This window comes from Pseudoalteromonas sp. S2893 (assembly GCF_005887105.1).
Classification (GTDB): domain Bacteria; phylum Pseudomonadota; class Gammaproteobacteria; order Enterobacterales; family Alteromonadaceae; genus Pseudoalteromonas; species Pseudoalteromonas atlantica.
The window spans coordinates 173,015-223,517 of the sequence record NZ_PNCY01000010.1 but is presented as its reverse complement, the minus strand read 5'-3'; the positions used below and the strand labels follow the sequence as shown (position 1 = coordinate 223,517).

Below are 50,503 nucleotides of genomic sequence, written 5' to 3'. Positions count from 1 at the left end.
TTTTATGTGTAGCATTTTTTATGGACTTGCGTAGTCGCGATTTTACATCGCGCAATGTGTATCTCTCTTAGGGTGAGTATCGCGGCAGGATAATTGGTCGCGGGGTAAACCCGCTGCTACGGTTTTGTGTAGTCGCGATTTTACATCGCGCAATGTGTACCTCGTTTAGGATGAGTATCGGGGGAGGGTGTTAGTCGCGGGGTAAGCCCGCAGCAAAGGCCTTCTCTAATTCAAAAATTAATTTCTTCAATAAATTCAACTAGAGTGAATATTCTAATCCACTCTGGTCAGACCATTTGTTTTCATCTTGTTAACGTTTGAATAAAACAACCTCAATTGTGCATTGTTTGAACTTCGTTCAAAATGCGTTACGCTACTCTAATTGCTCAAATAACCCGTAAATTGACAGTTATTTGCCTTTTTGATACCTTATTGAAAATTTTTGGTATGACCAATTTACCTTTTGGGTAAATCGTCAAGCTCTAGGCCTTCAAAATTAGGCTTTTTAGTATTTATGCAACGTGGACGTTGATTAATGTCTTTAAAGATTAAAGCAGCAAAGTTATCTGATGTTATTTTACAGCAACTTGAGAATATGATTCTTGAGGGCTCATTAGCGCCAGGTGAAAAACTGCCGCCAGAGCGCGAACTAGCAAAACAGTTTGAGGTGTCTCGCCCCTCACTGCGTGAAGCTATCCAAAAGCTAGAAGCAAAAGGCTTGGTCACTCGCAGGCAAGGCGGTGGCACGTTTGTAAAAAATCAGCTTGAAGAGGGACTCACTGATCCGCTGTTTGATTTGATCAGTAAGCATCCTGAATCACAGTTCGATTTACTTGAATTTCGTCATGCACTTGAAGGGATTGCTGCATATTATGCGGCGCTTCGTGGTACCAGCACCGATTTTACCAAGGTTAAACAAAGCTTTGATAAAATTGCTCAAGTTAATAACGATTTACAATTAAAAGCCAAAGCAATTAATGCGTTTCACTTTAGTGTAGCCGAAGCCTCACACAACGTGGTTTTACTTCACTTAGTGCGAGGCATGCAAGCGCTACTGGAGCAAAATGTATTGCAAAACTTAACGGTTTTATTAAAAAAACCAGATATTAGCAATCAATTAGCCCAGCACCGGCGCTTATTAATGGATGCCGTAATTGAGGGCAATCCAGAACAAGCCCGACTAGCAAGTAATGCCCATTTAGCCTTTATTGAAGAAGCATTACTTGAAGCGGGTAAAGAGCATTCGCGAATTGAACGTAGTTTAAGACGCACAAAACAAAATTAAGCTAATACGCTGTACTTAGAACACACTAAATTAGGTATACGTGGTATTAAATTAACAACATTCGTATTTTAAACATAAGGAAACCTCCATATGTCTGAAGTCAATAAAATTGACGTAGACGCGCTAGAAACACAAGAGTGGTTACAAGCTCTTGAATCAGTTGTGCGCGAAGAAGGTGTTGAACGAGCTCAGTATTTACTTGAGCAAGTGTTAGAGCAAGCCCGTTTAGACGGCGTTGATATGCCAACTGGCACAACAACTAACTACGTTAATACTATTCCAGTAGATCAAGAACCGGCGTACCCAGGGGATGTAAACCTTGAGCGTCGTATTCGTTCGATTATTCGTTGGAATGCAATCATGATTGTATTACGTGCATCGAAAAAAGATCTCGACTTAGGCGGCCATATGGCGTCTTACCAATCATCAGCTGCGTTTTATGAAGTGTGTTTTAACCACTTTTTCAAAGCGCCAAATGAGGTAGACGGCGGTGACTTAGTTTACTACCAAGGTCATATTTCTCCGGGTATTTATGCGCGTGCATTTGTTGAAGGTCGTCTTACGGCTGAGCAGCTTGATAACTTCCGTCAAGAAGTAGATGGTAAAGGTTTACCGTCATACCCGCATCCTAAATTAATGCCTGAATTTTGGCAGTTCCCAACGGTATCTATGGGCTTAGGTCCAATTGCGTCTATTTACCAAGCACGCTTTTTAAAATACCTAGACGGCCGTGGCTTAAAAGACACTAAAAACCAACGTGTATACGCGTTTTTAGGTGACGGTGAAATGGATGAGCCAGAATCACGCGGCGCAATCTCTTTTGCTGCACGTGAAAAGCTAGACAACCTATGTTACTTAATTAACTGTAACTTACAGCGTTTAGATGGCCCAGTAATGGGTAATGGTAAAATTATTCAAGAACTAGAAGGCCTATTTAAAGGCGCTGGTTGGAACGTAATTAAAGTTGTATGGGGTAGCGGATGGGATATTCTGCTAGCTAAAGATACATCAGGTAAATTACTACAATTGATGAACGAAACAATTGATGGTGATTACCAAACATATAAAGCGAAAGATGGCGCGTACGTACGTGAGCATTTCTTTGGCCGTTATCCAGAAACAGCTGCACTTGTTGCAGATATGACTGATGACGAAATTTTTGCGCTTAAGCGTGGTGGTCATGAGCCATCAAAACTTTATGCTGCATTTAAAAAAGCTGAGCAAACCAACGACCGTCCTACCGTGATTCTTGCTAAAACTGTAAAAGGTTACGGCATGGGTGAAGCGGCCGAAGGTAAAAACATTGCGCACCAAGTGAAAAAAATGGACATGAGCCATGTTGAACACTTACGTGACCGTTTAGGCCTACAAGATTTAGTATCAGAAGAGCAAATTAAAGATCTTCCATACTTAACGCTTGAAGAAGGTTCAGAAGAATACAAGTACTTACACGCTCGCCGTGATGCACTTAAAGGTTACACACCTACACGTATTCCTAAATTTACTGAAGAGCTAAAACTGCCAGAAGTAGACGCATTTAAGCCGCTACTTGAAGAGCAAAAACGTGATATTTCTACCACAATGGGCTTTGTACGTGCACTTAACGTGTTACTAAAAGACAAAGGCATTGGCAAAAACATTGTGCCAATTATTGCTGATGAAGCACGTACATTTGGTATGGAAGGTTTATTCCGTCAAATCGGTATTTACAATCCACATGGCCAAAACTACACCCCTCAAGACCGCGATATTGTTTCTTACTACAAAGAAGCTACATCAGGCCAAGTACTTCAAGAGGGTATTAACGAGCTAGGTGCAATGTCGTCATGGGTAGCTGCTGCAACATCTTACAGCACTAACGATTTACCTATGATCCCATTCTACATTTACTACTCTATGTTTGGTTTCCAACGTGTTGGCGACATGGCATGGATGGCGGGTGACCAGCAAGCACGTGGTTTCTTATTAGGTGCAACAGCAGGACGTACTACACTAAATGGTGAAGGTCTACAGCACGAAGATGGTCACAGCCATATTCTTGCAAATACGGTTCCTAACTGTATTTCTTACGACCCAACGTACGCATTTGAAGTAGCGGTAATTATTCAAGATGGTATTCGTCGTATGTACGGTGAAAACCAAGAGAACATTTACTACTACCTAACGCTTATGAACGAAAACTACCATCAACCAGCAATGCCAGAAGGCGCTGAAGAAGGTATTCGTAAAGGTATTTACAAGCTTGAAAGCTACGAAGGTAAAAAAGCCAACGTACAGCTATTAAGCTCAGGTACTATCATGACTGAAGTGCGCAAAGCTGCAGCCATTTTAAGCGAAGAGTACGGTATTGCTTCTGATGTTTACTCAGTAACATCATTCAATGAGCTTACCCGTGACGGTCAAGACGTTGAGCGTTTCAACATGCTTAACCCAGAAAGCGAGCAAAAAACGCCATACATCACTAGCGTATTAAACGACTCAGTGACTGTTGCTGCGACCGACTACATGAAAAACTACGCAGAGCAAGCGCGTTCATTTATTCCAAGCAGCAACTATAAAGTGCTTGGTACAGATGGTTACGGACGCTCTGATAGCCGTGAAAACTTACGTCGTCACTTTGAAGTTAATGCAAGCTACGTGGTTGTTGCTACGTTATCTGAACTTGCTAAACGTGGTGATGTTGAAAAGTCAGTGGTTGTTGAAGCAATTAAAAAGTTCGACATTGACACAAATAAACTAAATCCACTGTACGCATAAGAGGTTTGCAATGAGTATTGAAATTAATGTACCAGATATCGGTGGCGATGACGTAGAAGTAACCGAAATCTTAGTAAGCGTTGGCGACAAAGTAGATGTTGATCAATCGCTACTAACCGTTGAAGGCGATAAAGCATCAATGGAAGTACCTGCTGCGCAAGCAGGTACAGTCAAAGAAATTAAAGTAAGCGAAGGCGACACGGTCACAACAGGGTCGTTAATCATGATTTTTGAAGGCGAAGAGTCAGGTTCACAAAGTGAGCCAGAAGCGCCAGCTAAAACTGAGGCATCTGCACCTGCAGAAGCTTCAGGTTCTTCAACTAAAGAAGTAACCGTACCAGATATTGGTGACGACGAAGTTGAAGTAACAGAAATCATGGTCGCTGTTGGTGACAGCGTAGGTGAAGAGCAGTCAATTTTAAGTGTTGAAGGCGATAAAGCATCTATGGAAGTACCAGCTCCTTTTGCCGGTACTGTAAAAGAAATTAAAGTAGCCGAAGGCGACAAAGTAAAAACAGGCTCTTTAGTGTTTGTTTTTGAAGTTGCTGGCTCAAGTGCACCTGCATCAGATGCGCCAAAGCAAGAATCTGCGCCAGCAGAGTCTGCTCAAAGCGCCGAGCCAAGCACAAAAGAAGTAAACGTGCCTGATATTGGCGATGATGAAGTTGAAGTAACTGAAATCATGGTTGCTGTTGGTGATACGGTTGAAGAAGAGCAATCTATCTTAAACGTTGAAGGCGACAAAGCGGCAATGGAAGTACCAGCCCCGTTTGCTGGTACCGTTAAAGAAATTAAAGTGGCCGCTGGCGATAAAGTCAAAACTGGCTCACTTGTGTTTGTTTTTGAAGTTGCAGGCAGTGCGCCAGCAAAAGCAGCAGCCCCGGCTGAGCAAAAGCCAGCGGCTGCACCTGCAAAAACCGAGTCTGCGCCAGCTCAAGCAGCACCTGCAGCTAAAGCAAGCGATGAAGGTTTTGAAAACAACAGCGCGTATGCCCATGCATCGCCAGTTGTTCGCCGTTTAGCGCGTGAGTTTGGTATTAACTTAGCAAACGTTAAAGGCTCAGGGCGTAAAAGCCGTGTAGTTAAAGAAGACGTGCAAAACTATGTTAAAAACCTAGTTAAGCAAGTTGAATCAGGCCAATTACCTGCTGGTAAAGGCAATGCAGGCGGTGGTGAGCTTGGCTTAATTCCGTGGCCGAAAGTAGATTTTGCTAAATTTGGCGAAATTGAAGAGAAAAAACTATCGCGTATTCAAAAGCTGTCGGGTAAAAACCTACACCGTAACTGGGTGCAAATCCCACATGTTACACAGTTTGACGAAGCTGATATCACCAGCCTTGAAGTGTTCCGTAAAGAACAAAACGTGTTAAGCGAGAAGAAAAAGCTTGGCGTTAAAATCACACCACTTGTGTTTGTGATGAAAGCGGTAGCTAAAGTACTTGCTGAGTTCCCAACGTTTAACTCGTCATTGTCTGAAGACGGTGAAAGCCTTATCCTTAAAAAGTACATCAATATTGGTGTTGCAGTAGATACGCCAAATGGCTTAGTTGTTCCAGTATTTAAAGATGTGGACAAAAAAGGCATTATTGAACTATCTCGCGAGCTGATGGATATTTCTAAAAAGGCGCGTGAAGGTAAGTTAACGTCATCTGATATGCAAGGCGGCTGTTTTACTATTTCAAGCTTAGGCGGTATTGGCGGTACGGCATTTACGCCGATTGTTAATGCACCAGAGGTGGCTATTTTAGGTGTATCTAAATCTGAAATGAAACCTAAGTGGAATGGTAAAGACTTTGAACCAAAATTAATGGTTCCGCTTTCTATGTCGTACGATCACCGTGTGATTGACGGTGCTCTAGCTGCACGCTTTACCGCAACGCTTGCTAGCTACATGAGCGACATACGTCAGTTAGTGATGTAATCGCTACAATATGAACAAAATCAAATCCCAGCCAGTTGTTTTTAGCTGGGATTTTTACTATATGCAATGATACAATCTTTGCACTATCTGTGAATTGCTCTGATTTTCTGCCCATGCAGAAACATGGCAGTTAAATTTTAGGGCTGTGTCCCGTTCAAACAATTAAGGTAATAGCATGAGCAACGAATTAAAAACTCAAGTTGTTGTACTAGGCGGTGGTCCTGGTGGTTACTCTGCGGCTTTCCGTGCTGCTGACTTGGGCTTAGAAGTTACATTAGTAGAATCGCGTGAAACATTAGGCGGCGTATGTCTTAATGTTGGTTGTATTCCTTCAAAAGCACTTTTACACGTAGCTAAAGTGATTGATGACGCGGCTGAAATGTCATCTCACGGTGTTTCGTTTGGCGCGCCACAAATTGATTTAGATAAAATCCGTTCTTGGAAAGATTCTGTAGTAAGCAAGCTTACTGGCGGTATCGACGGTATGGCTAAAATGCGTAAAGTAAAAGTAGTAAATGGCTACGGTAAATTTACTGGCAGCAACACTTTAGCTGTTGAAGGTGCTGACGGTACAACAACTATCACTTTCGAAAATGCAATTATTGCTGCAGGTTCTCAACCAGTTAACTTACCTTTCATCCCAGAAGATGACCGTGTAATTGATTCAACTGGCGCACTAGAGCTTAAAGATGTACCAGAAAAACTACTTGTATTAGGTGGTGGTATTATCGGCCTTGAAATGGGCACAGTTTACCGTTCATTAGGTTCTACAGTTGATGTTGTAGAATTTGCAGACCAACTAGTACCAGCTGCTGATAAAGACGTAATTAAAATTTACTCTCGCTACGTTAAAGACAAGTTCAACGTTATGCTTTCAACTAAAGTTGTTGGCGTTGAAGCGAAAGATGATGGCTTATACGTATCATTTGAAGGCAAAAACGCTCCAGCTGATGCCGTACGTTATGACAAAGTACTTGTAGCTGTTGGCCGTACGCCAAATGGTAAGCTTTTAGATGCAGATAAAGCAGGCGTAAACGTTGATGAGCGTGGCTTTATTAATGTTGATAAGCAATTACGTACTAACGTAAACCACATCTTCGCAATTGGTGACTTAGTTGGCCAACCTATGCTTGCGCATAAAGCGGTACACGAAGGCCATGTTGCTGCAGAAGTTATCTCTGGTCAGAAGCACTTCTTCGACCCTAAATGTATTCCTTCAATTGCGTACACTGACCCAGAAATCGCATGGGTAGGTGTTACTGAGAAAGAAGCAAAAGAGCAAGGCTTAAGCATTGAAACTGCGGTATTCCCGTGGGCTGCTTCAGGTCGTGCAATTGCATCTGCTCGTACAGAAGGTCAAACTAAACTAATCTTTGATAAAGACAGTGGTCGTATCATTGGTGGTGCTATGGTTGGTATTAACGCAGGCGAAATGCTTGGCGAAATCGGCCTAGGTATTGAAATGGGTGCTGATGGCGAAGATATCGCATTAACAATTCATGCTCACCCTACATTGAACGAATCTATCGGCCTTGCAGCTGAAGTATTTGAAGGTTCAATCACTGATTTACCAAACAAAAAAGCAGTTAAAAAGAAGAAGTAATTTAACTTTTTAATTTAGTTTTTAAAAACCCAGCTTTTGCTGGGTTTTTGTTTTTATAGCCGCCAATTAAAAAATAGTTAAAACAAAACTAGCTTTTGTTGGTATCGTTTTTTATTTTGAGCTGATAGCTGATAGCTGATATCTATTCCCTTTTATTTTAGCTACAATACGCGCCGAACAAATTTTAGGTAATAGCCCTCTTGAAAAATCCCCAACATAACTCAGTATTAGTTTTACGTGCTCAGCAAATTAGCGAATCGCGCCGCGAATTTAATGCCCGTGGCGGCAAAATGGATCGCTGTGAGCAGTGTTTAATTGCTAAGCATTACTGTATATGTGAGGGTGTAGAACAAGCGCAGTGCGATGCTGGCGTGTGTTTATTAATGTATCATAATGAAAGCTTTAAACCGTCAAACACAGGGCGTTTAATTGCTGAAATAGTCCCTGACAACTATGCATTTAGATGGGACAGAACAGAACCAAGCGCTGAGCTATTAGCCTTATTAAACAACGCTGATTATCAACCTATGGTGATATTTCCAGCTGAAGATGTAGAGCCGGGCAGGGCAACCAACGAAGTAAACATTGAACCTGGCAAAAAGCCATTATTTATATTTTTAGATGGCACCTGGCGCGAAGCTAAAAAAATGATCCGCAAAAGCCCGTACCTAGATAACCTACCGGTGTTGTCGATCACCGCTGATAAACTATCAGATTACCGTTTACGCGTTGCACCTCACGCATACCAGTTAGGCACTGCTGAGGTAGGCATTATGGTGTTAGCGCTCGCAGGTGAGCAAGATGCCGCCTTAAAACTTGAACAGCACTTTATAAAATTTCGTGATGCGTACTTACTTGGTAAGCGAAATAAGGGCAGGCCACAGTAACTTAATTTTAGGCAAAGAAAAGCGCGCTCTATCTCTAGGCGCGCTTGCGGAATCTTCTAATTTTGCATCCTGCAATTGAACTTAATCAACTCCAATTTTTACTTATCCATGTGATTACGATATTACTTTTTAGTTCTATGTAATTTAGGCTATCCGGGCCTATCTCCTTAAAATCCCTGTACATCCTGTAGTGGTAAAAACTATTACCTATTCCTTTTGGCACATCCTAGTGCAGTCCATTAATTTACAATTCCATTGTGTTGCCTCAAGGGCCTGTCCATTCAATTCCTATCACATCCTGTTAAACAACTATCCGCTGTTGTTATCCTTGCTGTATCGTCCTGATACGTTCCTTTGTGCAACAATCCATTGCGATACTCATCCTGAGCCTGTCCTAATTTCCGTGTTATCCGTAGTAACCTAATCATTGGTTGTTCGAGTAAGCAGTCCATTTCCTTTTACTCGATAAGCATCACTGCTTGGTTGATGTAGTAATTGTAGCGTGCTGGTGCAACTAAAATAGGTTAAAACGGCTATAGATTTACTTATAAAAAATGAGTGTTTGTAATAAATCGAATTAAAACAATGGTTTATGTTGATTTCGCTGGGTTGTTATAGGTTTTTTTACTCATTAGCTGTCATCTCTGTAAGAGATGTCTTACGCGGTATTTCCTTTTTGGTCATTAATTACTTATTTACATTTATGTAAAGAGTGTATATTTTCACTTATCACGATAAAATCCCCTGTAAATAATTACTATTTAGGTAAATTGATATGAGAACTGCACTGGCTATACTTACTTGTATTATTAGCGCTTCGCCTGCGTTTGCGAGCGATGTTGTTAATATTTACTCTTTTCGTCAACCGTTTTTAATTCAACCTATTTTAACCGACTTCACTAAGCAAACAGGCATTAAAACGAATGTGGTTTTTGCAAAAAAAGGGTTAATAGAGCGTGTTAAGCGTGAAGGAAAACACAGTAAAGCCGATTTAGTATTAACATCTAATTTTAGTGCACTTATTCAGCTAGAAGATCTAAATTTAACGCAAAGTATTAAAAGTGATCGCATTAAAAACAATATTCCTGCGTCGTATAGAGATAGCGACGAGCAGTGGGTGGCATTAACTAAGCGGGTTCGCAATGTGTATTCATCAAAAGAGCGCCTAGGTGCATTACCTGAACTCACCTACGAAGATTTGGCTAACCCACAGTACAAAGGACAAATTTGTACACGCTCTGGCAAGCATCCTTATAACCTTGGCTTAGTTGCTTCGATGATTGCTCATCACGGTGAGGAAAAAACTAAAACATGGTTAGAAGGTGTTAAAGCTAATTTAGCACGTAAGCCACAAGGGAACGATCGCGCGCAGGTAAAAGCGGTAAAAGAAGGTTTGTGTAATCTTGCTTTAGGTAATAGTTACTACCTTGGCAAAATGCTTCAAGACGACGAGCAAAAAGCGTGGGCTGAGTCTGTTTATATTAATTTTCCTAATCAGCAAAATCGCGGCTCACACATAAATGTTTCGGGTGCTGTCATTACTAAATATGCAAAAAATCCTGATAATGCCCTTAAGCTTATTGAGTTTATGAGCGAAACCCAAGCACAAAATATGTATGCCTCAGTAAATATGGAGTACCCGGTTAAGCAAGGCGTTGAGCTATCAAGTTTAGTGGCCTCTTGGGGAAGCTTTAAAGAAGACGGCCTAGCACTTGATGAGATCAGTAAATATCGTCCGTTAGCCCTTAAGCTAATAGATGAGGTGAAGTTCGACCTTTAATGAATTTTATATTTAAGCTGTCTAAATGGCAGCTCTTTGCTTGGTCGACAGGGCTTTTATTGTCGGCCCCGCTGTTTTTTCTGATATATGAATCTTTACAAGGCGACTCAAAGGTATTTTCTCATCTGTGGGATACCGTGCTGTGGGATTATATTACTAACACCGTACTGCTTATTTTTGGCGTATGCCTGCTTAGCTGTGCAATTGCGCTACCGCTTGGCTGGCTCAGTGCGTATTGCTCCTTCCCCGGAAAAAAGCAATTTGAATGGGCGCTTATGCTGCCCCTTGCAATGCCTACCTATTTAATAGCTTATGTGTATACCGATTTGCTAGATTACGCAGGCCCTGTGCAAATAGCCCTAAGAGACTGGTTTGATTGGCACTCGCCAACGGATTATTGGTTTTTTGATATTCGCACTTTGCCCGGCGCTATTGTAATGATTGCACTTGTGCTGTATCCGTATTTATTTTTAATTTTTAAAACCGCACTGCGAGAGCAGTCATTTAAGCTAGTGCAAGCTAGTCAATTAATGGGTTTATCGCCTTGGCAAAGCTTTTTTAAGGTAAGTATAGTGCTTTCTCGTGGCTCAATTGTGGCAGCCCTTGCGCTCATAAGCATGGAAACCATGGCCGACTATGCAACGGTAAGTTACTTTGCAGTGAGCACTTTAACCACCGCAGTGTACGATACATGGTTTGGTTATTACTCACTCACGGCTGCAGCGAAAATATCGGGCGTTATGCTGTTACTGCTGTTTTTAGCTTTAATGGCGGAGCGCTTTAGTCGGCGTAACCAAGCCGTGTTTGAGCGTCAATCAGGTGTTAATAGCGAGTCGTTGTATAAACTTAAAGGTAAACATGCATGGCTGGCTACGTCATTTTGCAGTGTTATTTTGCTCATTGCTTTTATTATACCTATGTTGGTATTGCTAAATTATGCATTAACTTACTTTGATAAAGCGTGGAACACGGCATTTTTTAGTTACGCGTGGCAAAGTTTAAAAGTAGCTATTACTGTAAGCGTAATCAGCATAGTACTCGCTACACTCATCGTTTTTTATCAGCGTGTGGCAAAGCAAGGCTATTCTTTAATACCTGGTCGCTTAGCGAGCACCGGCTATGCACTGCCAGGTACGGTACTGGCTATTGCTGTGTTATTACCGCTTAGCGCATTAGAAAACTCAATAAATACAGCCCTTGAGAGCTACAACCTAGATATAGGTTTATTACTAACCGGCAGCATTGTCACTATTATACTGGCTTACTTAGTGCGCTTTTATGCCATTGCGCACGGTGCTATAGAATCGAGCTTTGTACGTATTAGTCCATCACTGGATATGGCTAGCCAATCTATGGGTAAAAGCCAAGGGCAAACACTGCGCTTAGTGCACCTTCCTTTATTACGTAGAGGTCTTTTAACAGCTGCATTGCTTGTATTTATTGAGTGTATGAAAGAGCTGCCAGCCGCATTACTATTAAGGCCTTTTGACTTTGAAAGTTTAGCCACACATGTATTTCAATATGTGAGCGATGAGCAGCTTGAGCTTGCTTCTATTTCCGCTTTATTTATTGTTTTGGTTGGGTTGATCCCCTTGTATTTTATTAATCGTTCTATGGAGCAACGCAGTTAAATGAGCCGTTTAAATTTACAAGGTGTGGGTTATCACTACAGTGGCACGCACGTGCTACACAATTTAGATTTAACGGTGGGTCAAGACGAAATTGTGTGTTTGCTCGGGGCCAGCGGCTGCGGTAAAACAACCACCTTAAAAGCAATTGCTGGCCTTATTGAAATAAATGAAGGTAGCGTATTTATAGATGGCAAATGTGTAAGCGATAAGCATACATTTGTATCACCAGAGCATCGTAATATAGGGATGATGTTTCAAGATTATGCCTTGTTTCCGCACCTCAGTGTGGCCGATAATATTGCGTTTGGGCTGGGTAAAATAAGCAAAGTTCAAAAACAGCAACGGGTAGAGGAAATGCTAGAGCTAGTGCATTTAACAGGGTGTGCAAAACGCTACCCTCATCAGCTCTCGGGCGGCCAGCAGCAACGCGTGGCTATTGCGCGGGCTTTGGCTTATAAGCCTAGTTTATTGCTTCTTGATGAGCCTTTTTCGAACATAGATACACAAGTACGTTTTGAGTTAATTGCTGATATTAGGCGCATTATTAAAGCGCAGCAGGTTTCTGCGGTATTTGTTAGCCACTCAAAAGAAGAAGCCTTTGCGTTTTCAGACACGCTAGCCATTATGCACCAAGGAAAAATAGCCCAACAAGGTACACCAGAGCAGCTTTTTGCCGTGCCAAAGACAAAGGAGGTTGCAGAGTTTCTGGGTCAGGGCATATACTTAGTCGCAGAAGTGTTAACGGCAACTGAATACGCAACGCCTTTTGGTGTCGTGCAATCGCAGCATGAGCATACGCACAGTGCAATAAAAGGGCAGGTGTATATTCGTCCACACCATATTGAGCTTGCGCAAAATACGCAGGCCGATAACCCTCAATGTGTGAGCATTTTAAGCCGTCGGTTTATAGGCTCGGCTTATGTTTTCACTGTTGTAATTGCAGAGCAAGAGATTGAAGTTGCCGCACAATATGGCCAGTCATTTGAAATAAATGAGCAGGTTATAATAAAAATAAAACCTCACACGGTGAATTTTTTCGAATCATAACAAATGTGTTATTCGCTGTGTTTTATAAAGCTAAGGAATAACAATGGCGCAAGCGCAATCTGGGATTTGTGCTGAAGCAAACTTACACGGTTTGCATTTATTTTTTAATGTATTTGATGGTCAAGACGAGTCATTGCGTGCAAAGCTTAAGCGCGTAAGCGCAATTGAAGAAGAGTTTAGTGATCAGTTCTCCGAAGCCATGCTTTCGTGCATGGTGGCTATAGGCGCGCAATATTGGCCGCATATACTACCTGAATATATCCCAAGCGAGCTGCAAAGCTTTCCTAATATAAATCACAGTGATTTTGTTATGCGCGTACAGCCATGTGATTTATTCATACAAATTCGCTCAGACCGAGAAGATGTTAATCACCTTTTTGCATTGCAAATATTAAAGTTGTTTTCGCCCGATGTAGAGCTGGTTGAACAAATTCGCAATTTTAGGTTTTTAGATGGGCGAGACTTTAACGGCTTTATTTATGCAGGCGACACCCCACATGGACGCCAAAAACGAATCACGGCACTGGTTAATAACCCCGAGAGCTTTGAACACCAAGGCAGCTATATTCATGTACAGCGTTATAAGCATGACCTGAGTGTATGGCAGCATTTATCACTAAGCGAGCAAGAGCACATTATGGGGCGCACACGTTTAGATAACACCTTAATTGAGCCTAAGGTAGATACGAGCCACGCGACTAGAAGTGAGCTCAAAGATGAGAGCGGCCAAGCAATACTGCTTAACCAAAGCATGCCGTATGGCGATGTTTACGAGCAAGGCATGCTAAGTATTACATGCTCAGCATCGGGGAATGCGTTTGAAAAGGTACTTAACAGCCGCATAGGAAAAGGGGAGTGTTACGACCACTGGCTTGATTTTACTCAAGCCGATATGGGCTCAGCGTTTTTTGCGCCGTCAGTTAGTTTTTTAAAACAGCTTTAAACCGTATCAAATAAAATACGTACGCGCTCTAGTGTAATGTCTATTTCAGATATTTTTGCTGGCGCAATAAAAATAGTGTCATCTCCGGCAATTGTGCCCAATACACCATCAGCTTTGCCTAGTGAGTCTAATAAGCGGGCAATTAACTGCGCAGCGCCTGGGCTGGTGGTTATAATAATCATCATTTCGTTATGCATAATATCAATAACAAGCTGGCGTAGTGGGCTTTTAGCAGTCGGTACGCCCATTTCTGCGGGTAGGCAATAAACCATTTCTTGTTTAGCATTACGGGTACGCACAGCGCCAAACTTGCTAAGCATGCGCGACACCTTACTTTGGCTTATATTGTCAAAGCCTTGCTCTTTTAATGCTTCGACTATTTCGCCTTGCGAGCCAAAGTTCTCTTCTTTTAAAAGTGCTTTAAACGCTTTTACCAGCGCTTCTTGTTTGTCTTGTGGTTGCATAGTCTTTATTCATTTTTGTTATTTATAATGCAAATTCTACACAAAAATGAATAATTATGCAGCAGTTGTTTAGTTAACTTGCCAGTTTGCTGCGATAAACCAACAAAGTTTACAACTATGGTCGAAAATATACCTGAAATAAGCAGGATAAATTTGTTTTTAGTCGCTAATTTCATTATCTTAAGAGCCACAAATATTTCCTACCTCAAATTACGGAGAATTCCAATGAAAGTTGCTGTATTAGGTGCTGCAGGCGGTATCGGTCAAGCGTTGTCTTTATTATTAAAAACAGGCTTACCAGCTGGTTCTGAATTATCACTTTACGATGTTGCACCAGTTGTACCAGGTGTTGCGGTTGACCTATCTCACATCCCTACAGATGTTAAAGTGGCAGGTTTTGGCGCAGACGATTTAAATAAAGCGCTTGAAGGGTGTGATATCGTACTTATCCCAGCGGGTATGCCACGTAAACCAGGTATGGATCGTGCGGATTTATTTAACGTAAACGCAGGTATCATCAAAACATTAGCAGAAGGCATTGTAGCTAGCTGTCCTAAGGCGTTAGTGGGTGTTATCACTAACCCAGTAAACGGCACTGTACCAATTGTTGCTGAAGTATTCAAAAAAGCAGGTACTTACGATGCTAAGCGCGTATTTGGTATCACTACGCTTGACGTAATTCGTTCAGAAGCATTTGTTGCTGAGCTTAAAGGCGTAGACGTAGCAACCGTTAAAGTACCAGTAATTGGTGGCCACTCTGGCACAACCATTCTGCCTCTACTTTCTCAAGTTGAAGGCGTAAGCTTCACTGAAGAAGAAGTAGCTTCACTTACTCCACGTATCCAAAATGCAGGTACTGAAGTAGTAAATGCTAAAGCGGGCGGTGGTTCAGCTACATTATCTATGGGTGCTGCTGCAGCACGTTTTTGTATGTCTTTAGTTAAAGGCCTACAAGGTGAAGACGTAGTAGATTACGCATACGTTGCTGTTGAAAATGGCGATGCAGAGTACTTTGCTCACCCAGTACGTTTAGGCACAAACGGCGTAGAAGAAATTCTTTCTTACGGCGAGCTAAGCGCATTTGAAGAAAAAGCTAAAAACGACATGCTTGAAACTCTGAAAAAAGACATCAAAGAAGGTGTTGATTTCATGGCGTAATAGCCAAGTTATGCACAAAAAAGCCTGCTTATGCAGGCTTTTTTATTGCTCGAAAATTATGGCCCTTAAATACTAATTAAGGGAGGCTGCAAAGTTAGTGATCTCGCTCTACAGCTATACGCGCTAAGCTTATTAACGCTTGCTTGTACTGCGACTCTGCTAAAAAGTCTAAACAGGCAATGGCCTTGTCTGCTTCTTGCTGCGCCTTTTGCATTGTAAATTCAAGTGCGTTGGTTTGTTTAAGTGCCGTTAAAATAGCCTCAAGGTTATCCATACCATTGCAATGCTCAATGGCATCACGAATAAGGGCTCTTTGCTGATCACTGCCGTGCTTCATCGCATATATTAGCGGTAAGGTTGGCTTACCTTCTGCTAAATCATCACCAATATTTTTACCTAATTGGTCAGCGTCTGCGTTGTAATCAAGCACGTCATCAACTAACTGAAAAGCAGTACCTAAGTGCATACCATATAAATTAAGCGCATCTAACACACTGTTATCTTGCTCGGTAATAATAGCCGCAAGCCCTGTAGCGGCTTCAAATAATTTAGCCGTTTTAGAGTAAATAACCTGCATGTAACTTGCTTCGGTGGTATTAGGGTCGTTGCAATTCATAAGTTGCAATACTTCGCCCTCAGCAATCACGTTGGTGGCATCAGCAAGCACTTGCATAATTTGCATTTTGCCCAGCCCCACCATAAGTTGAAACGAGCGGGTGTAAATAAAATCCCCAACCAGCACGCTGGCAGCATTACCAAACTCGGCATTTGCAGTTGGTGTACCACGGCGCAGGTTAGATTCATCAACAACATCATCATGTAATAGTGTTGCAGTATGAATAAATTCAACAATCGTTGCCAAAGTAATGTGATCTTTACCTTGGTAACCCAAAGCTCTTGCTGCCAATATTGCCAGCATCGGGCGTACGCGTTTGCCGCCGCTGTTAACGATGTACAAACCAAGTTGATTGACTAACGCCACATCTGAGCGCATTTGCGCGTGTATAAGTTGATTGACGTCATTCATATCGCTTTCGATTAACGCCTGGATAGCTTTTATATCCATTGATCTCCGAGCCAATTTTTATGTGTGAACGGCGCCGATTGTACAACAAAAAAAGCACTAGCTCGATATTTTGTGACGATTCATTAAAAAAACCGAGTTAAAAACCTTAATTAGCGCTTAATTAGGGTATTTAATTGTATATTTCACACTCAAAGCGCGACTATTTATTGCGCAGTCAATGGGTTCTGGAGTAGGCATAGCGACACGTAAATTTATTTTGTCTTTGCACTAAAAAGCGCTTGGCAACAGGGCAATTTAATATAAAATGGGGGAAATATTGAATTGCTCTCAATGCAGCTACTTTTTATTCATTTTAATTACAAAATAGGCTTGCTAGTTTTTATGCATTAGCGTAAACTTCGCGCCCTATCGAAGAATATTTTAGTTGCGTCGATTTGAGGGCGCACAGACGGAGTTAATTATGTACGCGGTTTTCCAAAGTGGTGGTAAACAGCATCGTGTGACTGAAGGTCAAACGATTCGTCTTGAAAAATTAGACGTTGAAACTGGTGCAGCAGTTGAATTTGATTCAGTACTTTTAGTTGCTGATGGTGAGAAAATCGAGATCGGTGTACCGTTCGTAAACGGTGGTAAAGTAACAGCTGAGGTTGTTTCACATGGTCGCGGTGAGAAGATTAAGGTTGTTAAATTTAGACGCCGTAAGCATTCTCGTAAGCAAATGGGCCATCGTCAATGGTTCACTGAAGTTAAAATCACTGGCATTAGCGCTTAATTAGAGGTACTTAGAAATGGCACATAAAAAAGCAGCTGGTAGTACTCGTAACGGTCGCGATTCAGAAAGCAAACGCCTAGGTGTTAAGCGTTTTGGTGGCGAATCAGTTCTAGCGGGTAGCATCATTGTTCGTCAACGTGGTACTCGTTTCCACGCTGGCGCAAACGTAGGTATCGGTAAAGACCACACTATCTTCGCAAAAGCAGATGGTAAAGTTCAATTTGAACAAAAAGGTCCTTTAAACCGTAAATACGTAACTATCGTAGCTGAGTAATCAGTAAGGTAGTAAAAAACCCCGCCTTTGCGGGGTTTTTTGTTTTCAGAAACGTCAAATATATACCCAAGCCTGCATTTACGTTGGCTTGGGTATATAATAGTTAAATTAAAGCCAATCCCTAAAGTGAGTAATCATGAAGTTTGTAGATGAAGTAGAAATTCGCGCAGAAGCTGGTGACGGCGGCAGCGGTGTCGTGTCTTTCCGTCGAGAAAAATATGTACCAGACGGTGGCCCGGACGGCGGTGACGGTGGAGACGGTGGTAGTGTTTATCTACAAGCTGATGAAAACTTAAATACCCTAATTGATTACCAGTTTGAGCGTTTTCACCGTGCAGAGCGTGGTACGAATGGTCAAAGCCGTAACTGTACAGGTAAAAAGGGCGAAGACTTGGTAGTAAAAGTACCTGTGGGTACACGTATTACCGACGTTGACACTCAAGAGGCGTTAGGCGATTTAACGCAGCATGGTCAAAAAATTGTGGTTGCAAAAGGTGGTTTCCATGGCTTGGGGAATGCACGTTTTAAATCAAGTACTAACCGTGCTCCACGTCAAAAAACGTTAGGTACTCCAGGCGAAGTTCGTAACCTTAAATTAGAGCTTATGCTACTTGCCGATGTAGGCCTATTAGGGTTGCCAAATGCAGGTAAATCAACGTTTATTCGCAGTGTATCGGCAGCAAAGCCAAAAGTCGCTGATTACCCGTTTACCACGCTAATTCCTAATTTAGGGGTGGTGCGCCCAGAGGCTAACAAATCGTTTGTAATAGCCGATATTCCGGGCTTAATTGAAGGTGCCTCAGACGGTGCTGGCCTAGGTATTCGCTTTTTGAAGCATTTAGAGCGTTGTCGTGTATTGTTACACGTGATTGATGTTATGCCTGTTGATGGTTCAAACCCTGTTGATAATGCATTTGCCATTATTAACGAGTTACACCAATACAGCCCTAAGCTTGCTGAAAAGCCACGCTGGTTAGTGTTTAATAAAATAGACTTATTACCAGAAGATGAAGCGCAAGCTTTGTGTGAGCAAATTGCGCAAGAGCTAGGTGAAGAAGAAAACGTTTACCGTATTTCAGCAGTCAATAAGCTTAATACTCAGCCATTAATTCACGATATTATGGCATTACTTGATAGCATGCCTAAAGAGAAGTTCGTTGAGATTGAAGACGAAGAAGTTGAGTTCAAGTGGGATACCTACCATCAAAAAGCAACCAAAGGCGATGATGATGATTGGGACGACTGGGATGAAGACGACTACGATGTAGAAGTGGTCTACGAGCGTTAATGAAAAACATATTTTAAAAAGGAGCATAAGCTCCTTTTTTATTTTTTAAGAATAAAGTACTAGGTATTTGATGTGATAATTTCAATGATCGCCGCAATGGCAAACAACCGTGTAATTGGTCTTGATAATAAAATGCCGTGGCATTTACCCGCCGATCTACAGCATTTTAAAAAGGTAACAACAGGCAAACCTGTCGTTATGGGGCGTAAAACATTTGAATCGATAGGTCGTCCTTTACCTGGGCGTCGCAACATAATTATTACCCGTAATAGCCAGTATAGCGCTCAAGGTATTGAGACGGTCACCACCCCAGAGGCTGCGCTAGAGCTGGTAAAAGCCGAAGAAGAGGTGATGATAATTGGCGGTGGTAATATTTATCAGCAGTTTTTACCAAGTGCCGATCGTTTATATTTAACCTTTATAGATTTAGAGGTTGAAGGGGATACGCAGTTTCCAGATTACCAAGCGGTAGCAACGTGGGAAAACGTCGACGAACAGGCAAATAAACCCGATGAAAAGAATCAATATAGTTATAAATTCGTAACTTTATATAAAAAAGATTAACATTATTGCGAAACTTACAGCAGGTTGGTACAATATTAGACAATCAACATAGGTAAAAAGTACCATAAAGGGTGTTTCATGTTTAAATTGTCAAAGCTAATTGTTATTACAGCCGTTGCTGCTGGTTCGTTAATGTATACCGTGCCTGCTAAAGCCAATGATCAATTAGCAGTATCTATTTGTGAATATATCACAGCTGATGATAAAAACCGTTTACGTAGTAAACTAAAAAGCTCACGTGTAAAAATTCGCAATATTTACGATGCTATTCAATGTAATGGTAATAATTTACTTCGCCATGCTGTAGTTAGTAACGCTGTTGACTCGGGCGAGTACATAGTTAAAAACTTATCAAAAAGCGCACTGTCTGATGGCGCTGATATAGCATGGGCCGAAGGCAATGGCCACGGTGGCTCACCGTTAATTGCTGTAATTAAAGACCGTGCTGGCCTTTAATTAACACAATAAAATAAAAACCGCGCGGGTCGCGGTTTTTTTGTGCCTGGCGTTAGCTAATACGCAGCGCTTTAGTAATGGTGATAGCTGTATTAAGCCTATTTTAATTTGAACCTTAAGTGATGAAACTCTCACCTTGTAATTAACCTGCGTTTCTTATCTTTAATAGCATATAAATTTAAGTCGGTTGGTTTAATAAAGGCGCTGTATTCGCTAAGCCTTTACTCGTATATTTGCCGCAAATATACGTGTTTTCCCTGAGTTACATAAAATTGTCATAAATAGTTAATAGTCTACGCGCTTAAACAATAGGGGTTGTTATTTATGCGCGTATCATCTTTTACTCGGCTGTTAGCCATACTGTTAACATTGGCAAGTATTTTATTAGCCATCACACTATTTTGGGCAAGCCAAACTTTACTTAAGCTTGAGCAACAAGACAGCGCATACAGTAAATTAAAAAACACTATTTTAGTGGATTTAGCCGGTGACTTAGGCAGTTATCTAGAACAAGGTGATAGCCAATACTTAAATCAATCATCAGCCCTAATTGAGCAAGTAAAAACACAGCAACTCACAGTACTCCCCTCGGTACTTGCCGAGCAATTAAATGAGCAGCTCAGCACGTTAGATACCGATATTAAAGGTAAGTACAGAGCGCTGGGTAAATTGTCGGGCAACGAAACGGCGTTACTTGATAATGCAATTCGCCAAATGGCCGGCTCAGCCTCGTCACTGATTGGTTATGCAAAAAAATCCCCTAATCAAAATAGCGATGCGCAAGCTTATTACACACTGGGCGCTGATTACTATAACGAGGTGACCAACCTTGCCTTATTTACTTATCAACTAATCGTAAGTTACGACAGCAATACTGAACAAAGTTTGCAGCAAAGTATTGCTAATTTAAATGCGTTAGCAGGCAAAATAGAGCAACTCCCTAATTTAGGTGTTATGAGCGAGGTTGACGAAGATGCTTTATTTTTTGACGAAGAAGCTGAAGATTTGGCCGATGAAATAAAATCTGAAATTACCAGCTGGCCTAACCGCTACCCCCGCGATTTAGCCAGTACTTTAGCGCAAGCTCAGCAACGTGAAGCGGGCACCAATGAATTGCGTGAGCAAATTAGCTTGCTCTCTAAAACCGTTATTAATGCAGAGCAGCAACTAAAACACGCACAAGGGGCGCTTAAAGAAAACGTATTTTGGGTATTTTGCTTTGCTATTGGCGCTTTGGTGATGCTAGCCGCAGGGGTTTATATTGTGCAGCGTAACCAAGTGCTCAACCCATTAAGACAACTCAGAGACGGGTTTGCCTTTTTAATTGAAAGTAACGAGCTTAAAAACATTGAAAGTAAGAACCCAAAAACAGAGGTTGGCGAAATAGCCAGTTACTTTAATTTATTAATTGAACGACAGCGCAAAGAGGCGCAAGAGCGTGCCCAAATGCTAAAAGTGGTAAATGATTTTATGCAGCAAATGAGTGAGCATTTGCAAACTATTAGTCAAAAAGCGTCTACAAGTCATGGGCAAGTGGAGCAAAACCAACATTTGCTTGCTGATATTCAACAAATTGGCGAGCAGGTAAATAATATTAATGCCCAAGTGGCTGATAACGCCCAACACACTTTTAGTGCAATGGAGCAAAGTTTAGGCTTTGCACAAAGCATGCTAAGTGCCAGTTCAGACACGCAAACACGGGTTGAGCAAAGTATGCAAAACCTACAAGAGCTGCTTGCGGGGGTTGAAGGCGTTGGGCAAATTATTGAAGTGATCCGCAATATTGCCGATCAAACAAACCTACTAGCGTTAAATGCAGCAATTGAGTCAGCACGTGCTGGCGAGCATGGCCGAGGCTTTGCTGTTGTAGCTGATGAAGTACGCCAGCTTGCCCGTCAAACTCAAGGCTCATTGAGCGATATTAATGAGCAGCTCACACTACTGAGCGAAAAGTCGGGCACAGTATCTACACAAATTGCGGCCTTAGCAGATGGCGCGCAGTCGCAAACACAAAATGCGCAAGAGCTAAAAGTAAACTCAGAGGGCGTGGCCGATAACGCTCAGCAAGCCAACAAAGTGGCATTTGAGGCCATGGAGCTGGCTAAACAGCAAAGTAATTTGCTAGATAACTTTAGCCAGTCAATGCAAAGTATGAAAGGCCAAGTAAGCGAATCAAGCTTACTTGTTGACGATATTCATAGCCAGTTACAACAGCAAATGCAAACCATAAAAGTAAACCTTGGCTTGTAAATACCTGCTAACACAAAGGTAATTAGCGTTATACTGTAGGCTCATTAATCAAATGCTTTAAGGATTTATCATGATTGAACAAGGTCAAACGTTACCCGCAGTTACATTAACGCAGCTAACTGACGAAGGCATGCAAACTCATACTAACGCTGAGCTTTTTAATGGTAAAAAGGTTGTGCTTTTTGCTGTACCGGGTGCATTTACGCCTACCTGTTCAAATGCGCATTTACCTGAATTTATAACCCTTAGTGATAAAATTAAAGCAAAAGGTATTGCGGCAATTTACTGTGTATCGGTTAACGATGCTTTTGTAATGAAAGCGTGGGGAGAATCTCAAAATGCCCAACAAATCGATATGTTAGCAGATGGCGATGGCAGTTTTACTAAAGCGTTAGGGCTTGATAAAGACACCGGCAGTTTTGGTGGAACACGCTCTACGCGCTATGCAATGATAGTCGACGATAATGTAGTAACAGGACTGTTTGTTGAAAAAGACAAAGAGTTTTCAGTAAGCCGTGCTGAGTCTGTGTTAGAAAAACTATAATCGCTTTATTAAAGCCCTAAGTGCATGCACTTAGGGCCTTTTTAATTATGGCTGGTATTGGCCACTTAATGTTAAACCCGAAAAGGTTCTGTAAGCGTTAACGCTTAAATGCCACGTACCCGCTTGCGGATTGCTAAACGTACATGTTTCTGCGTTGCCGTTTTTATAAGGACGACAATCGTAGCTAGATGCGGTAGGTTGGCTGCCAAACTTAACAAATAAGTCAGCATCACCTGTACCACCTGAGGTGGTGACTGTAAATGTGCTCATTCCTGCTGGCACATCTAAAGTGTAGTGCTTCCAGTTACCTGTTGTAGCCGTTACATCGCTCACCGTGCCGCCACCGGCTTCTGGTGTAGTTGAACCGCCACCTGTAGAACCACCTGTAATATTACCCACTAAACTAACGCCAGAATAAGCCGAGTAGCCACGAAGCATTACATGGTATGTACCAGCGGTTGGGTTATCAATAGAACACTCTTCGCTATTACCGCCTTTGTACGGACGACAATCGTAGCTTGAGGTAGTTGGTTGGCTGCCTGCGCGTACGTATAAATCTGCATCGCCGCTACCGCCACTCATTGTGAATGTAACATTCGTTGCACCACTTGGCACAGTCATCGTGTAATACGCTTGTGAACTTGCAGCGCCGCTTAAGCCTGTTTTAGCTTCGCCATCTGTCAGTTCGCTATCGCCACCGGTAGGAGGTGTTGTACCGCCACTTGCTGCGGCTACAGCGGCTGCTGCATCAACAATACCTGTACCACAACTTGTACACGTTGCTGGGAATGAGCGGGTGGTCGATTTTAAAATGCTTTCTATTTCATCTGGGGTAGCATTTGGTTTAGCTTGCTTTATCAGGGCTGCAACACCAGCAACATGAGGCGCCGCCATTGATGTACCTTGAGAGAACGCATAGTTATCGCTTGAAGGTGTAGACGAGCCTGAGTTATAAGTTGATAAAACGCCTTCAGAGTCGTTTGCAAAGCTTTGTGCGCCGCCCGGCGCTGCAACATCAATATTGCTACCGTAGTTTGAATAATATGCTCGTCCGCCGTTACGTCCAACAGAGGCAACATTGACAACGCCACTACAGTTACCTGGATTATAGTTTGCTGAGTTATCGTTATCATTACCGGCAGCAATAACCACGACTGCACCGTTGCTGCGTGCTGTGTTAATTGCGTTTTGTGTGGTAGAGCTACACGAGCCGCTGCCACCTAAGCTCATGTTAATTACATCAGCAGGGTTTGAGTTGGCAGGAATGCCCGATACACTTCCGCCAGATGCCCAGATAATGCCATCAGCAATGTCTGACGTTAAACCACCACACTTACCAAGTACACGTACAGGCACAACTTTAGCGCCATAAGCCACACCGGCAACACCTTCACCGTTATTAGTAACAGCCGCAACCGTACCTGCTACGTGCGTACCGTGCCAGCTTGAGCCTTGTGCGCCGTTATTTCCACATTCGCCAGCAGCTACAGCATCGCCCGGATCGCGTGCGTCACTGTCGCGACCGCCGCCATCGTTTGCTACCGATAGGTTAGAGATCATATCGTAACCCGGTAAAATGTTAGCATTTAAATCAACATGTGGGCGGTAGCCAGTATCAAGTACCGCAACCACTACGCCACTGCCTGTTGCAGTATCCCATGCGGTTGGTAAGTTTAGGCCGCCAGCTTGCTCGTAGTAGTGCCATTGGTCGCCGTAACGAGGGTCGTTAGGCGTTGCAAATGGTTTTAACATTTGATCCACTTCAATGTATTCAACATTGCCAGAATCAACCATTTCTTGCATAAATTCTTGTGCTTCTGCAGCGCTTAGTTTTTTATCTGCGCGCATAACGTGGTGGTTATTAAGGGCCATTGCACGGATGTACTTCGCTTTTACTTTACCTTTTTTAGAAGCGAAATTTTTTACAAAGCGTTGAGCACGCTTTTTCATATTTGCAGGGCTTGCGTCAGCAGACGAAATGCTTAGCATATCGTTCGCGCTATTTTTGTACTTAATAATAAACTGAGTTTCAAAACCCGATTGGCTTTGTAGTTTGGCTGTTGTCTCTGCCATAGAGGTAGACACATCTTGAGCAACACTTGCAGATGCTGCAAATACCGTACTAATAGTGAGCGCGATAGCGCAACGCTTAAATGATTTACTTGTTGTCATAATTATCCCTAGTTGTTATTAGTTAGTTCGTAATATTAAATTACGAAACAGAAACAAAGGTAAATGATCTGTTAATTTCTTTAAAATAATAATTGCTTATGTACCTATTTCTTTTAGTTATAACCTAGGTGTACGGTGCCTTTGTCGTTGTTTAGTATTTATCATATAAAACAAAAATAAGCATAAAGGATTGTTATTTTTAAGCTGTTTAGAAAAGCCATAACTAGCCTTGGTTACATTTGTTGCTATAAATTTAATAATAAATTCTATTCAGAGTGTTTAAACAAACTTTGCTATAATCGGGCAAATTTTTGAGTAGGGCGAAGTAATGAATCAAGTAGATGTAATTGTGATTGGCGCAGGTGCAGCCGGATTAATGAGTGCAGCACAAGCAGGCTATCGCGGGCGTAGTGTTACAGTGCTTGATATGGGCAAAAAGCCTGGTCGAAAAATTTTAATAAGTGGTGGTGGGCGTTGTAATTTTACCAATGAAAATGCCAGTCCAGAAAACTACTTATGCAGTAACCCTCACTTTGTTAAATCGTGCTTAAGCCGCTATACCCAACACGATTTTATTGAGCTGGTGGGCCGCCACGGTTTGGCATACCATCATAAAACCTTAGGCCAATTGTTTTGCGATAACAGCGCGCAAGATATAGTCGATATACTACTTACCGAATGCGAGTGGGCTGGTGTTAATATTAAATTGCGCAGCGAAGTGTTAAATGTGGCTAAAACCGACATTGGCTACCGTGTTACCACTGAGCAAGAAACACTGACTTGTGAATCGCTAGTTATCGCATCGGGCGGTTTAACAATGCCCAAGCTTGGCGCCACTCCTATAGGCTATAAAATTGCAGAGCAGTTTGGCTTAAACGTACTACCTACCATGGCGGCGCTTGTGCCATTTACTTTGCATCAACACGATAAAGAACGCTTTGAAGGGCTTTCAGGAATTAGTATACCGTGCGAAGTGTCTAGCGAAGACGGCACCGTATTTAAAGAGAATATTTTGTTTACTCACCGAGGTTTATCGGGGCCTGCCATATTGCAAATAAGCTCATTTTGGCGAGCGGGGCAGGCAGTAAGCATAAACCTGCTCCCTGATCTCGATTTAAAACAGCAACTGGCTGATTGGCGAGAAACACAAGCCCAAAAATCATTAAAAAACAGCCTTGCGACTATTTTACCCAAACGCTTTATCGACATACTGCACGACAGCAAAGCAATTCCAGATTGTAATATTAATCAGCTTACCCATGCTCAAATAGATGAGTTAGCAAGCTATATTCACGCATGGCAAATAAAACCTAATGGCACAGAGGGCTATCGTACCGCCGAGGTAACTTTGGGCGGCGTTGATACCGATGAGCTGAGCTCTAAAACCTTTGAAGCTAAAAAAGCCAAAGGCTTATATTTTATAGGCGAAGTAACCGATGTAACGGGCTGGCTTGGGGGCTACAACTTCCAGTATGCGTGGAGCTGTGGGTTTGCATGTGGGCAATATACATAAGTATTTCAGCGTATTGTGATAGATGAGATAAAAATATTACACTCTTAATTAAGGTGATTTTAAAGAGTGTAATATTGGTGCGTATATTTTTGCTGTTAAGTATTGTCGCTACAAGTTTTAATGCATTAGCATCAGAAAACTACAGCGATCATGAAGCGTTTTGCTTGCAACAGCCCAAAACGCACTGTTTAACTTATATTGAAACGCGCCTTAATGAAGTCAAAGATAACCCTGCACAGTGGTACAAAATAACAACCTACCAATTTGATTACTACTACGACTACCAACAGTTCGAAAACTTGCTCAACGCTATTACTCCTTTTTTAGAGCAAGATAAGCTGCCCGATGTATTTAAGCTACAAATGTATTTTTATTACGCGAAAGCACTTAACTATATTGGCAAAAAAGCAGAAGCTAAAACGTATGCCGCTAAAGCGTTTACCCAGTTAGACGGGATATATAGTGCTTTTGGTGACCCTTTAAGATTAGTGGAGTTGGCTAACCTACACTATGTGTTTGGTAGTAAAAAAGCAGCGATGCGATTACTAAGAGATGCCGAGCAGCGCTTTGCAAAAAATAACGATCCTATTTTTCATTTAGAGCTGCACATTAACAAAGCGCATATTTACTTAAAGTGGCAGCAATACGAGCACGCAGTAAAAAGTAATTTAATGGCCTATAACGCCATAAAAAACACCAACCACGCTGCTAAAATAGTGATTGCTAGCGGTAACTTAGCGTACAGTTATCAGCAAAATAAAGAGTATTTAGAAGCTATAAATTATTATAAAACCGCATTCAAATTTACTGAGCCCTCAAGCATTTACCATGCTATTTATAGCTTACGTTTAGCGCAGGTATATTTACAAATAGGTAAAAAGGTACAAGCGAAAGAATGGCTTAGTCGCATTGATAGAAACGCCACCGAGTTTGGTAAAGGCCATGCTGCATTGTATAGCAAGCTGCAGCACGCCCTTAGCAATAATTAATTTGCAATCGCTGCTTTATATGGGGTGTTAACGCCTGCGTAACGCGGGCCAAATATTTCTAAACCTTTAGGGCCTGTAAATTCCTTTGGCGCAGGTAAAATTACAACGGCTACTTTCATGCCTACCTCGTAATTAGGGTTAGTAATGGGTGTGCCTGTTTGGCTGTTAATACAGCATATTAAATCAGGAATGGTTACGTGTACTTCGTCATTTAAAAACGCGGCCATGTTTTCGTTTTTAACCGTTATTTTGTAACTGTTATTTACAAACTCGCTTAACCCTTTAATTGTTACTTCGCCTAAGGTAAAGCCTTCTACGGTGTTAAATTCAAATGTGCTTACCTCGCCTTCAAAGGCAACAAAGCCGCCGCCGTGCTTGGCAATTATGTGTGCGGTGTTAGCGTGCTGCTCGTTGGCTTCACGCATTGCTTTACCGAGTTTAAGGGCTTTACTAATGGTGCCATGAATAACCGCGTTTTTCATTTGCTCAATAGGTAAAATATGATCAATGGCTGCAATGTCGTTACGGCTAATTTTAGCCAGTGCTCGCACGACTGTTTCGGCGCGTAAGTCATCCATTACATTTTCGCAAATAAAGCACTCACCAAATTCATTCGCGGTAATAATGGGCGCTGCGGGTAAGTTATTTAAATAATAGGTTGAATGGGTGATCTCCGGTACTGCGCGCCCAGCGGGGTCGGCATCAATAATGTAGCCGTCAAACATTGCAGCTAAGTAAAACGATACCGCGGTGTTTGAGCCACCAAGCTCACAACAAATAGTGCCATAAATAGCATCGTTACCTGTGTATTCAAGGGTGCGCTGGTAAGCGGCTAAAATAGCGTGCTTAGTGCTGCGGGGCAAGTTTTCATAAGCGCGTTCTTCTTGTTCACTTAAAGCAGAAATAGCGCCTAACATGTAAGGCGTACAAACAAGCTCACCCGCGGGGACTTCATCGGCACTAATTAGTTTAAAGCTTTTACCCTGTGCGAGTGCTTCGTCAATATAGGCAATGCCTTCACTTAACTCACCGCCGCCGCCAGTGCCTAAAATGGCGCAGCCGTATAAAATATCAATAAGTTGGTCACGATTAAGAATTTGCATGTGTGTATCGCTATTGGTTAACTCATACCCATCCCCAAAATAGATCACTTAATTAAGCGGATTGGTATAAAAACAGCAGGTATTAAAAAAATACCTGCTGTAAAGGTGAAAAAATTAAAATTGGTAACTGAGCTCTATACCGTAACTACGAGGCTTATTAGGTTGGCGCACTAAGTCTGTAACCCCATCTGCCAGTAGAAAAATATCTTCAATAGCGCGCTCATCCGTCAGGTTGTCTACGTAAACTTGAACGCTCCACTGCTCTGATTTGAGCCCTACACCGGCATTTAGGTAGGTATAACGCGACGACTCAACATCAGGAATATCAATACTGAATGTTTTAGGGCCTTCAATTAATAGCTCAGCGCGCGAGAACAGTGACCATTCTCCGTTGAGTGCTAAGTTATGATTTGCCGACAGCCCGTAGTTATACTCAGGCACCCAAAATTGTGGCCTGCCAGCCAGTTCTGGGCGCAGTGCAAAGCGTTTAATTTCTGAATCAACAATACCTGCACTGAGGTTAATACTTAAATTGCTGGTGGCAGCAAAGGCGGCTTCAAGCTCTAAGCCTTTGGTTTGTACTTCGTCAATAGAGAGGTTTTCAAGGGTGAAGGTATCTATATTAAATTGGGTAAATTGCGCATCGTCTTGCTCAATAATAAACGCGGCGCCATTAAGGGTAACTTTGTTATTAAACAAAGCGGTTTTAAAGCCTATTTCGTAGCTGTCAGAAATTTCTTTATCAAAGGTGCGGCTAATACCGTCGGCCGGCTCGTTAAAGCCCCCACTTCTAAAACCACGCGAGTAGCCGGTGTAAAGCAGTAGGTCGTCATTCATTTGGTACGCTAAGGTAACTTTAGGCTGTAATTGGCTAAACGATTTTTTAGCGTAAGTGGCGTCTTTATTGGTTGGGTCGAACGACTCGCGAGTATCGTGATCGTAACGCATCGCACCGGTGAGCTCTAACTGCTCGTTTATATCGTAGTTAAACTGCCCAGCAAGTGCCCATGCATCGCTGCTGTTATTATCGATAATTGAAAGGTAGGGCTCGTCGTTGGCAAAATCTGCACGCGTTAAAATTTCGGCATCGGTAAAATCATCGTAAAATAATACCGCAGTATCGCGGTCGCGCTGTTGATAAAACGCCGACACTGACCATCTAAACTCTTGATCCGACTGGGATATAAACCGCGACTCTACCGTTAACGATTCAATATCGTATAACCCTTCAGTACCAAATGGGGCTCTAAAAAAGCCATCTTCGTCAATAAAGGTGGCATCGGCAGAGTAGTCGCCATCGTAAAAGTGCTCGTTTTCTGAATTGCTGTACGCGGTTACAAACTCAAATTTACCTAAATCGTAATGTTGGGTTAGCTTGGCGCTTAGCTCATATACATCACGCTCATCTTGGTTAATAATATTTTGTGAGGTATTAATTGAAAAGTCTTCAATGGTGTCATCGCTCACCCCTTGGTAGTAAGCAAACCCAGCTTCGCTTGAGGTGTATTTACCTTTAAGATTTATTGAGGTGTCTTCGCTTAGCTCAAACTCTAACTGTGAAAAAACCGATTGCTCTTTTAACGGGTCGGCGTAATCGCCTGTGTAGGTATTTTTAATCAGTCCGTCGGTATCTTTAATGTAACCACCGGCTCTAAAATAAGCGGTGTTTTCATCGTTAAGCGAACCCGATACAACCGCATTCAAATTATACGTGTTGCCATTACCTATTGAGCCTTTAATTTTACCTTCAAAGTCTTCAATGGGTTTTTTAGTTGTCACAATAACCGCACCACCAATGGCGCCGCGGCCATACAGTGCGCCTTGTGCACCACGCATAACTTCAATACGTTCAATATCAACTAGATCTTGGTTTATAAACTCTAAATCGGGGGCGGTAACACCATCAACTACAAACGCTAATGGCGGATCGCCCACCTGCGGTGTAATTAAGCCACGAATAGTAATACGGGCAAGGCCGGGCCTAAAATTATCGAGCTGCGATAAGTTGGGAGTTAAATTAGCAACATCACGAAAGTTAGTAATACGTGATTTTTCGATTGTCTCGGCGCTAAATGCGGTAACAGAGTCGGGCACGTTTTGTATCGACTCAACACGCCCGCGCGATATCACCGAAATTTTCTCTATAGTGTCAGTTACTGTTTGTTGTTGTTCTTGCGCATGCACATAGTTTATGCACGACAGGGTAGCTGCCGATGCTAATAGTGTTTTACGAAAGCGTATTTTGTTGTATCTGCTCATGTTCTATGTCCTAATGTGACTATCATGGTGATGTTACTTAGTGATAAACATTGTCGCTTTTTCAGACAAAATAATATTTTGTAAACCCTTAATACAGCACACACAAATTACTGAAAATAACGCTTAAGCGCGTAATTTTATGTATTTGTTGACCTTAAATTTACAAAATTAATTATTATTAAATGTGAAACCGGTTATGAAAAAAACGATAAAAATAGACAGGTATAATCAAAAAATACTGGCAATTCTGCACCTAACTGCCGATTTAACAAACGTTGAATTGGCCGAGCAAGTTAACTTGTCGCCCAGTGCATGTTTTCAGCGAGTAAAAGCATTAAAAGAGGCGGGATATTTTAGAACCTTTCATGCTGATATAAATTTAGAGCAAATTTGTGAGCACGTGTTTGCCTATATGGAATTTACACTAGAGGACAATAACCTAGCAGCACGGCGTAAGTTTTTAGCTGACATACACAACATTCCAGAAATAATGGATTGCATGCAATTAAGTGGCGATATTGATTATATTTCTTTTTGTTGCTTTGCCGATATTCAAGCGCTTAATGCAATGTGCGACAGGCTAACCGGCAGCTCACAGTATGCAATTAAAAAGCTGACTACACGCATAGTGCTTGAGCGCGCTAAGTTCTTTTTAGGCTACCCGCTGGAAAAACTTAAATGGCGAGACGAAATGAAAGTAGACGACGAAGAGTAGCCCCCTAATTTAGATTAATAAAAAGGCGCTTTATGCGCCTTTTTATTGTTTAAAGTTATTGCTGAATAACCGGTTTGGGCGCAATGGCTTTTGCAAACAGGGTATAAATAACGGCCGTTAATATAATGGCGTCAATCACGGTAATACCGCTCATTGATACGTTAAATAAAGTGCCATTACACACCGCATATGCCGCGCCTACAAACCATGCGCTAAATGCGGGAAGTGAAAAGTTAGCGTTATTTGCCAAAGCCGCTGCGTTATAAGCATGGGGTTTAATAAACAGTGCATCAACAATAATTACGCCCGCTACCGGTACAAAAATATCAGACAAAAACGCTAAAAAGCTTATAAACATATCTAAAATATTTATAAAGGCTGCGCCAATTCCCACCAAACCTAATAACACAATAACCCACTTTTTATGCCAATGCGGGAAGGTAGCCTCCACGCTAAGTGCGGTACTGTAAAGGTTTAACGAATTTAAAATCCAGCTGCCTGCTATCACAATAAAAAACGCTGAAAACCCTAAATTAAGCGCAAGCATTAAGCTTAATATTTCGGTTTCTTGCATGGCGGCTGCGGCAAACACAGCCACAAAAATAACCAAAAGTTCAATAATCATATACGCAATAAACGAGGTGTACACGCCGCCACGTTTTTGCTTAGAAAAACGGGTAATGTCGGGCAATATTATTGCGCCAATAATAACGCCGCCAACAATGGCAGCTACACCATCTTCAAGAGAAAGCGCTGCTGATTTTTCTAAATTAATAAAATCAACCAGTGGCATACTATCGAGTGCGCCAAAAAGCATCATAGCGGTGACCGCAGCCAAAATAGGGATCATGATAGAGGCCAGCACATTAATGGCTTTAAACCCATACAGCGTGGTTATGAGCATGGCGCAACCTGCGACTATATCGATGGGCCATTCGGGCATAATAATATTAAATTCTGCACTGAGTAAGCGCACCACGGCATTAGAAAACAAATCAATATTTACGCCAAACCAGCCAATTAATGATAAAGCAAAGGCAATATTAACAATGCCCGCGCCAGCATTACCAAACGCTATTTTTACCAATAAATAAGAGCTTAATCGGCTTTTTACACCTATGGTGCCCATAGCCCCACCAATAAGGGTTAATATAAGTGAGCCAATAGCTAACGCCCACAGTGTATTACTCACACTTGAACTTTGATGTATTTCTAGGCCGGTGATAAAAGTGGGCAGCGAAAAGCTGAGCATAGCGGCTATGGCTGCAATGCGCGGCCAGGCAACAAGTTCGTTGCTATTAATAGTGTGGGGGTCGTTCCCGTTTGGCATTGCCTGTTTCTCTTTTTTATTATCTTTTATATTACTATACGCCGCTGGCGTGCAAAATTTTTTATTATTAGGTGTTTATTCAAAATATGAGGTTTAAAAAGTAGGGCGCGCACAAAATTATATTTTGTGGTGATTATTTTTAGGGTATTAAAGGCGTAACTATTTAGGCAAAAAAAACCGCCAAAAGGCGGTTTAAAGGTCTACACAACACAATTAAATGTTTTACCTTATTGGGTTATTTTAATAACGCCAACACATCAAAGCAGGCACCCATAGTATGGTAATCCGTTTTACCAATTGGGCTTTTCATGGTATCTATTTTTTTGTTATCTACGGTTAAAATTCTAAACCACGCCCCGTATTGATGATCAACTAAGTGCTGCCACGAGTACTGCCAAATTTTGTCATACCACTGCTGGTATTTTTCATCCCCTGTGGTTTCATAAAGGTAAGCCGCACAGCACAGTGTTTCGGCTTGCACCCAAAAGTACTTGTCGTCATCACATATGCTTTTATCTGGCGCAAATCCGTAACAAATACCGCCGTGTTGTTTATCCCACGCAACGTCTATTGAATTATCAAATAACGCTTGAGCGCGCTCTACAAGCCAAGTTTGTGGCTTATGCTTATTTAAAAACATTAGTAGCTTTGACCACTCAGTTTGGTGACCTGGCTGAAAACCCCACGGGCGAAACAAATTTTTAGGGTCGTCTTTGTTGTACTCTAAATCAACCTGCCAATTTATATCGTAGTGCTCCCAAATAAGCCCACCCATTAAATTAGCTTGGCGATTCACCATGTTATCAGCCAGTGTGAGCGCACGATTTAAAAATAGCTCATCTTGAGTTGCTTCATAAGCGGCAATAAGAGCTTCGCACGTATGCATATTGGCGTTTTGCCCGCGATACGGATCGCACTTAGTAAAGTCACTGTTGTGCTGATCTTTATATAAACCCGCTTTTGCATCCCAAAAATGCGTTTCCATTGTTTGAAATGTATCGTTTAGGTATTCGCGTGCCTCTGTAACACCTACACGGTATGCCCAACTGTAGGCTAAAATCACGAACGCAAAGCCATAGCAGTGGTTGGTATCATCAAGTACAGTGGCGTTACCTTGCTCAACACTCAATAACCAATTGTAACCGCCTGTTTGCTCAACAAAGTGGTGCTTACGAATAAACTCAATACCCGATTTAACGCGGTTTAGGTACTTTTCGTCATTAAAGGTTTGGTACGCACGTGCATAGTTAAATACAAACCGAGTAGAGCTTACTAAGTGGCGAGTTTGCTTATCAAATACCTCACCATTATCCGAAAAGTTTTGGTAAAAACCGCCGTGTTCGTCGTCTATTTTTGGCTCATAAAACGCCAGCGTATCGGCAATATGTTGTGTTAAAAATTCGCGGCTTTTAAAGTTATCAGGTGTGTGGCTCATAGTGCGCTCCTAAAATCGTTAAGCGATTTTTCGTTAGGAAGAGACGTAAATGCCCCTTTGTAAGATGCTGCATGAGCACCACATAACGAAGCAAATTCAAAAATAGTTGTTAGTGTTTCGGGGTTATTGCAAAGCTTACTAAAAGAGCTAGGTGTGAGGTTTTGTAAGCCTAGTTGATACAGCAATCCACCTACAAACGCATCTCCTGCGGCGGTGGCATCAACCATAGTAACCTTTTTAGGGTGAAGCGTTTGCTTGGCATTTTTGGTATACCAATGCATGGGGTTGCCTGCATCGGTAACCACAAATAACTCACAGCCATTATTGAGAGTGTCGGCTATAAATTCTTCACCCGTTTGCTCACCCGCTAAGTATTCAAGCTCTTCTTTAGAGGCTTTAATAATAGAGCAGTGTTTTAACAGGGGTAAAATGTGTTCACGCGGGTTAGCATTACTAGGCCATAAGTTGAGGCGTAAGTTAATATCAAAACTGACAATTGAGTTATTTTGCTTGGCAAATTCAACCCCATACGCGGTGGTTTTACGTATGCGCTCGTCGGTTAAGGTATTTGAGCAAATATGAAAGATATCGCATTGCTCAAACCATTCACTGCTAAAGTCACTATTAGTAAAGTGCAGATCGGCGGTGTTATCACGGTAAAACTCAAACGTACGGTCGCCGTCCTTATCAAGTGATACAAACGCAAGGGCGGTTTTTGCTTGGTCGGTAAAGCGCATAAAGTCGGTTTTTACGCCTTGCTCTTTTAAGGCGTTATGTAAAAAATCACCAAAGCTGTCGGTGCTTAGCATGCCAGCAAAGTAGGCGTTACCACCTAGCTTTGCAATGGCTACGCTTACGTTTGCAGGCGCACCGCCTGCAAACTTAGTAAACGCTTCGTGCTCGCTGTTGTTTTGGCTTAATTTATCAGAGAGTAAATCAACCAATACTTCACCAAAACATATTGTGTGTTTCATAATGCTGCCTTAGTTATTAATCAAGTAGCCAATGCAGCGCAATAGCGGCTGTCCATGAGAAATCTTTACCACCACAGCCAGCGCCTGTTTCTGGGTTAAAATATTCGTAGTAACCCGATTTAAGCACTAAATCGCGCGTGTCGTCCTGAATTTTATCAGCCGTGGTCACAAACCCTGCTTCTTTAAGGCCGATGGCTATCATCCAGTTAATGTGTAACCAAATAGGGCCGCGCCAGTAACGCTGTGGCTCGTATTTTTCTTCTTTAGGGTGGGTAGATGCCACACTAAATTGACTCGACTCAATAAAATCTTCTGTCGCGGTATTAATAATACGTGTTTGCTCGTCAGTTGTTAAACCAGCATAAACGGTTAGTAGTGCCGCCGACGTTTTAACTTTAGCTAGGCTGTTGGTTAACACATTTTTACAGTAAAAGTATTCGCTTTGCTCACACCATAACGTGTTAATTGCTGTTTGAGTTAGTTCTAGACGCTGTGCTAAATAATCGGTACGTGCATCGTTTAAACCGAGTTGCTCACCCATTTTGAGTAAATCTTTTGTCGCACGGTGCAAAATAGCAATAATACCTAGGTCGTTCATTTTGTACGGGCAGGTTTCGTAAATTACTTTGCTATCAAAATTGTTACGTTTAAAAAAGTCTACTAGGTATAAGAAACGGTCGTACTCGCTTTTATGCGGGCGCTGCGACGAATCAACATGGCTGGTGTCGCGGCGGGTGTATTCCCAATCAACACCAGGTACAGCTTCAAGGGCATCATCCCACGATGGGCTGTTATCCATACCCGATTCCCACGGGTGATAAGTGACCACTAAGCCTGTGTTTTCAGGATCGCGGTCGTTGTACCACCATAAATGGTAATCAACAACTTGAGAAAATAATGCTTTAACTTTTTGCTCTGCAAGGGCTTTATCTTGTGCGCTGGCAAGCATTTCTTTCATTACTGTTGCCACAACCGGTGGCTGCGAAATAGACGTACTTTTAATTTTTTTATCAGAGCCCCACACATCTGGACCAGGGAAGTAGGTAGTTGAATCTTTATGAAATAAGATATGTGGCACCATGCCGTCATCCCACTGGCCTGAAAATAACACATCAATTTCTTGCCACGCACGGCTCTCGTCAGACTTCATCCACCCTAGGGCTGTAATCGCTGAATCCCAGTTCCACTGAAACGGGTAAAGGCCATGCGTAGGGACGGTATAGCCACCTAAATCGTTTGCTATAAGTGTTTTAGTAGCAAGTTCTGTAAGCGATGCCGCTGTGGCTGCATCAAGTTTACCGTTGATTGTAGTAGTCATATTGGGTGCTCTTTGTGTGTTATTTTCAATTTGGATAATATTAAAGCACTCATTATGGGTTGTAAATGTTTTTTTTCTGTGCTTAAATCCTGTTCGAAGTAACAAAAAACTAACATGTATACTTGATTATTTCGCACTTACTTAGCCACACTCTAAGTAATTACACACAGACAACTAGCACAATTGGAGAATACCCGTGAATAAAACTACGATCGCCTCTATTGTATCTTTATGCCTCACACAAGGCGCGTTTGCCGCAGAAGAGACTGCGCCAGATACAGCAAAAAAAGAAAATAACGTTGAACGTATTATCGTCTCTGGTACCAGCAAAGGACGCGTTATTTCAGATACCCCACAGTCAGTAACCTCTATTAGCGAAGATGAATTAATAAAGCTTTCATCAAGCAGCCAAGCTGATGTATTACGTTATATCCCAGGTATTAAAGTAGAAGGGGGCGGTGGTGAGGTTGGAACAAACCTACAAGTAAGAGGCTTACCTTCATCGGGTCAGTTTCAGTTTACGCCACTGTCGTACGACGGTTCACCTAGTTTGAGTGTTTTTGGCTTAAACTCATCGGCGTTTGATGTGTACTACCGAAACGACTTAGGTATTGAGCGTGTAGAGTTTGTGCGTGGCGGTGTGTCTAACTTATTTGGCCAAGGTTCTGTAGCGGGTATTATTAACTATATTTCTAAAACAGGCAGCGATGATCCGCAAAGTACTGTGCAAATGGAGCTTTCTGATCAGGGCCGTACCCGTTTAGATTTTGCCACAAGCGGGCCGCTTAACGAAGATGGCCTTTATTATGCGTTGTCGGGCTTTTACCGTTACGATGAAGGCCCGTTAGATACAGGGCTTGAAACGAAAGGCACTCAGCTGCGCGGTAATATTCGTAAAGAATTTGATGACGGCTCTGGCTCATTTACGGTGTATGGCCAATACATTGACGACCAAGCGCAGTTTTACCTGCCTATTCCGCTTGATGGCGATAGCCGCGAACGCTTAACTGGTAACGATGGACGCGAAGTGGAGTCATTACAAACTGCTAATGTGTCTAACCTGTCTTACGATACTGCCAATGGTCGTTATGAATCGCCAATTAGTGATGGTGTGGTAACTAAAGGTGGCTCTATCTCGGTCGTATTTGAAAAAGAGCTCGCCAACGATTTTGCTATTAACATGCGCAGTAAATACGCAAAGTACCAACACGAATTTAATTTATTTTTAGATGGCGACGGTATTATTAATGTACCTGAGAGCCAAGAAGAGTTTTTAGCTAACCGTGGCTTAGGTGATGTAAGCGATGCAGCGTTTACTTACACTGCATCGGGGCAGGCACTGGCAAGTGATGACTTATTATTTGCTAATCGTATTTTAGATAGAGACCGCCCAGCAGAGGATTTCTCTGCCGAATTTAATATTGTTAAAAGTATTTTTTTTGGCGATTTTAGCCACGATATTACCGTAGGTACGTTTTTCTCTCACAGTGAACCCGATGACGATAACGTTATTACGACCTACTTGGGGGAATTTAACAATAACCCAGAACTGGTTGATTTAACGTACACCAATGCCGATGGTGATGTTGTTCAGTACACACAAAATGGTATTAGTGGCCCAGGTATTTCTTACACCAACCAAACAATTAGCGCTACCCGTCGTGCGCTTTATGTAGCGGACCAAATGGAAAGCGATGATTGGATTATCGACTTTGGTGTACGTTATGAAGAAATTGACGGCAAAATTAGCCGTGAAGGCAGCCAAGTTGTACAAATTTCTGATGATCCATCACTTGCGCCTAATTTACAGGTAAACACCACAGGCAGTGGTGTAATGACCTACGGCGAAGTAGACACCTCTGAATTTGCCGTATCGGGTGCAGCGTTATACCGCTTAACCGATAACTTAAACGTATATGCGAATGCATCTCGCGGGTTTTTCTTCCCAGAAATTAGAGGAATTCAGTTTAACGATTTAGGTGAGCCTGCCAGCTACGAAGCTGAAATTGTTGAACAAGGCGAGCTTGGTATTAAGTTTTTTGATAACGACTTTAGCGGTAGCATTGCGTTATTTAGAACCGACCTAAAAGACAGACGCAGCGTAGACTTTGTTAACGATGGCAACGGTGGGGTATTAGAGCTGCCTGTTATGCAATCAACCAAAGCAACGGGTGTGGAGCTTACTGGTCGTTACGATATTACCGAAGAGTGGGCGGTTGATGCCAACATGACCTACACTGACCACGAATTTACTGAGTTTGACTCAGACCCTTCTATTATTGGTAACGAGTTACGTCGTAAACCAAAAGTATTATTTAACTCTTCTATAAGCTACACCGCAGATAATTGGGATGCTGCTTTGTATCATAACTTTACAGGTAAAAACTTTGCTAACGATGCAAACTCTGTAGAGCTTGATTCATTCCACTTGTTTAGATTTGATGCGGGTTATAACTGGCAAATCGCCCCAGAGCAAACCGTACGTTTAAGCGTAGGGGTATTTAATTTGTTTGACTCTGATGGTGTTACCGAAGGCTCGCCGCGTTTAGGTAATAGCCAAACGTCAGACAATCCTTACTTTGTAGGCCGTCCAATTCTCCCACGACGCGTTACATTTAGAGTCAAATACGACTTTTAAATAAATGCTTTACGCCTATTAACCTGTTTTGGGGTTAATAGGCTTTTTGCATTGTGATGCATTTTTCAGCTAAGTTAGCGATAGGCTTGTTTTTAGGGACTGTTTTAGAAGTAAGCATGTAGCTGTTTAGTTTTTTATTTTTGAGAAGGCGCTGTGTTTTCTTAATGTGAATACGCGAAATAATTATGAATATATTAGATTTTTCAATAGTTGCTCTTTACCTTGGTGCCTTATTGGTAATGGGGTTTATGCTACGCGAACAAACCAATAAAAGTGATTACTTTTTAGGAGGCAAAAGCTTAGGGTGGAAACCTTTAGCTTTGTCGGTAATGGCCACTCAGCTTTCGGCTATTAGCTTTATTTCGGCTCCTGCATTTGTTGGTTTGCGTGAAGGCGGTGGTATGCAATGGCTCTCGTATGAGTTAGGTGTGCCGCTTGCGATGATTTTAATTTTAGCGACTATTTTACCTAAGCTTTATAAAAGCGGCATTGTAAGTATTTATGATTACTTAGAAATGCGTTTTGGTCGTTCTACCCGTGTGCTTATTAGTGTGGTGTTTCAGTTTAGCCGCGCATTTGCCACCGGTATTATGATTTATGCGGTATCGCTTATTCTCCAAGGCACCATGGGCATAGAAGCATGGCAAGCCATTGTGCTTACCGGCGTGATCACGGTGTTATATTCACTGCAAGGCGGTATGAAAGCCGTGGTGTATGGTGATGCAATTCAAATGATCATCATTGTACTAGGTACTATTGCTTGTATTGGCTTTGGACTTTATCACTTAGGTGGGGTTGATACCTTTATTGCTAATGTTGATTCGAGCCGATTAGAAGCCATAAAATTTGATTCGTTTGGATTTAGTGGCGATGGTTTTGGCTTTTTACCTATGATTTTTGGTGGTGTGGTGCTTTACGCCTCTTACTATGGGTGTGACCAAACACAAGCGCAACGTGCACTTAGTGCAAAAGATCCTAAAAACTTACGCTACATGATTTTAGCCAACGGCGTTGTGCGTTTTCCTATTACTATTTTATATTGTGTGTCGGGCTTAATTGTAGGCACACTGGCTATGAGCAACCCCGAGTTTTTAGCCAAAATTCCAGCCGATAACCCAGATTGGATGATGCCAATCTTTATTTTAGATTACTTACCACATGGCTTAATTGGTTTATTAGTGGTGGCTATTTTATCTGCGGCTATGTCATCACTTAGCTCTGCTATTAACTCGCTTTCGGCGGTAAGTATTGAAGACTACAGCCGTATTTCAAATAAAGAGCTAGACCAACCAACCTACTTAAAATTGGCTAAATACTTAGGGCTTATTTGGGGGGCGATTACGCTAATTTTATCGCTTTATGCCGGTGATATAGCACCTACTATTATTGAAGCCATTAACAAAGTAGGCTCGTTATTTTATGGCCCAATACTGGCGGTATTTTTAATTGCCGTAGTTAGTAAGCGCAGTGCTGCGCTGCATGCAAACATAGGCTTAATTAGTGGTGTGTTAATTAACTTGTTGGTGTCGGTATTTGCGCCAGACGTATTTTGGTTTTGGTGGAACTTTATTGGCTTTGTGGCTACAGCGGTGATTACCCTTACGACAAGCATTGCGATTCCACGCGAAGTAAACGAGGTTGCTAAAGCGCAAAACGCTGAGACTATCTCAAACTCAATTTTAACCGGTAAAGATATCGTTATGCTGCTTAGCATGTTTGTTGTGATGGTATTAATTTGCCTTGCTATTCCATCAATTTTTTCGTGAGCGTTAACCCATGGATTCTAAAAAGTCATTTTTAATCGATTTATTTACCACGGCGGTAAATGCCTGTAAACCGAGTGCGTGTATGAGCAAGTACTTGGAAAATATAGATGCCAGTAATGGCTTATGCGTGGTGGGAGCCGGTAAGGCCGCCGCCGAAATGGCTGCAGAGGTTAACCGTTTTTATGGTGATAAATGCTTTGGTGCGGTAGTGACACGTTACGGTTACGAAAGTGCCGGCGATACTGGGCGCATTAAAGTGCTTAGTGCTAATCACCCAACGCCAGATGATAACAGCTTAGCAGCAGGTAAAGAGTTATTGGCGCTTGTAAAAAATAACCCGGCCGATATTCCTATTTTGTTTATTATATCAGGCGGCGGCTCGTCGCTTATGTGTTTGCCGGTAGATGATGTACCGTTTGAGCAAAAGCAGGCGCTTAATCAGTTTTTACTTAAAAGTGGTGCAAGCGTTGATGAAATTAACATTGTGCGCAAACAGCTCTCGCTTGTTAAAGGCGGTAAGTTAGCACAAGCGGCTAAGTCGGATTATGTCACGCTGATTATTTCGGATGTAGTAGGGGATAAGCCAAGTGATATTGCATCAGGCCCCACAATTAGCGATAACAGCACTAAAGCTGATGCGCTGGCTATTTTACAAAAGTACAACTGGCCGGTTATTAACGAAATTGAAGCGTATTTATTAAAGCCTGAGCAACCACGCGAGGCTGAGACTCAAGGCAAACACTTTATTGTGGCTAATGCCCAGCACGCGATTGACAGTGCTATTGATGTAGCACGGCACCAAGGCTGGGATACGCAAGTACTGGGGTACGACATTCAAGGTGAGGCAAAAGAGGTTGCCCGCGCACATGCTAAAATTGCCCTTGAGCAAAAAGCGCAAGGTAAGCGCGTTATGTTGTTCTCTGGCGGTGAGCTTACAGTAACGGTAGCCGATGTTTATGGCGATGGTGGCCCTAATCAAGAGTACTTAATGGCATTGGCTGAGGCGCTTAACGGTGAGGCGGGTATTTATGCCATAGCCTGTGATACCGATGGTGTAGATGGCAGTAAAGACGTTGCCGGTGCGTATATAAATAGCAGCACGATTACGCGCGCACTTGATGCTGGCGAAAACTTACACGCTCAGTTAGAAGGCCATAATAGCCATCAGTTTTTTAAAGCCATTGATGATTTAATTATTACTGGGCCAACCAATACTAACGTTAACGATTTTAGAGTGATAGTGATTGAGTAGGCGCGCTCGCCTACTTGTTCTTTAAAGTGGTTTAACGTAACCTTGTGCTCCAATTTTATTAGGGTTAATAGCTATGTTTTCGCTAAATAACAGTAACTTATTACGCTCAGGATTTGAGCTTGGAAAAGGCGACAAACTTTTTCAAGACATTGAACGTGATATTATTAAAGTGGTGTTTTGGGAGCAGTGCGTAACACAAAGCTATATTGTGAGCGCCACCCGAATTCCGCAGCAAACTGTCTCGCGTTTACTTAAATCGTTAACTCAGCATGGCGTAATAATGCAAACCGATACGCTTATCCCTAATAAAAAGGGTAAGCCTGGGTTTGGTATTGCGCTTAACCCCGAATACGGCTTTACCTTTGGTTTAGCTATTTTGCTTGATGCTATTTCTGTAGCGGTCATGGATTTTACCGGCAAAGTTATTTACACCCATATGCAGCTTATGTCAGACATGAGTATTAATAACGTACTTAAAAGTGCGCAAAAGCTGGTGGACGATATAAGCGCAGAGCATAATATTGCGAGCGAAAAAGTGCTGGGTATGGGCGTAGGTATATCGGGCTTTTTTAGTTCTATGGACGGTAAAATGAATACCCACCATATGCTAGAGGAGTGGTCGCAGGTTGATATTATCGATATTGTCTCTAAGCATTTTCAACTCCCTACGTGGGTGGTGAATGACGCCACAGGCGCCGCCGCTGGCGAAGGGGTTGCAGGTATAGGCCGCGAGTATAAAAACTTTGTTTATATGTTTGTATCGGCCGCATTTGGAGGCGGAATCGTAAATAACGGCGATGTATTGCGTGGTACTTACGGTAATGCTGGCGAGCTTGGCGATATGTTACCGCCAAAGTTATACGCTCATCCCAATTTAGAGTTACTAAAGCGTATTTTGAAAAAAAATGGTGTAGCGGTTGATTCAATTTACGACCTGCACGATAACTTTGACCCAGAATGGCCAGGCGTAGAAGAGTGGCTATTTAAAGTTCAAGACTCGTTTGATTTAGTAGCAACTTGTTGTTCGGCGCTATTAGATGCAGAAGCGATTATTATTGGCGGCCATATACCTAAAGAGCTGGCCGAAAAAGTAATAGCGCGTACTGAGGTTTACGCACAATTTAGACGCGGTGCTAAACGCCCAATGCCTAAGCTGGTGGTCTCAAACATTAATAACTTTCCGGTCTCCATTGGTGCAGCCACTTTGCCATTTAGAGAGCTGTGTTTGTAGCTTAATAATAGAAATTTTAAAACAAAAAGCCGATATTGATTTGTACAATATCGGCTTTTTTAGTATTTAAACCAAACTCTTAACTAAGTGCTATTGCTAATGGGTTTTACTCTTCAACGAACGGTTCACCTTCTGTCATCCACCTAGCGGCTGGCTTGCCTTTTAAGTAATGGTCAAAGTACTGCATCATACGCACTGAAAAATCGACCTGATTAGGAAACTTTTTCAAATGATGTGGTTCACCTTCGTATTGTAAAAAGGTGGCGTCTTTACCCGCACGGCGCAGGGCTAAGTAATATTGCACGCCTTCGTGCCAAGGCACTGCGTCGTCTTTGTCTCCAAACATAATTAAAATAGGGGTATTTACTTTATCGGCAAAAAACACTGGTGAGTTTTCGATGTATAGCTCGGGTGCTTCAAATAAATTTTTACCTATGCGGCTTTGCCCAGTTTCGTACTGAAATTGACGCGCAAGGCCCGACTTTAAACGTATGCCGCTGTATGCGCTGGTCATGTTTGATACCGGCGCGCCCGATACAACCGCTTTAAACATATCGGTTTGGGTGATCATAAACGCACTTTGATAACCTGCCCATGAATGCCCTTGTAGGCCTATTTTATCTGGGTCGGCTATGCCTAGGTCTATAAGCTTTTGCGTGGCGTTGATCATGGTTTGCGTTGACGATTTACCTGGGTGGCCTATTTCAAAGCGAATATCAGGTAAAAAGATTGCATAACCATTTGAGGTAAACATAGGGAAGTTAGGGCGATGATTTAGCTCCATTTTAGGAAAATCATACATGCGCTGGCTCATGTAGCGGTAAAAATACACAACAACAGGCACTTTATCGCCTTTTTTGTAACCTGCAGGTTTAATTAATACCCCTTGTAAGTCTTCGCCATCAAAGCCTTTGTAGCTAATTAGCTCTGGCTTTTCGCCCCAGGCAAAATCCGCCATTTGTGGATTTAAGTTGGTAACTTTTTTAGGCGCTGTAAAGCTAAAGTCGCTTTGGTAGTAATCAGGAAACTGATGATAGGTTTGCTCGGTAAAGAGGTATTTATCAGCATGTTTTGCCTTTTTAACTACATCAATACGTTTTTTGCCACTCAGTACGTTAGTAACCGTTTGTGAGGCTAAATCAAGCTTGGCTACTTCACGTTGCTTTGATTGTAAGTTAATGGCTGATACAAGTAATGTATCGTTTTGGGCAAAGCCTACGTGGTTTTTATCAAGTTTAATAACGCGATATTGCGTATTGCTTGGTTTACCATTAGTTAAACGCTCAGCGCGTTGAGTGTTGACATCAAACGCCCAAATATCGTATTTGCTATAAACCAATACTTGGCTGCTGTTATTTAACCAACCGGCAAACCCATAACCAGGTTGCGGTGATGGATAGTCGTGTTTGTCATCGGCAAACGTGGCATTAATAGCTTTGCTAAGAGCGGTAACTTTGTTGGTTTTTAAATCTTTAAGTTGTACTTGGCTTTGTGCAAAGTAGGCTGCGTAGCGCCCATTAGGTGCAAGGCTTGGTGTAAACGGTGAATTTTTAATAATAGGAGTTTGCTCACTGGTATTAATGTTTATGCTGTAGTAGTCGGCAAAAAAGCCACCGTACATAATTTTTTCTAGGTGGGCTTGGTTAGAGTAGCCTAATACACTTTGGCTACGATTAGTGTTAAGCGCTAAATCGCTGACTTTTTCATTGCTTAGTTGTACTGCTTTTTGGCTTTTTAAATGAAAAACTGCGCTGTAATGGCGGTTTTTATTAACCTTGTTCCACTGTTGTTCTTCTCGTGGTTTTATTTGGGCATCGTTGTTGTGCCACACGTTTAGCGCTTTATGTTCACGAATCGTGTCAAAGTCATACAGTGATGCCTGGTCGGTGTACTCTTTTGCTTTTATTTTAGCGACCAGTTTGGGGTGGTTTTCAAAATATAAGCGCTCGCCATTTTCAGACCAGCTAATCGATGCTGTTTTACCTATAACCCACTCTTTATTAGGGGAGTCAATAGTGCTAAGGGTGTTATTTTGCCAAAGCTTTAGAGAGTATTGTCTGCGACGCTCATCATCGTTTACGTAGTTACCGAGGTTAAATGCGGCTATTTCTTTATCAGGGTGCCAACTAATTGATTGTGCAACCACGCCTGGCTCATCAATTAATACGCTTTGCGCAAAGTTATTATTAAGTTCAAGCAGTACAAGCTGATTGTTGTTGCCATCACTAAAGCTTTGGCTGGCAAGTAGCTGAGTGCCACTTGGGCTTAGCGCATAACTAAATACATTATTTAAGCTGTGGGTGGTGCTGTTTTTTAAATTTATTATTACTAGCTCAAAGCTTTTATCTTTTTTATCTGGTGTGATAGCGCTTTTTTCTTCGCTGTTATCTTCAGTGGGTGTGTCTTTTTCTGCTTTTTTATCAACTCGATAAGCAAGCCACTGGCCATTGTTACCTAAAATATAGTCTTTTACGTCGGCAAATTGCTGTTTTTCGCCGGTTTGGGTATTGACTAAAATGAGGTTGTTTTTAAGTGATGACTTTTTCTCGCTGGTCTCTTGCTCAAGCAGGGTGGGTACTTGTGTAAATGCCACCCAATTAGCCGCTTTGTTAATAACGGGCTTAGTGCCGCGCTCCACGGTGCTAATGAGGGTGTTTGTTGTTAAGTCATAAACTTGCCCATTTGCATTGCCACGGTAAGGTTTAGCGCTAAAGCTGAGGATTTTACCATCATCTGAAAGTTGGGTGTTTTTTGCGTACTTAAAATCGAATACGTCTTTAAATTCTAATGGCTTTTGAGCCCAAGCAGCGGGGCTCGCTAAGCTTGCAAGCAGTGCTGAGCTTAAAAAGGTGAGCGTTGTTTTCATTATTGATTCTCGTTTTTCACAGTACTTTTAATGTAATAAGTATTGTAGCGAGTTTGGTTTATATTTCGAGCGGATCAGATAAGCGGTATAAGAAAAGGGACGAAAGGGTGAACGTTAGCGCGAATAACTAGCGCTAACGGTAAAATAATAAAGTAAGGTTATAACCAAATTTTTTGTAGTTCTGGCCATTGTTTTTCAAATTGCGAACTTGGCTTTACTTTAAAGTCGCTGCGTACAAACTGGTTCATTTTACCTTCAACATAGGCCAGTAAAAAGTTAGCAAGGGTGAGTTCGTCACTTTGAAAGGTTTTACCTTCACGAAGTTTGCGCTCGCGCAGTACTTGTTTAAATTGCGTTTCTAGCTTTTCGAACAGCCCTTGTACACGTTCGCGTAAACGCTCTTGCTCGCCTTGCAGGGCGTCGCCGGTAAGTATGCGTGTTATACCTGGGTTTTTTTCTGCAAACGTTAGTAGCAACAACAAAATATTATAAACGCGTGTTTGGCTTTCTTTTTCGTTTTCTAAAATAAGGTTAATGCGCGATAAAAGCGTGTCTTCGATAAACTCTATTAGGCCTTCAAACATACGTGCTTTACTTGGAAAGTGACGGTAAAGCGCAGCTTCAGACACACCCACTTCAGCAGCAAGCTTTGCAGTTGTAATCCGTTGTCCTGGGCTGGTTTCTAACATTTGCGCGAGGGCTTGCAGTATTTGCTCTTTGCGATTACTTCTTTTTGTCGCAGGCATGAACCTTCCTTTTTTATTTGTTATTTTTAGCTGCTAATCATTTTTTGTTCAAATGAGTGGCTTATGTTAATGTTTTATTCAGTTTGTTTCCAGCACTTTATAGTTGCTTGGCAAGTTGTTTAATTACCTCAAGAGCAATGCGTGTTTTACTATTTACCGCAAGTGCTAACTGCTCATTTTGCCAGTAAAGTGTTAAAGCATTGTGATCGGAATTAAACCCTAAACCACTTTGCGATACATCGTTAGCGCAGATCATATCGAGATTTTTATTTTTAAGTTTACCCTTTGCATAGCTCTCCACATTTTGCGTTTCAGCAGCAAAACCCACAGTGTAAGGGCGGTTTTGCGTTAAGTTTGCCACGGCGGCTATAACATCGGGGTTTTTAACAAGGGTGAGGGTAAGCTCATCGCCTTGTTTTTTCATTTTTTGAGTCGCTACATTCGCCGCTCTATAATCGGCTACGGCTGCACAGCCAATAAAAGCATCAGAGAGTGGGGCATAGGTTAATGACTCATTTAATAGCTGCTCAGCGCTTTCAATGTTTATTAAATTAACGCCAACAGGGGCTTTGATAGTGACAGGCCCTGAAATTAAATTGACATGAGCACCAAGCTTTAAAGCGGCCTCAGCCAGGGCAAAGCCCATTTTTCCAGAGCTGTGATTAGAGATAAAACGTACAGGGTCAAGCGGTTCGCGGGTTGGCCCTGCCGTAATTGTAATGGTTTTACCTGCTAATAATTGCGGCTGCTCTGTGGCAGTGCACAAAGCCACAAGCTCATGCGGCTCTAGCATACGCCCAGCTCCTACATCGCCACAGGCTTGCTCACCTTTGCCAGGGCCCCAAATAAGTACATCACGTGCTTTTAAAGTGGCTAAATTTGCTTGTGTTGCAGGGTGTGCATACATTTGCTGGTTCATTGCTGGGGCTATTGCTACTTTTGCTGGTGTTGCCAGTAATAGCGTGGTGAGTAAATCATCGGCTATGCCTGCGGCCATTTTGGCAATGGTATTACTTGTTGCGGGCGCGACTAAAATTAAATCAGCCCATTTGGCAAATTCTATATGGCCCATTGCGGCCTCTGCTGAGGGGTCAAGTAATGAATCAGACACCATTTCACCACTCACCGCTTGCATGGTTAATGGGGTTATAAAATGCTTAGCTGACTCGCTCATAACTACTTTTACTTCGCAACCAGCCTCTTTTAAGCGCCTAACGAGCTCGGCACATTTATAGGCCGCGATGCCGCCGGTGATGCCAAGTACGATTTTTTTGTTTGTTAAGTTAGTCATGAGTGTTTTTTGCTTGAATGTATATGCAGGCTAAAATAACAAATCTTTGTGCTTTGAGCTAAGTTTTTAGGATTAAATAATCAGGCTAATTTTAAAAATTGCATTACAGTTATAAGACTGTTTTTTAATCATCAAGGATGAATAATGCAATTAACATCGTTACCTAACTCACTTCGCCCACGCGAAAAACTCATTGCAAAAGGCCCTAAAGCATTGACCGATGCTGAGTTATTAGCGATATTTTTGCGTACGGGCTTACCCGGTATGAATGTGATTGAGCTTGCACAGCACCTGCTTAACGAAAACAAAACATTGCATAATTTATTTAACGCCAGCCAAGATGAGTTTTGCGCACAAAAAGGGTTAGGGATGGCAAAATATGTGCAATTGCAAGCGGTGCTTGAGCTGAGCCAGCGTTACATGCAGGAGCGTTGCCAGCGCGATGCGGTGTTTAATTCGCCAAATGCGGTGTATGAATATTTAACGCTGCAAATGCGCGGGCTACAGCAAGAAGTGTTTATGGTGCTTTATCTCGATAGCCAAAACCGTTTAGTAAAAGACGAAATTTTGTTTTATGGCACGATAAACTCAGCCAGCGTTTACCCCAGAGAAGTTCTAAAAGCGGCCTTAAAAAATAATGCTGCGGCCATTATTTTGGCACACAATCACCCAAGCGGGATTGCCGAACCAAGCCAAGCAGACAAACTTATCACTAATAAATTACAACAAGCACTGCAATTAGTAGACATAAATGTGCTTGATCACATCATTGTAGGAGGAGAAACGTGTGTTTCTTTTGCACAGCGAGGCTTGATTTAAGGTTGCTTGATGAATAAGTGTGTTAAAAATGAGCGGTTTGGACGGTTTTAGCAAATTAGTTTAATTTAAATGCAGTTTTTACTTTCCCTAAGGGCATTCGATCTTTATAATTAGCCGCTATCAAATTTACATATGAGCTGGTTGGATAGATCAGTATTTGATCTTTGCCTGTAAAAGCTGTATAAAGAGCGCCCTTCGATTTATCTAGGGCACAAATACATGGCCTTAGGTTAAATTAAGCTCGAGCGAAGTTATTGGAGATATATAGACATGTCTAAAGTATGTCAAGTTACAGGTAAGCGTCCAACGGTTGGTAATCACCGTTCACACGCGAGAAACGCGACTAGACGTCGTTTCCTACCTAACCTACAAACACACCGTTTTTGGGTTGAAAGTGAAAAACGTTTTGTAACACTACGCACTACTACTAAAGGTATGCGTATTATCGATAAAAAAGGCATCGACGCGGTACTTACAGATATCCGTGCTCGCGGCGAAAAAGTTTAAGGAACTGAATCATGCGCGATAAAATCCGTTTAGTTTCAACTGCTGGTACTGGTTTTTTCTACACTACCGACAAAAACAAGCGTAACATGCCTGAAAAGATGGAAATCAAAAAGTTCGATCCTAAGGCTCGTAAACATGTGATTTTCAAAGAAGCTAAAATCAAGTAATTTAGTTTTCTTTCAGAATTGTAAAAACCCAGCTTATGCTGGGTTTTTTGTTTTTAGCACTTATCAATATTAAACAGCCCCTAAAATATTTTATTAAATCAACAGATATAATTTAGGCATAAAAAAACCTTGCAGGTAAAACCCACAAGGTCATTATTTTTACAGCTTACAGCTTACAGCTTACAGCTTGGCAAACACGTCTTGTAGTGGTGGCACTACTTGCTTTTTACGGCTTAATACGCCATCTAGCCATACTTTATCTTCGCTCGGCTTTTCGCCGTAAGCCTGCTCTACAAGGTTTGCATCATCTGAAGCGATCAGCATTTGTGAGCCTTCTTTCATGATGTCGGTAAGCAGCAAAAATACTGAGTGGCGGTTGCCTTCAATTTTTAGCTTAGCAATATCGGCTTCTAAGTCTGCTTTAATTTCGTCAAACACTGCAAGGTCAATAACCTCTAGCTGGCCAATGCCCACTAGGTGACCGTTCATGTTGAAGTCTTTAAAGTCACGCATTACTAAGTCACGTACAGGGGTGTCTTCAACAGCTGACTTAACACGGAACATGTCCATGCCTAGTTCTTTAAAGTCTTCGATGCCGGCAATTTCTGCTAGTGCTTCTACACATTTAATATCAGCCGTTGTACAGGTCGGCGATTTAAAAATAACGGTATCGCTTAAAATTGCACATAGCATGATGCCAGCAATATCTTTAGGGATTTCTACGTTGTAGAAGTCATACATCATTTTAATAATGGTGTTTG

The 50,503-nt window shown here is 42.0% G+C and carries 40 protein-coding genes (1 of these 40 only partly in view); 27 read left to right on the top strand and 13 right to left on the bottom strand.

All coding sequences use genetic code 11. The annotated features are described in order from the left end of the window. The first annotated feature begins 535 nt into the window (after positions 1–535). The 9 genes from pdhR to CWC04_RS06580 all read left to right on the top strand — a co-directional run bounded on the left by pdhR (position 536) and on the right by CWC04_RS06580 (position 13,854). On the top strand, positions 536–1,285 hold the full coding sequence (gene pdhR, locus CWC04_RS06620) for a pyruvate dehydrogenase complex transcriptional repressor PdhR (protein ID WP_004588597.1): 750 nt from the start codon (positions 536–538) through the stop codon (positions 1,283–1,285). Between the two features lie 90 nt (positions 1,286–1,375). Next, on the top strand, positions 1,376–4,042 hold the full coding sequence (gene aceE / locus CWC04_RS06615) for a pyruvate dehydrogenase (acetyl-transferring), homodimeric type (RefSeq protein WP_024031395.1): 2,667 nt from the start codon (positions 1,376–1,378) through the stop codon (positions 4,040–4,042). Between the two features lie 10 nt (positions 4,043–4,052). Further along, positions 4,053–5,963 carry a pyruvate dehydrogenase complex dihydrolipoyllysine-residue acetyltransferase gene (gene aceF, locus CWC04_RS06610; RefSeq protein WP_138684942.1) on the top strand — a complete coding sequence of 637 codons (1,911 nt, stop codon included), beginning with the start codon at positions 4,053–4,055 and terminating at the stop codon, positions 5,961–5,963. Positions 5,964–6,138: 175 nt separating this feature from the next. Continuing rightward, positions 6,139–7,566 carry a dihydrolipoyl dehydrogenase gene (gene lpdA, locus CWC04_RS06605; protein ID WP_126008273.1) on the top strand — a complete coding sequence of 476 codons (1,428 nt, stop codon included), beginning with the start codon at positions 6,139–6,141 and terminating at the stop codon, positions 7,564–7,566. A gap of 200 nt (positions 7,567–7,766) precedes the next feature. Continuing rightward, positions 7,767–8,453, top strand: coding sequence for a tRNA-uridine aminocarboxypropyltransferase (locus tag CWC04_RS06600; RefSeq protein ID WP_055252683.1), 687 nt, complete (start codon positions 7,767–7,769; stop codon positions 8,451–8,453). A gap of 775 nt (positions 8,454–9,228) precedes the next feature. Beyond that, entirely contained in the window at positions 9,229–10,233 is a 1,005-nt protein-coding gene (locus CWC04_RS06595; RefSeq protein ID WP_138684941.1) for an extracellular solute-binding protein, read from the top strand. Then, entirely contained in the window at positions 10,233–11,864 is a 1,632-nt protein-coding gene (locus tag CWC04_RS06590) for an ABC transporter permease (protein ID WP_138684940.1), read from the top strand. Before CWC04_RS06595 ends, CWC04_RS06590 begins: the two co-directional genes overlap by 1 nt. Beyond that, entirely contained in the window at positions 11,865–12,911 is a 1,047-nt protein-coding gene (locus CWC04_RS06585; protein ID WP_138684939.1) for an ABC transporter ATP-binding protein, read from the top strand. A gap of 43 nt (positions 12,912–12,954) precedes the next feature. Beyond that, positions 12,955–13,854 (top strand): Dyp-type peroxidase, encoded by a 900-nt coding sequence (locus tag CWC04_RS06580; protein ID WP_138684938.1) that lies wholly within the window; start codon positions 12,955–12,957, stop codon positions 13,852–13,854. Here CWC04_RS06580 and argR read toward each other — a convergent pair. Beyond that, positions 13,851–14,318 (bottom strand): transcriptional regulator ArgR, encoded by a 468-nt coding sequence (gene argR / locus CWC04_RS06575; protein ID WP_004587918.1) that lies wholly within the window; start codon positions 14,316–14,318, stop codon positions 13,851–13,853. The genes CWC04_RS06580 and argR overlap by 4 nt on opposite strands. A gap of 225 nt (positions 14,319–14,543) precedes the next feature. Between argR and mdh the strand changes: the two genes are divergently transcribed. Then, positions 14,544–15,476, top strand: a complete 933-nt coding sequence (gene mdh / locus CWC04_RS06565) for a malate dehydrogenase (protein ID WP_138684937.1) — start codon at positions 14,544–14,546, stop codon at positions 15,474–15,476. A 94-nt stretch (positions 15,477–15,570) separates the two neighbouring features. Here mdh and ispB read toward each other — a convergent pair whose 3' ends face one another. Further along, complete coding sequence (gene ispB / locus CWC04_RS06560; RefSeq protein WP_054982281.1) at positions 15,571–16,542, bottom strand: octaprenyl diphosphate synthase; 972 nt, start codon at positions 16,540–16,542, stop codon at positions 15,571–15,573. Positions 16,543–16,963: 421 nt separating this feature from the next. On the opposite strand from ispB, the gene rplU reads away from it, so the two are divergent. From rplU to CWC04_RS06525, 7 genes are all read left to right on the top strand, one after another. After that, positions 16,964–17,275, top strand: a complete 312-nt coding sequence (gene rplU / locus CWC04_RS06555) for a 50S ribosomal protein L21 (protein WP_004587921.1) — start codon at positions 16,964–16,966, stop codon at positions 17,273–17,275. 16 nt (positions 17,276–17,291) lie between these two features. Continuing rightward, a complete protein-coding gene (gene rpmA / locus CWC04_RS06550) occupies positions 17,292–17,549 on the top strand; it encodes a 50S ribosomal protein L27 (RefSeq protein ID WP_004587922.1) in 258 nt (85 codons plus the stop codon). Between the two features lie 136 nt (positions 17,550–17,685). Beyond that, positions 17,686–18,837, top strand: a complete 1,152-nt coding sequence (cgtA, locus tag CWC04_RS06545) for an Obg family GTPase CgtA (protein WP_004587923.1) — start codon at positions 17,686–17,688, stop codon at positions 18,835–18,837. A gap of 72 nt (positions 18,838–18,909) precedes the next feature. Next, the gene (gene folA, locus CWC04_RS06540) at positions 18,910–19,401 is read left to right on the top strand and encodes a type 3 dihydrofolate reductase (RefSeq protein ID WP_004587924.1); all 492 of its coding nucleotides are present in this window, start codon (positions 18,910–18,912) and stop codon (positions 19,399–19,401) included. A gap of 78 nt (positions 19,402–19,479) precedes the next feature. Further along, the gene (locus CWC04_RS06535; protein ID WP_126008266.1) at positions 19,480–19,857 is read left to right on the top strand and encodes a DUF3718 domain-containing protein; all 378 of its coding nucleotides are present in this window, start codon (positions 19,480–19,482) and stop codon (positions 19,855–19,857) included. 324 nt (positions 19,858–20,181) lie between these two features. Further along, positions 20,182–22,107 carry a methyl-accepting chemotaxis protein gene (locus CWC04_RS06530; protein ID WP_138684936.1) on the top strand — a complete coding sequence of 642 codons (1,926 nt, stop codon included), beginning with the start codon at positions 20,182–20,184 and terminating at the stop codon, positions 22,105–22,107. A gap of 70 nt (positions 22,108–22,177) precedes the next feature. Continuing rightward, positions 22,178–22,651, top strand: a complete 474-nt coding sequence (locus CWC04_RS06525) for a peroxiredoxin (RefSeq protein WP_055252698.1) — start codon at positions 22,178–22,180, stop codon at positions 22,649–22,651. A 45-nt stretch (positions 22,652–22,696) separates the two neighbouring features. On the opposite strand, the gene CWC04_RS06520 is transcribed toward CWC04_RS06525, so the two are convergent. Next, positions 22,697–24,823 carry a S8 family peptidase gene (locus CWC04_RS06520; RefSeq protein ID WP_096042327.1) on the bottom strand — a complete coding sequence of 709 codons (2,127 nt, stop codon included), beginning with the start codon at positions 24,821–24,823 and terminating at the stop codon, positions 22,697–22,699. 328 nt (positions 24,824–25,151) lie between these two features. On the opposite strand from CWC04_RS06520, the gene CWC04_RS06515 reads away from it, so the two are divergent. Beyond that, on the top strand, positions 25,152–26,336 hold the full coding sequence (locus CWC04_RS06515) for a BaiN/RdsA family NAD(P)/FAD-dependent oxidoreductase (RefSeq protein WP_138684935.1): 1,185 nt from the start codon (positions 25,152–25,154) through the stop codon (positions 26,334–26,336). Between the two features lie 77 nt (positions 26,337–26,413). Continuing rightward, positions 26,414–27,325, top strand: coding sequence for a tetratricopeptide repeat protein (locus CWC04_RS06510; protein WP_249326061.1), 912 nt, complete (start codon positions 26,414–26,416; stop codon positions 27,323–27,325). Here the strand turns inward: CWC04_RS06510 and CWC04_RS06505 are convergent. Both CWC04_RS06505 and CWC04_RS06500 read right to left on the bottom strand, forming a co-directional pair. Further along, positions 27,322–28,428, bottom strand: a complete 1,107-nt coding sequence (locus CWC04_RS06505) for an S-methyl thiohydantoin desulfurase family protein (RefSeq protein ID WP_138684933.1) — start codon at positions 28,426–28,428, stop codon at positions 27,322–27,324. The two genes, CWC04_RS06510 and CWC04_RS06505, sit on opposite strands and share 4 nt — an antisense overlap. Positions 28,429–28,542: 114 nt before the next feature. Next, on the bottom strand, positions 28,543–30,687 hold the full coding sequence (locus tag CWC04_RS06500) for a TonB-dependent receptor (RefSeq protein ID WP_138684932.1): 2,145 nt from the start codon (positions 30,685–30,687) through the stop codon (positions 28,543–28,545). 196 nt (positions 30,688–30,883) lie between these two features. Here CWC04_RS06500 and CWC04_RS06495 point away from each other — a divergent pair, with 196 nt between their 5' ends. Beyond that, entirely contained in the window at positions 30,884–31,402 is a 519-nt protein-coding gene (locus CWC04_RS06495; protein WP_024031376.1) for an Lrp/AsnC family transcriptional regulator, read from the top strand. A gap of 55 nt (positions 31,403–31,457) precedes the next feature. Here CWC04_RS06495 and CWC04_RS06490 read toward each other — a convergent pair whose 3' ends face one another. The 4 genes from CWC04_RS06490 to CWC04_RS06475 form a co-directional block, all read right to left on the bottom strand. After that, complete coding sequence (locus tag CWC04_RS06490) at positions 31,458–32,732, bottom strand: purine-cytosine permease family protein (protein WP_138684931.1); 1,275 nt, start codon at positions 32,730–32,732, stop codon at positions 31,458–31,460. 235 nt (positions 32,733–32,967) lie between these two features. After that, positions 32,968–34,167 (bottom strand): AGE family epimerase/isomerase, encoded by a 1,200-nt coding sequence (locus CWC04_RS06485; RefSeq protein ID WP_126008251.1) that lies wholly within the window; start codon positions 34,165–34,167, stop codon positions 32,968–32,970. Beyond that, positions 34,164–35,141 carry a carbohydrate kinase family protein gene (locus CWC04_RS06480; protein WP_054982288.1) on the bottom strand — a complete coding sequence of 326 codons (978 nt, stop codon included), beginning with the start codon at positions 35,139–35,141 and terminating at the stop codon, positions 34,164–34,166. The genes CWC04_RS06485 and CWC04_RS06480 overlap by 4 nt, the downstream gene beginning before the upstream one ends. A 16-nt stretch (positions 35,142–35,157) precedes the next feature. Continuing rightward, positions 35,158–36,459 (bottom strand): MGH1-like glycoside hydrolase domain-containing protein, encoded by a 1,302-nt coding sequence (locus CWC04_RS06475; RefSeq protein ID WP_138684930.1) that lies wholly within the window; start codon positions 36,457–36,459, stop codon positions 35,158–35,160. A gap of 196 nt (positions 36,460–36,655) precedes the next feature. Here CWC04_RS06475 and CWC04_RS06470 point away from each other — a divergent pair, with 196 nt between their 5' ends. The 4 genes from CWC04_RS06470 (at position 36,656) to CWC04_RS06455 (ending at position 43,346) form a co-directional block, all read left to right on the top strand. Next, entirely contained in the window at positions 36,656–39,097 is a 2,442-nt protein-coding gene (locus CWC04_RS06470) for a TonB-dependent receptor (RefSeq protein WP_138684929.1), read from the top strand. Between the two features lie 185 nt (positions 39,098–39,282). Beyond that, entirely contained in the window at positions 39,283–40,863 is a 1,581-nt protein-coding gene (locus tag CWC04_RS06465; protein ID WP_054982291.1) for a sodium:solute symporter family protein, read from the top strand. A gap of 10 nt (positions 40,864–40,873) precedes the next feature. Continuing rightward, complete coding sequence (locus CWC04_RS06460; RefSeq protein WP_138684928.1) at positions 40,874–42,115, top strand: glycerate kinase type-2 family protein; 1,242 nt, start codon at positions 40,874–40,876, stop codon at positions 42,113–42,115. 73 nt (positions 42,116–42,188) lie between these two features. Then, the gene (locus tag CWC04_RS06455; protein ID WP_138684927.1) at positions 42,189–43,346 is read left to right on the top strand and encodes an ROK family transcriptional regulator; all 1,158 of its coding nucleotides are present in this window, start codon (positions 42,189–42,191) and stop codon (positions 43,344–43,346) included. Between the two features lie 106 nt (positions 43,347–43,452). On the opposite strand, the gene CWC04_RS06450 is transcribed toward CWC04_RS06455, so the two are convergent. The 3 genes from CWC04_RS06450 to coaBC form a co-directional block, all read right to left on the bottom strand. Further along, on the bottom strand, positions 43,453–46,212 hold the full coding sequence (locus CWC04_RS06450) for a S9 family peptidase (protein WP_138684926.1): 2,760 nt from the start codon (positions 46,210–46,212) through the stop codon (positions 43,453–43,455). A gap of 158 nt (positions 46,213–46,370) precedes the next feature. Continuing rightward, the gene (gene slmA, locus CWC04_RS06445) at positions 46,371–46,958 is read right to left on the bottom strand and encodes a nucleoid occlusion factor SlmA (protein WP_004587943.1); all 588 of its coding nucleotides are present in this window, start codon (positions 46,956–46,958) and stop codon (positions 46,371–46,373) included. Between the two features lie 97 nt (positions 46,959–47,055). Beyond that, a complete protein-coding gene (gene coaBC, locus CWC04_RS06440) occupies positions 47,056–48,249 on the bottom strand; it encodes a bifunctional phosphopantothenoylcysteine decarboxylase/phosphopantothenate--cysteine ligase CoaBC (RefSeq protein WP_004587944.1) in 1,194 nt (397 codons plus the stop codon). 144 nt (positions 48,250–48,393) lie between these two features. Between coaBC and radC the strand changes: the two genes are divergently transcribed. From radC to rpmG, 3 genes are all read left to right on the top strand, one after another. Continuing rightward, positions 48,394–49,068 carry a RadC family protein gene (gene radC / locus CWC04_RS06435; RefSeq protein ID WP_024033348.1) on the top strand — a complete coding sequence of 225 codons (675 nt, stop codon included), beginning with the start codon at positions 48,394–48,396 and terminating at the stop codon, positions 49,066–49,068. Positions 49,069–49,338: 270 nt separating this feature from the next. Further along, entirely contained in the window at positions 49,339–49,575 is a 237-nt protein-coding gene (gene rpmB / locus CWC04_RS06430) for a 50S ribosomal protein L28 (protein ID WP_004587946.1), read from the top strand. Between the two features lie 11 nt (positions 49,576–49,586). Then, complete coding sequence (gene rpmG, locus CWC04_RS06425; protein WP_004587947.1) at positions 49,587–49,742, top strand: 50S ribosomal protein L33; 156 nt, start codon at positions 49,587–49,589, stop codon at positions 49,740–49,742. Positions 49,743–49,922: 180 nt separating this feature from the next. Here the strand turns inward: rpmG and CWC04_RS06420 are convergent, their stop codons facing one another. Further along, positions 49,923–50,503 carry the 3' portion of a manganese-dependent inorganic pyrophosphatase gene (locus CWC04_RS06420; protein WP_004589063.1) on the bottom strand. The gene runs 346 nt beyond the window's last position, so only the last 581 of its 927 coding nucleotides appear in the window; the start codon falls outside the window, past its right edge; the stop codon is at positions 49,923–49,925.

Bases quoted from the DNA above. Each gene is read 5' to 3' on its own strand.
- pdhR (WP_004588597.1), top strand. From the start codon at position 536: ATGTCTTTAAAGATTAAAGCAGCAAAGTTATCTGATGTTATTTTACAG.
- aceE (WP_024031395.1), top strand. From the start codon at position 1,376: ATGTCTGAAGTCAATAAAATTGACGTAGACGCGCTAGAAACACAAGAG.
- aceF (WP_138684942.1), top strand. From the start codon at position 4,053: ATGAGTATTGAAATTAATGTACCAGATATCGGTGGCGATGACGTAGAA.
- lpdA (WP_126008273.1), top strand. From the start codon at position 6,139: ATGAGCAACGAATTAAAAACTCAAGTTGTTGTACTAGGCGGTGGTCCT.
- CWC04_RS06595 (WP_138684941.1), top strand. From the start codon at position 9,229: ATGAGAACTGCACTGGCTATACTTACTTGTATTATTAGCGCTTCGCCT.
- CWC04_RS06590 (WP_138684940.1), top strand. From the start codon at position 10,233: ATGAATTTTATATTTAAGCTGTCTAAATGGCAGCTCTTTGCTTGGTCG.
- CWC04_RS06585 (WP_138684939.1), top strand. From the start codon at position 11,865: ATGAGCCGTTTAAATTTACAAGGTGTGGGTTATCACTACAGTGGCACG.
- CWC04_RS06580 (WP_138684938.1), top strand. From the start codon at position 12,955: ATGGCGCAAGCGCAATCTGGGATTTGTGCTGAAGCAAACTTACACGGT.
- argR (WP_004587918.1), bottom strand. From the start codon at position 14,318: ATGCAACCACAAGACAAACAAGAAGCGCTGGTAAAAGCGTTTAAAGCA.
- mdh (WP_138684937.1), top strand. From the start codon at position 14,544: ATGAAAGTTGCTGTATTAGGTGCTGCAGGCGGTATCGGTCAAGCGTTG.
- ispB (WP_054982281.1), bottom strand. From the start codon at position 16,542: ATGGATATAAAAGCTATCCAGGCGTTAATCGAAAGCGATATGAATGAC.
- rplU (WP_004587921.1), top strand. From the start codon at position 16,964: ATGTACGCGGTTTTCCAAAGTGGTGGTAAACAGCATCGTGTGACTGAA.
- rpmA (WP_004587922.1), top strand. From the start codon at position 17,292: ATGGCACATAAAAAAGCAGCTGGTAGTACTCGTAACGGTCGCGATTCA.
- cgtA (WP_004587923.1), top strand. From the start codon at position 17,686: ATGAAGTTTGTAGATGAAGTAGAAATTCGCGCAGAAGCTGGTGACGGC.
- CWC04_RS06535 (WP_126008266.1), top strand. From the start codon at position 19,480: ATGTTTAAATTGTCAAAGCTAATTGTTATTACAGCCGTTGCTGCTGGT.
- CWC04_RS06530 (WP_138684936.1), top strand. From the start codon at position 20,182: ATGCGCGTATCATCTTTTACTCGGCTGTTAGCCATACTGTTAACATTG.
- CWC04_RS06525 (WP_055252698.1), top strand. From the start codon at position 22,178: ATGATTGAACAAGGTCAAACGTTACCCGCAGTTACATTAACGCAGCTA.
- CWC04_RS06520 (WP_096042327.1), bottom strand. From the start codon at position 24,823: ATGACAACAAGTAAATCATTTAAGCGTTGCGCTATCGCGCTCACTATT.
- CWC04_RS06515 (WP_138684935.1), top strand. From the start codon at position 25,152: ATGAATCAAGTAGATGTAATTGTGATTGGCGCAGGTGCAGCCGGATTA.
- CWC04_RS06505 (WP_138684933.1), bottom strand. From the start codon at position 28,428: ATGCAAATTCTTAATCGTGACCAACTTATTGATATTTTATACGGCTGC.
- CWC04_RS06500 (WP_138684932.1), bottom strand. From the start codon at position 30,687: ATGAGCAGATACAACAAAATACGCTTTCGTAAAACACTATTAGCATCG.
- CWC04_RS06495 (WP_024031376.1), top strand. From the start codon at position 30,884: ATGAAAAAAACGATAAAAATAGACAGGTATAATCAAAAAATACTGGCA.
- CWC04_RS06490 (WP_138684931.1), bottom strand. From the start codon at position 32,732: ATGCCAAACGGGAACGACCCCCACACTATTAATAGCAACGAACTTGTT.
- CWC04_RS06485 (WP_126008251.1), bottom strand. From the start codon at position 34,167: ATGAGCCACACACCTGATAACTTTAAAAGCCGCGAATTTTTAACACAA.
- CWC04_RS06480 (WP_054982288.1), bottom strand. From the start codon at position 35,141: ATGAAACACACAATATGTTTTGGTGAAGTATTGGTTGATTTACTCTCT.
- CWC04_RS06475 (WP_138684930.1), bottom strand. From the start codon at position 36,459: ATGACTACTACAATCAACGGTAAACTTGATGCAGCCACAGCGGCATCG.
- CWC04_RS06465 (WP_054982291.1), top strand. From the start codon at position 39,283: ATGAATATATTAGATTTTTCAATAGTTGCTCTTTACCTTGGTGCCTTA.
- CWC04_RS06460 (WP_138684928.1), top strand. From the start codon at position 40,874: ATGGATTCTAAAAAGTCATTTTTAATCGATTTATTTACCACGGCGGTA.
- CWC04_RS06455 (WP_138684927.1), top strand. From the start codon at position 42,189: ATGTTTTCGCTAAATAACAGTAACTTATTACGCTCAGGATTTGAGCTT.
- CWC04_RS06450 (WP_138684926.1), bottom strand. From the start codon at position 46,212: ATGAAAACAACGCTCACCTTTTTAAGCTCAGCACTGCTTGCAAGCTTA.
- slmA (WP_004587943.1), bottom strand. From the start codon at position 46,958: ATGCCTGCGACAAAAAGAAGTAATCGCAAAGAGCAAATACTGCAAGCC.
- coaBC (WP_004587944.1), bottom strand. From the start codon at position 48,249: ATGACTAACTTAACAAACAAAAAAATCGTACTTGGCATCACCGGCGGC.
- radC (WP_024033348.1), top strand. From the start codon at position 48,394: ATGCAATTAACATCGTTACCTAACTCACTTCGCCCACGCGAAAAACTC.
- rpmB (WP_004587946.1), top strand. From the start codon at position 49,339: ATGTCTAAAGTATGTCAAGTTACAGGTAAGCGTCCAACGGTTGGTAAT.
- rpmG (WP_004587947.1), top strand. From the start codon at position 49,587: ATGCGCGATAAAATCCGTTTAGTTTCAACTGCTGGTACTGGTTTTTTC.